At 60.5% G+C, this 57,671-nt stretch carries 40 protein-coding genes, 1 tRNA gene and 16 pseudogenes (1 of these 57 running past the window's edge); 23 read left to right on the top strand and 34 right to left on the bottom strand.

Annotated elements, in window-relative coordinates; all coding sequences use genetic code 11:
• From arsC to arsK, 4 genes and pseudogenes are all read left to right on the top strand, one after another.
• A pseudogene (gene arsC / locus ACW4PC_RS00285) lies at window positions 1–143 on the top strand (arsenate reductase (glutaredoxin)); it begins 282 nt to the left of the window's first position.
• A gap of 140 nt (window positions 144–283) precedes the next feature.
• Entirely contained in the window at window positions 284–589 is a 306-nt protein-coding gene (locus ACW4PC_RS00280; RefSeq protein WP_455872478.1) for an NAD(P)H-dependent oxidoreductase, read from the top strand.
• Window positions 580–819: a hypothetical protein gene (locus ACW4PC_RS00275; protein ID WP_455872477.1), complete on the top strand. Its 240-nt coding sequence runs from the start codon at window positions 580–582 to the stop codon at window positions 817–819. Before ACW4PC_RS00280 ends, ACW4PC_RS00275 begins: the two co-directional genes overlap by 10 nt.
• A 30-nt stretch (window positions 820–849) precedes the next feature.
• Window positions 850–2,033 (top strand): annotated as a pseudogene (gene arsK, locus ACW4PC_RS00270) (arsenite efflux MFS transporter ArsK); the annotation flags it as partial.
• Between the two features lie 75 nt (window positions 2,034–2,108).
• Here the strand turns inward: arsK and ACW4PC_RS00265 are convergent.
• From ACW4PC_RS00265 to ACW4PC_RS00250, 4 genes and pseudogenes are all read right to left on the bottom strand, one after another.
• Window positions 2,109–2,615: a hypothetical protein gene (locus ACW4PC_RS00265; RefSeq protein ID WP_455872579.1), complete on the bottom strand. Its 507-nt coding sequence runs from the start codon at window positions 2,613–2,615 to the stop codon at window positions 2,109–2,111.
• Between the two features lie 83 nt (window positions 2,616–2,698).
• Window positions 2,699–4,011, bottom strand: a pseudogene (locus tag ACW4PC_RS00260) (mechanosensitive ion channel family protein).
• 877 nt (window positions 4,012–4,888) lie between these two features.
• Complete coding sequence (locus ACW4PC_RS00255; RefSeq protein ID WP_455872476.1) at window positions 4,889–6,868, bottom strand: acyltransferase family protein; 1,980 nt, start codon at window positions 6,866–6,868, stop codon at window positions 4,889–4,891.
• Between the two features lie 425 nt (window positions 6,869–7,293).
• Window positions 7,294–7,568 (bottom strand): annotated as a pseudogene (locus ACW4PC_RS00250) (Ku protein); the annotation flags it as partial.
• A 184-nt stretch (window positions 7,569–7,752) separates the two neighbouring features.
• Here ACW4PC_RS00250 and ACW4PC_RS00245 point away from each other — a divergent pair.
• The 3 genes and pseudogenes from ACW4PC_RS00245 to ACW4PC_RS00235 all read left to right on the top strand — a co-directional run bounded on the left by ACW4PC_RS00245 (window position 7,753) and on the right by ACW4PC_RS00235 (window position 11,302).
• Window positions 7,753–8,104 (top strand): annotated as a pseudogene (locus ACW4PC_RS00245) (DUF2200 domain-containing protein).
• A 390-nt stretch (window positions 8,105–8,494) separates the two neighbouring features.
• Window positions 8,495–10,408, top strand: a complete 1,914-nt coding sequence (locus tag ACW4PC_RS00240; protein WP_455872578.1) for an AI-2E family transporter — start codon at window positions 8,495–8,497, stop codon at window positions 10,406–10,408.
• A gap of 450 nt (window positions 10,409–10,858) precedes the next feature.
• Complete coding sequence (locus ACW4PC_RS00235; RefSeq protein ID WP_074066482.1) at window positions 10,859–11,302, top strand: YybH family protein; 444 nt, start codon at window positions 10,859–10,861, stop codon at window positions 11,300–11,302.
• A 130-nt stretch (window positions 11,303–11,432) separates the two neighbouring features.
• On the opposite strand, the gene ACW4PC_RS00230 is transcribed toward ACW4PC_RS00235, so the two are convergent.
• The 3 genes and pseudogenes from ACW4PC_RS00230 to ACW4PC_RS00220 form a co-directional block, all read right to left on the bottom strand.
• Complete coding sequence (locus ACW4PC_RS00230; RefSeq protein WP_455872475.1) at window positions 11,433–11,600, bottom strand: hypothetical protein; 168 nt, start codon at window positions 11,598–11,600, stop codon at window positions 11,433–11,435.
• 456 nt (window positions 11,601–12,056) lie between these two features.
• Window positions 12,057–12,257, bottom strand: a pseudogene (locus ACW4PC_RS00225) (SDR family oxidoreductase); the annotation flags it as partial.
• A 71-nt stretch (window positions 12,258–12,328) separates the two neighbouring features.
• Window positions 12,329–13,204 (bottom strand): LysR substrate-binding domain-containing protein, encoded by an 876-nt coding sequence (locus ACW4PC_RS00220; protein ID WP_455872474.1) that lies wholly within the window; start codon window positions 13,202–13,204, stop codon window positions 12,329–12,331.
• 83 nt (window positions 13,205–13,287) lie between these two features.
• Between ACW4PC_RS00220 and ACW4PC_RS00215 the strand changes: the two genes are divergently transcribed.
• Together ACW4PC_RS00215 and ACW4PC_RS00210 are read left to right on the top strand one after the other, a co-directional pair.
• Window positions 13,288–14,379: an alkene reductase gene (locus ACW4PC_RS00215; RefSeq protein ID WP_455872473.1), complete on the top strand. Its 1,092-nt coding sequence runs from the start codon at window positions 13,288–13,290 to the stop codon at window positions 14,377–14,379.
• A 100-nt stretch (window positions 14,380–14,479) separates the two neighbouring features.
• A pseudogene (locus tag ACW4PC_RS00210) lies at window positions 14,480–15,361 on the top strand (SDR family oxidoreductase); the annotation flags it as partial.
• 431 nt (window positions 15,362–15,792) lie between these two features.
• On the opposite strand, the gene ACW4PC_RS00205 reads toward ACW4PC_RS00210, so the two are convergent.
• The 8 genes from ACW4PC_RS00205 to ACW4PC_RS00170 form a co-directional block, all read right to left on the bottom strand.
• Window positions 15,793–17,235, bottom strand: a complete 1,443-nt coding sequence (locus ACW4PC_RS00205) for a DUF1254 domain-containing protein (protein ID WP_455872472.1) — start codon at window positions 17,233–17,235, stop codon at window positions 15,793–15,795.
• 136 nt (window positions 17,236–17,371) lie between these two features.
• Entirely contained in the window at window positions 17,372–18,190 is an 819-nt protein-coding gene (locus tag ACW4PC_RS00200) for a transporter (protein ID WP_455872471.1), read from the bottom strand.
• 115 nt (window positions 18,191–18,305) lie between these two features.
• Complete coding sequence (locus ACW4PC_RS00195) at window positions 18,306–20,108, bottom strand: adenylate cyclase (RefSeq protein ID WP_455872470.1); 1,803 nt, start codon at window positions 20,106–20,108, stop codon at window positions 18,306–18,308.
• Window positions 20,109–20,294: 186 nt separating this feature from the next.
• Window positions 20,295–21,056, bottom strand: a complete 762-nt coding sequence (locus ACW4PC_RS00190) for a bestrophin-like domain (RefSeq protein ID WP_455872469.1) — start codon at window positions 21,054–21,056, stop codon at window positions 20,295–20,297.
• A 14-nt stretch (window positions 21,057–21,070) separates the two neighbouring features.
• On the bottom strand, window positions 21,071–22,378 hold the full coding sequence (locus tag ACW4PC_RS00185; RefSeq protein WP_455872468.1) for an alpha/beta hydrolase: 1,308 nt from the start codon (window positions 22,376–22,378) through the stop codon (window positions 21,071–21,073).
• A gap of 259 nt (window positions 22,379–22,637) precedes the next feature.
• Window positions 22,638–23,012, bottom strand: coding sequence for a hypothetical protein (locus ACW4PC_RS00180; protein ID WP_455872467.1), 375 nt, complete (start codon window positions 23,010–23,012; stop codon window positions 22,638–22,640).
• A gap of 105 nt (window positions 23,013–23,117) precedes the next feature.
• Window positions 23,118–24,134, bottom strand: a complete 1,017-nt coding sequence (locus tag ACW4PC_RS00175; RefSeq protein ID WP_455872466.1) for an Lnb N-terminal periplasmic domain-containing protein — start codon at window positions 24,132–24,134, stop codon at window positions 23,118–23,120.
• Between the two features lie 52 nt (window positions 24,135–24,186).
• Window positions 24,187–24,606, bottom strand: coding sequence for a hypothetical protein (locus ACW4PC_RS00170; protein ID WP_455872465.1), 420 nt, complete (start codon window positions 24,604–24,606; stop codon window positions 24,187–24,189).
• 73 nt (window positions 24,607–24,679) lie between these two features.
• Here ACW4PC_RS00170 and ACW4PC_RS00165 point away from each other — a divergent pair, with 73 nt between their 5' ends.
• The 4 genes from ACW4PC_RS00165 (at window position 24,680) to ACW4PC_RS00150 (ending at window position 28,161) form a co-directional block, all read left to right on the top strand.
• Window positions 24,680–24,982 carry a DUF2147 domain-containing protein gene (locus ACW4PC_RS00165; protein ID WP_455872577.1) on the top strand — a complete coding sequence of 101 codons (303 nt, stop codon included), beginning with the start codon at window positions 24,680–24,682 and terminating at the stop codon, window positions 24,980–24,982.
• Between the two features lie 116 nt (window positions 24,983–25,098).
• Window positions 25,099–25,875: a hypothetical protein gene (locus tag ACW4PC_RS00160; protein WP_455872464.1), complete on the top strand. Its 777-nt coding sequence runs from the start codon at window positions 25,099–25,101 to the stop codon at window positions 25,873–25,875.
• A 61-nt stretch (window positions 25,876–25,936) separates the two neighbouring features.
• Window positions 25,937–27,457, top strand: a complete 1,521-nt coding sequence (locus tag ACW4PC_RS00155) for a DUF1254 domain-containing protein (RefSeq protein ID WP_455872576.1) — start codon at window positions 25,937–25,939, stop codon at window positions 27,455–27,457.
• A gap of 218 nt (window positions 27,458–27,675) precedes the next feature.
• Window positions 27,676–28,161: a hypothetical protein gene (locus ACW4PC_RS00150; protein WP_455872463.1), complete on the top strand. Its 486-nt coding sequence runs from the start codon at window positions 27,676–27,678 to the stop codon at window positions 28,159–28,161.
• 76 nt (window positions 28,162–28,237) lie between these two features.
• Here ACW4PC_RS00150 and ACW4PC_RS00145 read toward each other — a convergent pair.
• The 4 genes from ACW4PC_RS00145 to xylF form a co-directional block, all read right to left on the bottom strand.
• Window positions 28,238–28,314, bottom strand: a tRNA-Arg gene (locus tag ACW4PC_RS00145).
• Between the two features lie 133 nt (window positions 28,315–28,447).
• On the bottom strand, window positions 28,448–29,230 hold the full coding sequence (locus tag ACW4PC_RS00140) for an ATP-binding cassette domain-containing protein (protein WP_074069166.1): 783 nt from the start codon (window positions 29,228–29,230) through the stop codon (window positions 28,448–28,450).
• Window positions 29,231–29,244: 14 nt separating this feature from the next.
• Window positions 29,245–30,558, bottom strand: coding sequence for a sugar ABC transporter permease (locus ACW4PC_RS00135; RefSeq protein ID WP_455872462.1), 1,314 nt, complete (start codon window positions 30,556–30,558; stop codon window positions 29,245–29,247).
• A 264-nt stretch (window positions 30,559–30,822) separates the two neighbouring features.
• Window positions 30,823–31,863: a D-xylose ABC transporter substrate-binding protein gene (gene xylF, locus ACW4PC_RS00130; protein ID WP_455872461.1), complete on the bottom strand. Its 1,041-nt coding sequence runs from the start codon at window positions 31,861–31,863 to the stop codon at window positions 30,823–30,825.
• Between the two features lie 225 nt (window positions 31,864–32,088).
• On the opposite strand from xylF, the pseudogene ACW4PC_RS00125 reads away from it, so the two are divergent.
• The 4 genes and pseudogenes from ACW4PC_RS00125 to ACW4PC_RS00110 form a co-directional block, all read left to right on the top strand.
• Window positions 32,089–33,303, top strand: a pseudogene (locus ACW4PC_RS00125) (ROK family protein); the annotation flags it as partial.
• Between the two features lie 282 nt (window positions 33,304–33,585).
• The gene (locus tag ACW4PC_RS00120) at window positions 33,586–34,995 is read left to right on the top strand and encodes a circularly permuted type 2 ATP-grasp protein (RefSeq protein ID WP_022717103.1); all 1,410 of its coding nucleotides are present in this window, start codon (window positions 33,586–33,588) and stop codon (window positions 34,993–34,995) included.
• Window positions 34,995–35,939, top strand: coding sequence for an alpha-E domain-containing protein (locus ACW4PC_RS00115; RefSeq protein WP_183922188.1), 945 nt, complete (start codon window positions 34,995–34,997; stop codon window positions 35,937–35,939). Before ACW4PC_RS00120 ends, ACW4PC_RS00115 begins: the two co-directional genes overlap by 1 nt.
• A 12-nt stretch (window positions 35,940–35,951) precedes the next feature.
• A complete protein-coding gene (locus tag ACW4PC_RS00110; RefSeq protein ID WP_455872460.1) occupies window positions 35,952–36,770 on the top strand; it encodes a transglutaminase family protein in 819 nt (272 codons plus the stop codon).
• An 87-nt stretch (window positions 36,771–36,857) separates the two neighbouring features.
• On the opposite strand, the gene ACW4PC_RS00105 is transcribed toward ACW4PC_RS00110, so the two are convergent.
• Complete coding sequence (locus ACW4PC_RS00105) at window positions 36,858–37,088, bottom strand: hypothetical protein (protein ID WP_455872459.1); 231 nt, start codon at window positions 37,086–37,088, stop codon at window positions 36,858–36,860.
• A gap of 16 nt (window positions 37,089–37,104) precedes the next feature.
• On the opposite strand from ACW4PC_RS00105, the gene ACW4PC_RS00100 reads away from it, so the two are divergent.
• A complete protein-coding gene (locus ACW4PC_RS00100) occupies window positions 37,105–37,368 on the top strand; it encodes a DUF1488 family protein (protein ID WP_455872458.1) in 264 nt (87 codons plus the stop codon).
• Between the two features lie 12 nt (window positions 37,369–37,380).
• Here ACW4PC_RS00100 and ACW4PC_RS00095 read toward each other — a convergent pair whose 3' ends face one another.
• The 10 genes and pseudogenes from ACW4PC_RS00095 to chvE form a co-directional block, all read right to left on the bottom strand.
• Window positions 37,381–38,208 (bottom strand): transglutaminase-like domain-containing protein, encoded by an 828-nt coding sequence (locus tag ACW4PC_RS00095; RefSeq protein WP_455872457.1) that lies wholly within the window; start codon window positions 38,206–38,208, stop codon window positions 37,381–37,383.
• A 90-nt stretch (window positions 38,209–38,298) separates the two neighbouring features.
• Entirely contained in the window at window positions 38,299–39,174 is an 876-nt protein-coding gene (locus ACW4PC_RS00090) for a transglutaminase family protein (protein WP_455872456.1), read from the bottom strand.
• A gap of 43 nt (window positions 39,175–39,217) precedes the next feature.
• A complete protein-coding gene (locus tag ACW4PC_RS00085; protein ID WP_455872455.1) occupies window positions 39,218–39,457 on the bottom strand; it encodes a hypothetical protein in 240 nt (79 codons plus the stop codon).
• Window positions 39,458–39,814: 357 nt separating this feature from the next.
• A complete protein-coding gene (gene araD / locus ACW4PC_RS00080) occupies window positions 39,815–41,554 on the bottom strand; it encodes an L-arabinonate dehydratase (protein ID WP_283068810.1) in 1,740 nt (579 codons plus the stop codon).
• A 59-nt stretch (window positions 41,555–41,613) separates the two neighbouring features.
• Window positions 41,614–43,047, bottom strand: a complete 1,434-nt coding sequence (locus ACW4PC_RS00075) for an aldehyde dehydrogenase family protein (RefSeq protein ID WP_455872454.1) — start codon at window positions 43,045–43,047, stop codon at window positions 41,614–41,616.
• A 71-nt stretch (window positions 43,048–43,118) separates the two neighbouring features.
• Complete coding sequence (gene araD1, locus ACW4PC_RS00070; RefSeq protein WP_455872453.1) at window positions 43,119–44,114, bottom strand: AraD1 family protein; 996 nt, start codon at window positions 44,112–44,114, stop codon at window positions 43,119–43,121.
• Window positions 44,115–44,225: 111 nt separating this feature from the next.
• Complete coding sequence (mmsB, locus tag ACW4PC_RS00065; RefSeq protein ID WP_022717091.1) at window positions 44,226–45,434, bottom strand: multiple monosaccharide ABC transporter permease; 1,209 nt, start codon at window positions 45,432–45,434, stop codon at window positions 44,226–44,228.
• Window positions 45,431–46,792 carry an ATP-binding cassette domain-containing protein gene (locus ACW4PC_RS00060; protein WP_455872452.1) on the bottom strand — a complete coding sequence of 454 codons (1,362 nt, stop codon included), beginning with the start codon at window positions 46,790–46,792 and terminating at the stop codon, window positions 45,431–45,433. The genes mmsB and ACW4PC_RS00060 overlap by 4 nt, the downstream gene beginning before the upstream one ends.
• A gap of 22 nt (window positions 46,793–46,814) precedes the next feature.
• Window positions 46,815–46,952, bottom strand: a pseudogene (locus ACW4PC_RS00055) (ATP-binding cassette domain-containing protein); the annotation flags it as partial.
• A 119-nt stretch (window positions 46,953–47,071) separates the two neighbouring features.
• Window positions 47,072–48,136 carry a multiple monosaccharide ABC transporter substrate-binding protein gene (gene chvE, locus ACW4PC_RS00050; protein ID WP_183922202.1) on the bottom strand — a complete coding sequence of 355 codons (1,065 nt, stop codon included), beginning with the start codon at window positions 48,134–48,136 and terminating at the stop codon, window positions 47,072–47,074.
• Window positions 48,137–48,408: 272 nt separating this feature from the next.
• Between chvE and ACW4PC_RS00045 the strand changes: the two genes are divergently transcribed.
• Together ACW4PC_RS00045 and ACW4PC_RS00040 are read left to right on the top strand one after the other, a co-directional pair.
• Complete coding sequence (locus ACW4PC_RS00045; RefSeq protein ID WP_455872451.1) at window positions 48,409–49,413, top strand: LysR family transcriptional regulator; 1,005 nt, start codon at window positions 48,409–48,411, stop codon at window positions 49,411–49,413.
• 57 nt (window positions 49,414–49,470) lie between these two features.
• Window positions 49,471–49,957 (top strand): annotated as a pseudogene (locus ACW4PC_RS00040) (hypothetical protein).
• On the opposite strand, the pseudogene ACW4PC_RS00035 reads toward ACW4PC_RS00040, so the two are convergent.
• Window positions 49,958–50,190, bottom strand: a pseudogene (locus ACW4PC_RS00035) (hypothetical protein).
• Window positions 50,191–50,344: 154 nt separating this feature from the next.
• Between ACW4PC_RS00035 and iolG the strand changes: the two are divergent.
• Both iolG and ACW4PC_RS00025 read left to right on the top strand, forming a co-directional pair.
• Window positions 50,345–51,341: pseudogene (iolG, locus tag ACW4PC_RS00030) on the top strand (inositol 2-dehydrogenase).
• Window positions 51,342–51,515: 174 nt separating this feature from the next.
• Window positions 51,516–52,405 (top strand): annotated as a pseudogene (locus ACW4PC_RS00025) (DMT family transporter).
• Window positions 52,406–52,411: 6 nt separating this feature from the next.
• On the opposite strand, the pseudogene ACW4PC_RS00020 reads toward ACW4PC_RS00025, so the two are convergent.
• From ACW4PC_RS00020 to ACW4PC_RS00010, 3 genes and pseudogenes are all read right to left on the bottom strand, one after another.
• Window positions 52,412–54,166 (bottom strand): annotated as a pseudogene (locus ACW4PC_RS00020) (B12-binding domain-containing radical SAM protein).
• 226 nt (window positions 54,167–54,392) lie between these two features.
• A pseudogene (locus ACW4PC_RS00015) lies at window positions 54,393–56,050 on the bottom strand (DEAD/DEAH box helicase).
• Between the two features lie 346 nt (window positions 56,051–56,396).
• The gene (locus ACW4PC_RS00010; RefSeq protein WP_455872450.1) at window positions 56,397–56,810 is read right to left on the bottom strand and encodes a hypothetical protein; all 414 of its coding nucleotides are present in this window, start codon (window positions 56,808–56,810) and stop codon (window positions 56,397–56,399) included.
• Window positions 56,811–57,060: 250 nt separating this feature from the next.
• Between ACW4PC_RS00010 and ACW4PC_RS00005 the strand changes: the two are divergent.
• Window positions 57,061–57,671 (top strand): annotated as a pseudogene (locus tag ACW4PC_RS00005) (hybrid sensor histidine kinase/response regulator); the annotation flags it as partial.

Raw genomic sequence — 57,671 nt, 5'->3', positions numbered from 1 at the left:
CCTTCGTCGTGACGCCGCTCGGCACGCGGCTGGCGCGCCCATCCGAGGCGGTTCTCGATATCCTGCCGGACACCCATAAGGGCGCCTTCGCCAAGGAAGACGGCGAAAGGTGTCTCGATGCGGAAGGCAGGCGTATTGTCTGATCTTCCGGCAGCCTCCCGCGATGCATCTGCGGCCGCTCGATCTGGCGGGCGCTGCAGGCCGCCATTCTCGACGCATAAGCCCCGTATCCTGATCCTCTACGGTTCGCTGCGCGCGGTCTCCTACAGCCGGCTGCTCGCCCATGAGGCCGCGCGGCCTGCTCGAGCACTTCGGCTGCGACGTGCGGATCTTCAATCCGGAGGGATTGCCGCTTCCTGATGCGGAGCCGGTCGAGCCATCCGAAGGTCCAGGAACTGCGCGAACTTTCGGCAGTGGTCGGAAGGGCCAGGTCTGGGTCAGCCCGGAGCGCCATGGCGCCATGACCGGCATCATGAAGGCGCAGATCGACTGGATTCCGCTTTCCGTCGGCTCGGTGCGTGCCGACGCAGGGCAAGACGCTTGCCGTCATGCAGGTGTCGGGCGGCTCGCAGTCCTTCAATGCCGTTAAGCCAGCTGCGCATGCTCGGCCGCTGGATGCGCATGATCACGATTCCCAACCAGTCGTCAGTCGCCAAGGCTTTTCAGGAGTTCGACGCGGACGGCCGCATGAGATCCTCGTCCTACTACGACCGGGTGGTCGACGTCTGCGAGGAACTGGTGAAATTCACGCTGGCTTACCCGCGACGCCTCCGCCTATCTCACCGATCGCTACAGCGAGCGCAAGGAAGAGGCCGATAAGCTCGAACAGCGCGTGAGCCTGAAATCCATATGACCGAACCTGCGCCGATTGCTGCCATTATCGCCCTTGGCATCACGCAGATCATCGGCTACGGCACGCTCTATTACAGCTTCAGCATCCTCGCCCCCGATATGTCGCGGGATCTCGGATGGTCGTCCGAAGCTGTCTTCGGCGCATTGTCCGCGGCTCTCCTGATCGGCGGCCTTATGGCACCTGCGCTCGGCAAATGGATCGACCGCTTCGGCGCCGGACGGATCGTGACGGCGGGATCGGCGATCGCGGCGGCGGCACTTGTCGCCTGCGCGCTGGCGCCCGGCAGGATTTCCTTTGTGGCGGCGCTGATCGGCATCGAGGCGGCGTCGAACCTGAGTTCAATATGGCGCGGCCTTCGCGCTGCTCGTGCAGATCCGGCCGCAGGCGGCACAACGGAGCATCACCTACCTGACGCTCATCGGCGGGTTTGCCTCGACGATCTTCTGGCCGATCACGACAATGCTGCACGCTGAGATGTCGTGGCAGCAGGTCTATCTGGTATTCGCGGGCCTCAACCTCATCATCTGCCTGCCTATCCATGCCGTGCTCTCGCGGCAGATGCGCCGAAACCGGGAGCGAAGCGGCAAGGCTTCGCCGGCGAGACGCGTGGAAGGAGCGCTTGCCGCATCGGCGCGCAGGATGGGTTTCGTTCTGATGGCGCTTTCCTTCTCCCTCCAGTCGCTGGTGAGCTCGGCACATCCTCGTTCACATGGTGCCGCTGCTTTCCGGCCTCGGGCTCGGCGCGACAGCGGCGCTGGTCGGGACGTTCTTCGGCCCCTCGCAGGTGCTCAGCAGGTTGACGAACATGCTCTTCGGCGTGAACCTGCCGCCGCTCAAGCTTGCCATCATCGCGGCCACGCTTATGTCGGCAGCGGTATTCCTGCTCATCCCGACCGCGCCTTCCGTTGCCGGCGCCATCGCATTCGCAGTCGTCTTCGGCCTGGGAAACGGCCTTTTCAGCATCGTCACGGGAACGCTTCCGCTGTTGCTTTTCGGAAGCGACGGCTATGGAAAGATGCAGGGCCGGGTGATGGCGGCGCGGCTGATCGTGTCGGCGGTCGCACCCTTTGCGCTGGCCTACCTGATCGGGAGCATCGGCGTCGTCTGGTCGCTGGGGTTGACATCGGCGGCAGGCGTCCTTGCCGTGCTGGTTCTGGTAGCCATCGGGCAGCTCGCCAGGAACGGATCGGCCTCGGAAGCGGCCGCGACGCAGGACGAGCAACTGACGAAGCCGGCTGGACAGACTAGCGCAAGTTCACTGACGCATAAGATCGATGTTGCTGGTGACGACCGACCCTCCGGTTGCATGGTCGCGATCGACCGTGCGCAGGCGCAAGCCATCCGCCCCGACCTTCTCGATGGTCATGGTAGCGTTCCGGTCGCCGTTCACGGGGCGGGCCCAGCGTACGGAAAGATTGATGGCGTTTCCGCGGCGGCTTCCAGAAAGCGCAGACGGCAGGCCCATCGGTCCGACATAGGTCCCGGTATAGCGCCCGCCGCTGACCCTCAGATTTGCCGAAACGGCGCGGCGCACGACGACAAAGCCCCGGCAGCTGCCGTTCATGGAGAAGTTGGCTCGGCCCGCCGTCGTTGCGAAGCTGCACCGCACGTTGACCGGATCGCTGCCGATCCGCATCAGCACCTGGCCTGCGCCTTGCCAGTTTCCGGCAAGCGACTGGAGGAAATTGGCTTCCTGAGCGACTGCCGCAAGCGGCTGGGAGCCGGCGAGTGCGAGGGAGAGCAAATAAACGGCGCGGCGCATGGCGATGACCTCGTGAACGGATATTGCCGAACGTCTTTGAGGCAATTCAGTTCCCGGATTTGCGGCTGCCGGAAGCGCAATCATCATCTGGCCGTTGCCGAGGAGAGTGCGCGGGCAAGCTCGACAGGTGTCTTCATGATGATTTCGCGATGCGGGAACGGGATCGAAATGCCGGCTGCCTTGAATGCATCCCATAATGCCCATGAGTACTTCACCGCGTACGTTGGTAAGGCCGTTGCTCGGGTCGGAGATCCAGAATCTCAGCTTGAAATCGACCGATGATGCCCCGAAGGCCGTCATCCAGCAGACCGGCTGGGCGTAGGTGCCGGCAACCCGCGGAATGGTCTTGGCCGCCTCGATCGCGATGCGGGCGACCTCGTGCGGATCGCTGTCATAAGAGGTTCCGAAATCCACCTCGATGCGGACATAATCGCTGGAAAACGACCAGTTGACGACTTGCTGGGAAATGAAGTCTTCGTTTGGAATGAGGTACTCCTTGCCATCTCTGGTGATGACGGAGACGAAGCGGGAGCGCAGGTCGCGGATGGAGCCGAAGGTCTCCCCCAGCGTGATCGTGTCGCCCGGTTTGATGGATTTATCGAGCAGGATGATGATTCCGGATATGAAGTTGGAGACGACCTTCTGCAGGCCGAAACCAATGCCGACGCCGACAGCACCTGAAAAAACCGTGAGCGCCGTCAGGTCAATGCCTGTCGCAGACAAGGCAATCGTGCCCGCAAAGACAATGAGCCCAATTTTGATCAGTTTGCTGATGAGAACCTTCAAGGAGGGCGTGAGATCCGCGGACTTCTGGATCCAGTTCGACGACATGTTGCCGATCAGAACCGCAAGCCATATCAGCGCAACGGAAAGGACGATGGCCTTTAAGACGAGCAGCATTGAAAGGCGAACGGCGCCGAGATTGACGGCTATACCATCGAGTGCCGCCAGAAGCGCGCGATCCAGCCCAAGCGCGTAAAGTGCAAAGTAGAGCCAGCCGGCGGCGGCAACGACACGCGCCAGCATCTGCGTTTCGGATGATGCGCGTGAGTACCGAGATGACGAACCACGCCACCACGAGAGTGAGGGCTGTTGCTACCAGCCACCGGTGCGATGGCCACGCAAATCGCAACAGCACCACATCCGCAATCGCCAGCAGCACAATCAGAAAGAGCCAGCGTGTTCGCCGCATGAATGCGATGATGACGCGAAGTAGATCCGGATTTCCCTTGATGGTGCGGGCGCGCGATTCCAATGCCGGCTCGATCCGTTTTGCCAGCAAGCCGGAAAGCAGGTAACCGGCGACAATCAGGGCGCACTGATAAAGCGTCCACTCATTGAGAAGGAAAGTCTGCAGCCAGGATCCGGCAGCGTTGACCGCCTCTAGGAAATCCATCGTGGTTCTCTCGCGATTTTGTAGAATAACCAGCGGGAGCGGGGTTTTGTTCAAATGCGAGTGTCGAGGCAGTTTGTTCGCCTGAAGCGGGCACGCGGGTGGGGTTCCTCTGCGGCCGAACCCAGCAGATAAAATCGACCGGCCGCGGATGGGCGATCGTTTGATGGGGTCCAATCCTAGGCTTCGGTTTCAAGCAATTTTGCCTCACGCCGTCGCCACTTTATAGGTTTGCTTTCATATCCTATTTCAAGGCCGGCGATGACGAGCCGTCTTCAAAAACCTTCCCCGCCATTTGTCGCCGATTGGGCGATATTCTGCTCGAGGAGGTGCCCAATTTTCGCGATTGCTGCACCTAGAAGCGATGGGCAAACCTCCTGCTCGGTTCTCCCTCCAATCGCAGCAACATCTCGGGTCTCGAGAGACGCCCGTCGGAGGTGAACGGCTTTCCACGGTTGATCGCTTCAGCAATGAGAAATCTATAGAGCGCAGCCCGTAACCTGCGCGCTTTTACGTGGAATCGGTGTCGCTCCTGGTGCGGGCATCCCACGCGGTTAGTGGGGCCGCGTTGCGCCCAGACTCTGTCCGTCTTGGCTTTGATGAGTTTCACTCGACCGTTGGGGTTCGCTGATCCGTTCCAGGCTCTTGTTGAGAAGCTGTTCGTATTCCTCCGGTGAAAAGCCCGGGCGGCGCGTGTCGGATTTCTTCCGTGCTTTGACTGTGGAGTGATGATTTACGGAGCATGCGGAAGATGCGCATGGCCGATGAGTACGATACGGCCCAGAGACAAAAACAAGACCTTGAGACGAGGTTGTGTTCTATCTCGGGTGAGAAAATCGACGGAATGCTAGAGGTCTTCGGTAAGAAGGCCCAGGCTTACCTAAGAGGGCTTCTGAGAAACTGGAGGAGCCTTCGCCCTCGATTGGAGCCGCTCGCGGGTGACGAATGCCGGCGCGAACATTGCGCTGACGGACAGCGCCTTGGACGTGCTTGGATGATTGTCGTCGACGAAAGCCGGAATTCCCTGGTTTTGGACGGGGCAGGTTTCATCATTGCAAAAGAATGGCGTGGCATCGATCAGCGTCACCTTCGCGAAGTTGGGCCTCGAAAACAGCCGCCTGACGATTTTCTGCCGCTCCTCGAACACATCCCTCGACACACCCGAAGGCAGCGGCTGGCCCAGCCGATGCCGGACCAAGACGGTCTGCGGTACGTATAACGGCTGCTCCGGAACGAAGCCGACAACGACGATCCGCTTCTGGTCGAGGTGAGCGAACTGATCTGAAAGAGCCGCGGCAAGCCTGGAAAGCTTCGCTTCGTCGTCGGGATGCGTCATCGACGGCGGTACCAGGATGGGAGCGCCATAGCGATAGCCGCTGGCGATGTTTGCCCAGCGCGCGATGATGACGACGGTATGAATGGTTTCCGTTCGCTTCAGCAGTTGTTCGGCTTCCACCAGAAACCGCTGGCAGCTGCTGGAATTGCTTCTCGACCAGATGATCGGTCTGCAGCCTTCTTTCGTCAGGATCATGACACTCTGCCCGGCCTGCTCGGCGGCCGCGACGACACCCGGAGCGAGCGCATCTGCGATGCTGTCGCCCATCAGCGCCACGCCGGGCACCTTGTCGGCGCCGAGAACGCAGGGCGTGCCAGCCCTCAGGCGTTCGAGCGAAGGGGTGTCACATGCACGACGGTCGGGATTGGTGTCGCGCGCACCCGACGCCATGCGTCGTTCGACGCCGGAAAACCGCCCGGGCATGCCGCCCAATTGTTCGGTGACGACCCACAGGCCGATGCAGGTTGCAACGGTCGCTGAGACCAACTTTGCGGCAGTACGGAAGCTGACGTCGGATCGCCGAGCAGGGTTCTCGATGAACCGCCAGGCGGCGTAACTGACAGCAAAGGTGAGAGGCAAGAGGGCGAGCCCTTCACCGGACGTGAGCGCTTGTCCTTTTATGATTCTGGCAAAGTAGAGAACAGGCCAATGCCATAGATAGAGCGAATAGGACAGTTTTCCGATGAACGCGAGCGGGGTAAAAGCCAGGGCCGTTGAGACAAAACTTCGTCCGGACCGCGCCGAATGCAGGATCAGGAAAGCTCCGAGACAGGGAAGAAGTGCCGTCTCGCCCGGGAACGTCGTGTTTTCTCCATAGAAGAGAACAGGAATTGCGATGAGAGCGAGCCCGGCGGCCGACGCTGCTTGACGCCTACGGTCGTCCCGAATGGCGCCAAAGGTTCCTGTCGCCAGCAGGCTTCCGACCAGCAGCTCCCAGAAGCGGCCGAACGGAAGATAATAGGCGGCCGTCGGCCAATGCCGGACCATGACGACGGCAATTGCGAACGAGATGACCATCGGAAGGGAGACGATCCGCTGCCATGACCAGCTGGTTCGGGAGCGGGCAATGAACAAATAGAGCGGCAGGAAAAGATAGAACTGTTCCTCGACACCGAGAGACCAAGTGTGCAGCATCGGCCGCCAGGCGGTGCCCTCGTCAAAATACCCGGCCGCCCTGGCGAAACTGAAATTGGAGATCGACAGGCTGGCCTCGCCGATGCTCCGCATCAGCCGCTCGAAGGCTGGAGGCGTGAGAAGTGCGGCACCGACCAAGGCTGTTACGAACATCATCGCGAAAAGAGCAGGCAAAATGCGCTTTGCTCGGCGAAGGTAGAAATCGGCCGCGGAGAACGTCTGTTCCTTCATCTGGCCGATGATGATCGCCGTGATCAGATATCCCGAGATAACGAAGAAGACATCGACGCCGACGAAGCCGCCCGGCAGAAAGGAAACTCCTGAATGAAAAAGGATCACCGATAGGACGGCGATGGCTCTGAGGCCATCAATTTCTGCGCGGTATTTCATCGGTCAATCCTGCAAAACTCAGCCGACATAACTGAAAAGTCGCCGCAATCAATCATGCCAATTCCCTGAAAATTGTGGAAAAGGCGCCGCAGAGTTTTCTTGTGTACGGCCAGGACGCAAGATTTTCCGGTGCAGGCGATACCACGCCGGACGCTGATGAAGTTTCCATCCGAGCTAGTCGAGACGCCCAGGCCGACAGTGCCGGTCAGAGAGATCAGGCTGCCGGCCGCGTTCGCCAGGTACCAGACCGAGGGCGCGAAATGACTGACGATAACCGGAATTCTCAAGAGTGGCGCATACCCTGAAACACGTTGCCGAATGGCCTAATTTAGCGGAGGCACGTGATTGCATATAAATGTGAAATGCATGCGGCCAACAAGAATTTCTTTGGGAGGGAGAGGAAACGCAGGCATTATTGGGCTCACGGCGACAGCGATTTTGTAGCTGTGGTTGACCTCCGCCGGATTGAATATTTTCTTCTTGGTGCAGATGATGTGTTTTGCGAGATCGAGCATTTCGCCCTCCATCTTCAGCTTTGGTATCTCTTCAAAGCCTTCGCGGACGACATGACTTCGTAGTCGAAGTTCAACGCGATGGCGATGAGGCCATTTTTATGAGCGCGGAGCAGGGCCGTCATCTTGCGGAACCCCACCGCCCGCGCGATTGCTGCCACGCTTGATTTGCGCATGGCGTCGCGCAGGCGACGAACCCATCCTGAAGTGCACAGTCTTCCGCTATCGGCCCTAGAGCGGACGTTCGCGCCGCTCGTCGGACATGCCGGACTTGCTCTTTAAGCCTCCCGCGCTGCAAAGGATTGCGGTTGAGTGTCCGTTGTCTAAGGTTAGCGGTGACAAAAGCTCACAACGCTTCCGCCGGGGGGATGCATGACGAAGCATCGAATCTATTCAGTCAGTATCGCGAGCGTCTATCCGCACTATGTCGCCAAAGCGGAGAAGAAGGGGCGCACGAAAGCTGACGTCGATGAGATCATCTGTTGGCTGACGGGACATACCCAAGAGACGTTAGATAATCAGTTGGCGAATGACACAAAATTTGAGGACTTTCTTTGCGCAAGCGCCTCAAATGAATCCCTCGCGATCGCTAATTACCGGTGTGATCTGCGGCGTTCGCGTGGAAGACATACAAGAACCCACGATGCGTGAAATCCGCTACTTGGACAAATTGATCGACGAACTCGCCAAGGGGAAAGCGATGGAGAAGATCCTGCGAAAATAGCCAGGCGGGTAGTTCGAACCCGCAAGGCTTGATGTTCTGAGCTTGAGCATGGGATCGCTTCGACCAAACTAGGCTTGCCGTTGCTGAATACCCAAGCTCGATCCTTATACGAGGGGCGGCCTGGAGCGCTGCCCAGGCAGGATGCGCATTCATCGTGGGCCCCGAGTCCCGCAAGATCACCATCATCTTGGAGAGTGGCACCTTGCCGCTCGGCCCAGTGCAGCAGCGCAATCATTTGCTAAGTCATATCTGCGCCCTACCTCCCTGAGTCTGGGACCAATTGGCATATCGACGCCTTCACGTCACGACCACAGCAAGGAGGCGGAATTGAAAAACGACCTCGGGGGTTCTCGTCGTATATACTCAATTCCGCCCTCATCACCCTCACGCATGCCTGCCTTTGCGAGTGTGCTCGCAGTCATTGCCATTCTCTACTTTGCAAAGGAAGTCCTCCTTCCTCTGGCAATCGCTGTTCTGCTGACGTTCGCACTGGCACCAATTTCCTCACGTCTTCGTAAGCTGGGGCTTCCTCGCATTCTGGCGGTAATAACTACCGTCATGCTCGCCTTCCTTGTTCTCCTCCTGTTCGGTCTTGTGGTGGCCGGACAGGTTGCTGAAGTCGCGCAAAACCTCCCTGCCTATCAGACCAACATTGTGGGAAAGATCCGGGCGCTCCAGGAGAGCGGAAGCGATAAGGGTATCGTTCAGCGTCTGACTTCAGTCGTCGAAAGTGTCGGACGGGAACTCAACAGTGTGGAGCAGAAACCGACTGCTCCCGTGGGCGGGCCATCATCTAGGGAGCCTCTGCTCGTAGAGATATTCGCGCCAAGCCGCCCCATTGCAACGCTGACAAGTTTGATCGGCCCCTTGGTCGGTCCGATCGCGTCATTGGGACTAATCATCGTCGTCGTCATATTCATGCTCCTGGAGCGGGAGGAGCTTCGCGACCGCTTTATCCGGCTCGTCGGCTACGGAGACCTCCATCGCACCACCGAAGCCCTGCAGGAGGCGGGAAGCCGCGTTGCGCAGTATCTCCTCATGCAGTTGGTCGTGAACTGCGCTTACGGCATCCCCTTGGCGCTGGGGCTTTGGGCGGTGGGAATTCCCAATGCGGTGCTCTGGGGGATGCTCGCCATCGTTCTGCGGTTCGTCCCATATATCGGGCCGGTAATAGCGGCCGTACTGCCGCTCTTCCTGGCGTTCGCAGTCGATCCGGGCTGGAGCCTTGTTCTTTGGGTCGCCGCGCTCTTTCTCGCGCTGGAGCTGACGAGCAACAACATCGTCGAACCATGGCTGTATGGTTCCCGAACAGGCCTCTCTCCCCTTGCCATCATCGTTGCGGCTATTTTCTGGGCTTGGTTATGGGGACCGGTCGGCCTTATCCTGTCGACGCCGCTGACCGTGTGCCTGGCAGTTCTAGGGCGTTATGTCCCGCAGTTTGAATTCTTGGAAGTCCTGTTTGGCAGCGAACCGGTGCTTGATCCCAAGGAACGCCTTTATCAAAGACTTTTAGCTGGGGATCCCGACGAGGCCACCGATCTCGCTGAGGAGATCCTCGAGGAAGATTATCTGGAGGAATACTATGGCAAGGTTGCTATTCCAGCCCTTCTGCTCGCCGAGCAGGACCGCCGTAGAGGCGTCCTGACAGCGGAGCAAATGGAACAAGTGTTCGGTACCGCCATCACGCTGGTCTCGAATCTGGAAGAGATCGCTCGGGAGGAGGAGGAGGAAGAAGAGCAGGAGGACAAAACCGCCGACGAGACACCCTTGACGGCCACGAAGGACGAGGGAGAAGGCGACGAGGAACTGCCGGACGGGACCGGGAAAACGGTCTTCTGCATTGGTGGCAGGGGGCCTCTTGATGATGCATCAGCGGTGATGCTGGCCCAGGTTCTCCAAGTGCAAGGAGCGGAAGTGGTGGCAGCAAGGCACTCCGACATCGCCAGCCGCCGCAGCCGCGATCTCGTTCCGAATGGAGCAAATGCCATCGTCGTCTGCTTCCTGAACTTTGACTCTGTCAGGCATGCCGGCATACTTGTACGCCGCTTCAAGCGCATGTATCCCACCACGCGCGTAGGCGCAGTGCTCTGGTCTGAAAATGATGATGACACGCAACTGCACAAGCTTCCGGAGGCTGATTTCATTGCTTCCACCTTGACCACCGCCGCGCGTGAGATGCTCTCCGATGCGCCGCCGTCTCTGGTAAGCCCTCGGAGGCTCCGTATCAGGCGACCCAAAACCGGGACGGGCACTGCTCTACAGCCGCCCTCTGGTCCTGCCGATCGGCCGCAAGGGCCTGAATAGCCAATCGTTCAACTAGGTAAAGAGGATTGGGTAGCGGGTCATCCCTCAGACATAGCCGATCAACGCAGCGAGACCCACCGCTGCTATGGGCGGCTCCTGATCCGGCACGCTCGGGATTCACCGGGAAGGCACCTGGCGCACCCGAAGAGATGAAAACTGGCACCACTATGCCGTTGTTGCGGCTATTGATTTTTAAGATCACTTCCCGGAGCCGAGTACCTACTTTGCGCCCCACATCTGGGCATCGTGCCGAGCTTGCTATCCGGGTTTACCGGAAATCGCGGGCTTTGAGGAACTTACTCGGCATAGTATCTGGCTCGGGATAAATCCCGGATTTCCATATCGACACTTTGAAGGTGAAGGCGCGAAATTTCCACTAGCTTCGTGTGTCGGTGTCGGATTGTCGTTCCCCCGTTCGTCCTCTGCTTGAACAGCACAGGAGAACGGCCAATGAGCAACGAAACCAAAGTCAATATCGAAGAAGAGGCGATTATCGCCATGCTAACGATGCGCGCTTCCGCGCTCGGCGAAAAAGATGCCAAGGGTGCACTTTCCTACGAAACCGAGGATTCTGTCGAGTTTTCGCTGGCACCGCCGCTCGTCTATCACGGCAAGGACGAAGCAGGCCTGCAGGCGTGGTTCAATACCTGGGAAGGTCCGATCGGCGGCGATGTTTGCGATGCCAAGCTAACGGTCGGCGGAGACGTTGCTTTCTGGAGTGGTCTGACGCGCATGACGGGAACTAAAACTGACGGCACCGAGGTCGATCTTTGGTTTCGTCAAACCCTTGGCCTGGTGAAGCGCGATGGCCGCTGGATGGTGTCCCACCAACATGCATCCGTGCCATTTGCCATGGATGGAAGCGGTCGCGCTCTGCTCGATCTAAAACCTTAAGTGGCTGGTCTCCGGGAATCGATGTCCCGCCGAGGAGAAGCGTCGAACGACTGGCCCGGCGCTCAGTGCTGAGCACCAGGCAATAAAAAAGGCCGGGGCGAAACCGCACCGACCTTCTCGACATCGCTCTTCACACCAGTGCCAGTACATCCGTGGTCAAAAGCAGATAAGCGACTTCGGCAGTCGCGAACGCTCGCGTGGAGCGCTCACCAGCAACGCCGATGACCTGCAGATAGTCGATGATTGTGTTGGTTTCAAGGGCGCGGAGGGGATGCGACGTTGATCTTCTAGCCGGCATCTCCGCGAAACGAGGCCGGGATCGCTATCATAGTCTCTGCTGGAACCTTCGCTTGGAACGGAGGTTAATTGCGCGAGGTCGCGGTGTGTCAATCGGACACGAATGAACGCACCGGTTTTTCCGATTTCTCGGTGCGGGCAACGAAACGCCAGGCGAGCATCTAACCCGTCCGCCGCGACCCGCTGAAAGGCAACCTCGCCATGATCAATCCACAGAGTGCCCAGCCAGATAGTCCGGAACGAAGGGTCGAGCTCGACCAAACTGTCGACTACGCCGTCAAAATCCTCGTGGAGAAGGCTCACTCGTCGGCTGGACCCGCTGCCCACAGTCCTCGACGCCGTGAACGCCCGGTTGTCGGCGGTCGAAGAGGAACGCGAACTTACGCCCGCAGACGAGAAGGCCTTTTTTCAGTGAGGCCGGGCAACTCCCCGAGCACGCTGGCGAGATGGGTACCCCTCAGAGGTTGCTCATCCCGCCATCGATGATCAGTTCGCTGCCTACGATGTAGGAAGCTTCGTCCGAAGCGAGGAAGATGATCGTCTTCGCAACCTCGGCTGCGTCGCCGAAGCGGCCGGCGGGGATCTGGCTCTGGATTTGGCTGGCCATGGCCTTCGAGTCTGCCTCCGACGTTCCGAGCTTGCCGTACAGCGGCGTTGCCGGTCGTAGACCATCAAGCCGCATCTTTCCGAAAGCTGCCGAACCCGCGTGCTTCCATAAGAAACTCCAGTTCAAGCTTCCATCAGCCTGGAGGACAGGAACTCGATGAAGCGCTGGGTCTTGGCTGGAATAAGGCGAGTTTCGGTGACGGCGTAAATGCTGACCGTCGACCCCTGCCATTCGGGCAGGATGCGTCGGAGCCGGCCGAAGGCCAAGTCCTCAGCAACGATCTTCTCGGGAAGCAGGGCGATGCCCTGGTGGTTGACCGCCAGGGCGCGGATCATCCCGACGCTGTTGAGTGTGAAGCGGCCGCTAACGGCGACATCGACCTTGTTCATCTCCCGGTGCAAAGTCCAGGTCGGGCTCCGCAGCATGCCGATGCATTCATGCTTCGCCAGTTCCGCCGGTGTGGCGGGCTCGCCTGACGCTTCGATATAGCCAGGAGACGCATAGAGGTGGCGGGAATGCCGCCCGATCAGGCGGGTGATCAGGCTGGAATCTTCCAGTTTGCCTATGCGGATCGCCAGGTCGAACGGCTCGGCGACCAGATCGACACGGCGTGGGGTCAGGTCGAATTCGAACGTGATACCGGGATAGTGCCGCGCGAAATCGCCGATGATCGGCGTGAGGTAAAAAGTAGCGAGGTCGACCGGGAGCGAAACCCGCAGGACGCCGCTGGGCTGCTCAAGCATCGCGCCGAGCTGTTCGTGCGCGAGCCGTGCCTCGTCAACGATTCGCTTGCTTCGTTCATAATAGAGCTGGCCGGCCTCGGTGAGCTCGATCTTGCGCGTCGTGCGATGCAGGAGCCTCAAGCCGATTGCCTTCTCCAGTTCGCTGATGCGTCGCGACAGAGTAGAGTTTGGCATGCCGAGAGCCTCTGCGGCCTTCCGAAAGCTCCTGGCTCTAGCGACCTCCACGAACAGCGCCATGTCGTTCAAATGACTCACCTTATTGCTCCATGGATGGAATATTGATTTCAGTTCTGCCGGATTTATCCTTAGATTGGAATAGTGGATAAGGGCTCCAGCCAATGGAGATCCCAATGAACCCCATCTTCACCTCTGTCCGCGTCGGCCGCTACACGCTTCCCAACCGGCTGGTCATGGCGCCGATGACCCGCAGCCGCGCCGCCTTCGACGGTACGCCGGGAGAGCTGGCTGCCGAATATTATGCCCAGCGCGCCGAGCTCGGCCTGATCGTCACCGAGGGCACCCAGCCCTCGGATGACGGGCAGGGCTACCTCACCACTCCGGGCATCTACACGCCCGCCCATGTTGCCGGCTGGCGGAAGATCACCTCCGCCGTGCACGAGAAAGGCGGCCACATCTTCATCCAGCTGATGCACGCTGGGCGTATGTCGCATCCCGACAACACGCCGCATCATCGCCAAGGCGTCGCACCGTCCGCGATCGGGCCGGGGACGGCCATGTTCACGGCGACTGGGATGCAGGACATTCCCACGCCGCGCGCGCTGACGACCGAAGAGGTGCGCCAGACCGTCGCCGATTTCCGCCACGCGGCCCGCTCAGCGGTCGAGGCCGGCGCCGACGGCATCGAGATTCACGGCGCAAACGCCTACCTCGTCCAGCAGTTCTTCGCGCCGAGTGCCAACACGCGCACGGACGAATATGGCGGCTCCATCGAGAACCGCGCCCGCTTCGCCATCGAGATCGCCACGGCGATCGCCGAGGAGATCGGTGCGGACAGAACCGCAATCCGACTGTCCCCCGGCACGACGATGTGGGGGATCGACGAAGGCGCCGACGGGCCGGATCTCTATCGTCATCTGGTCGCCGAATTCGATAAGCTCGGGCTCGCCTATGTGCACATCATGCACCAAGGCGACGAGCCGCTGCTCGCCGACATCCGCAAGCTCTGGCACCAACCGCTGATCCTCAATCGGCCCGGTCGTCCGCGCGACCAAATCGGCGCCGACGTGGCTTCGGGACTGGCCGATCTCGAAGCCTATGGGCAGATGGTCCTTGCCAATCCGGACTTCGCCGTGCGGCTGGAGGCTAATGCAGCGATGAACGAGGCAGACCACAACACTTTCTTCGGCGGCACCGCACAGGGCTACATCGATTACCCCGTCCTGAGCGCCCGGACCGAAACCAGATCATGACAGGAGATTAGATTGAACTCAATCACCACATCCGTCGGCTGCCTCGGATAAGAAGGCACTCGCCGAAACCGAAGGCTCAAGCGCGACAACAAAAAAGAAGGTCCTGGTCGTCGGCGCAACAGGGTTCCTCGGAGCCAAGATCCTCCGCAACCTTGTGCATGAGGCGAATGTGGCCGTCGTTGCGATGTCGCGTAAGGGCGCGCCCTCAAATGAAAGCGCCGATGTCGAATGGGTGCGCGGCGACATGATGGATCCAGGGTCGTTGGATCGTGCTTTGCGGGGCGTGGATGTCGTGGTCAGCTCGGCTAACAGTTACATGAAGGGAAGCCTCGACACGGATTTCCAGGGCAACAAGAATCTTATAGAGGCGGCAGCAAGAGCCAACGTTGGCCGATTTGTCTTTCTCAGCATTGTTAGCTGCGAGGCTGCGTCAGCAGTGCCGCATTTCCATGCCAAGAAAGTGGCCGAAGATCTGATCAAGGCCTCCGGGGTGCCATATGTATTTGTCCGCGCGCCCACATTTCTCGACCAGAGTACGGACTTTATTGCAAAGGGTGTGAAAGCTGGCCGGTTCTTGGCGATGGGCGATAAGACCACGAGATGGTCCTACGTTCTGACAGATGATCTGGCCACATATCTCGCCAAAGCAGCTACGTTTCCTGGCAGTGAGATCAACAACCAGACGATCGATGTCGGCTGGCGCGATGGCCCCAAGAGCCAGCAAGAGATCGCCGATCTCATCTCCGAGGTCATAAAGAAACGTCTCAAGGTGCGGGTGGTCCCCTGGCTGGTTTTCCGCTTGTTCGCACGCCCGGTAAAGCTGTTTTCCGAGCTTGGCTACGATCTGATCCAGATGTTCCTGTTCTTTAAGAAGGGCGTCTATGTTTCGAACATTTCGAAGCAAGAGCACTTCTTCGGACCCGCGCCTACACCCCCAGATGCGATCACGCGATGGGCGAGAAGCCATCAGCTAATTTCGTGATGAATAGTGGGCCGGCATTTCAAGAGCGAGATGGGCACCTGTCTTTCAGCTAAATCAGAAAACCATCGAGGAAGGACATATGGTGAGTGATCCGACAGCGCTTAAAAGGCCAGAGCAGGTGATTCCGTGCCGACGACTCTAAGTCCTCAAGCCCAAGCCTATTTGGCGCAGAGGGCCGCTCGGTTGGCCGTCTCCGCTCAGACGAGGGTGGGGCCGCAAGAGCTCTCGGAATTTGTGGATCCCCTGGTCGACATGATGCGGCCGCTCGCAGCCGAGTTTCGAGGCTCCGCGGCCACGATTGCGATGCCGAGCGGCGGAGAGAGCAAAAGCAGCTTTGTGTTTGTCAGGCCCATCTGAGGCATCCTTTGCACATGATAGAAACGGGCAGGATTGTGCGGGAAATCAGGTTCTCGTCGGCGTTCACCCGTCTTCTACGAGACCCGTTTCACGCCGGGCGGCTGCCATGTCCCTTTCCCCGCCGGCAGGATCGAAGGCGCTTCCGTCTTCGGCCAGTACAGGCGCATCACCAGATAGATCGTGCCGTCCGGTGCCGGAAGCCAGTTGGCTTCCTTGTCCTCTCCCGGGCTGTCTTTTTGGATATAGAGGGTGAGCGAGCCGTCCTCGTTCTTCTTCATCCCCGGCAACATCGGAGAGTTGATGAGGTAGCGATTGATCGGGTTCTTGACCAGGAACTGGCTCTTGCCGTCGTACATGGTCACGGACCAGAACGAATGCACTGGCGGCAACTGACCTGGCGGAAAGGTGATCGTGTACTTGTGCTTGCTGCCGTCGAGCGGCTCCCCGGTCGCATCTGTTCGAGTGAAGGGATACATGGCCTCTGCGGCATCGTTGCCATAGAGACCGGCCTTGGCGGCCCCAGCCCGCATCAACCAATCGCCGTTGAAGAAGGCCTCATCACCAAGCAGCGAACTGACGTTCCAGCCGTTGATGGGTTCGTTTCCGCTGGCCAACCATTTGTTGATTTTATCGTCACCTTGCTTCATGCCGACCAGCATTTCTGCCTTATGTTCGAGCGACAGATCCTTGAACTCGAAGGTCTTGCCGGGACCGATGCCAATCCTTGCAAGCTTGGCTCGGATTGCTTCGTCCCTTGACGTCTCAGGGACGTATTGCAGGGCCACGTCGAGATATTGGAAGAAGTTTTTCTTGATCCCGGCAGTGGTGGCAGGAACGAACTCGATCGTCGGTGCGGCGGGCGGGGCGGGTTGTTTGAGGAAGGCTGAAAGCGGTTGCGCCTTGTAGCCCGCCTGCACCTTTTCCACGTTCGGCATATCTTCGGCGTTGATAAGCTGGGTCCGGAAGTTGGCGAACACGAACGGGGTGGTCGAGGAGAAGACCTGCTCGATGCCGTTGGGCTTCTCGCCTTTCCAGTCGGGTCCGACAACGAGATAGGAGCCCGGCTCGGTCCCTGTGGCGCGCGAGCCGATATAGCCGAAATTGTAGGTGTTTCCGTCGATGAGCTGGACCGAATAATAGCGGTCCTTCTCGACCGCCGGCACCGAGATGACCATCGGTTCAGCGCGCAAGTCCAGCCAGAGGATCGAGTAAGGAGTGTCGCTGTTTGGCGTGATGATTGCCGTGTCCGCCGGGGTGGCGACTTGATGCATGTTGTTGATTTCGTTGAACGGTGCCTTGAACTGTCCGGAATTCCTGTCCACAGCGAACTCCTGCATGACCGCATAGTTCATCACGAGCGGCAAGCCGTAGATGAAGCCTTCTTCGGCGATGTCCTTGGCCTCCAGCAGGCTGGGCCATTCGGCCTTATTCTGCGCAAATACCTGGGTGGATTTCGCCGTCGCGGCGGCGAGTGCGGCCATCGCCGCAGAGTGAAGCAGATCGCGTTTCGTAAGCATTTGAACGTCCTTTCGGTTCGCAGCGCGGTCAGGCACGCAGAGGTAGCAGGAGAAGGTTATCCGACTGCGGACATCGATAAACTGCGCCGAACGAGCTCCAGTTATGAGTACGATGTCTCTTCGCGGCTCTTTGCGCCTACTTCGGAAATAGGAATGTCAGCCCGAACCGGACGCCCAGCCCTTCGGGGCCGTTGTCCGGAGCCGCCGCCCAGTATCGGAGCCCGGCCGTCAGGCTGATCGGCTTCTCGTTCACCTTGACCAGCTTGGAGACGGTCAGATTGATCGGCACCGACCATTCATTCGCCTTCCAGTCGTATGTGGATTCCGTGTTCAGCGCGAACGTCCATGCATTCGGTGTCGTGTAAGAGAGAAAGGGCTGCAGGTACGTGTTGCTGATGTCGTTGCGGTCCTCATTGCCAGCGAACGACCAGATGTGGTTGGCCAGTACGCCATAGGTCCAGGGGCCGTCCTGCTTCAGCGCAACAATCGTCGGTCCTGCGCCCCATTTCTCGCCGCCGAGCAGATCGTCAGTCGCGGTCGGGATCAGGAAGACAGGTCCCGCGCCCCAGATGAGGCCGCCATCGGTCGGCTTGGCAGGCGACAGGAAAAAGCTCTGGACGACGTCGCCGAGACCGAACTGTGATCCGGATGGCCCGGCGATCTCGTCCTGGTAGGTCACGGGCAGGATCGTGCGGGAGATCAGGTTCCAGTTGGCGTTCAGCGAGATGGGGATCACGGGCTGGATGTTCAGCGTCGTCTTGTCGCCATCGAGCGGTCCATAGCCATGGTCATAGTTCAACTGGAAGGGTACGCTGATGAGCGAGGCGATCGGATTAGAAAGCTTCTTGGCGAGATCGGCGCTGGAATCCTGGCCGTAGGCCGTCGCCCCCATGCCGAACGTCGCCGCGACAACGAGCGTCAGCGGCAGGATGCGGGTCGATGCGGTCCTGGCCATTTGCACTATTCTCCGTCTGATGCCGAGGCTGGCGGTGAGCCAGACTGGGGTCATGCGCCGGAAGAATGACGGAACACGCCGGAAAAGAAACGTATGCTACCGTAGCATACGGCCTTCACGGGCCGTATGAGGCGTCGGAAACCCTGAACTCAGCTTCGACATCCGTCGCGCTGGGCACTGGCAGTCCAGCCCGTCGAAGCGCTGCGATCATGCGCATGCTGTCCTTCGGCGGCAGGTTTCTCTTCCGGTTCTCGGCCACAATGTTGGGCAAATAGTCGGGGCGCATTTTCATGAACACCTCGCCCTCGCGCTTTGCTTCTGCTAACAGCCCGGCCTGGGAGTAGATGACCGCCGCAACGCCATGGAAGAGCGGAAATTTCTGCAGGTCGGCTTTGCGGATCAGCCGCACCGCCATCTCATGCTCGTCGAGCATGCAGGCGATCAGTGCGCGCGTCCCGAAGTAATATCCGGCTCCGCCTGGATTGAGCTTGATCGCACGATCCAGCAGTTCCGCGCCACGCTTCCATTGCCCCGAGAACGCGACGCGCGTTCCGAGCTCCCCGAGGAACTCCGTGTCGTTCGGGTTGGCGGCGAGCGCTTCCTCGCCGACATCGAACGCCTCTTTCGTCTCGTTGTTGAAGAACAGTGCCGTCATGAGCGCCTGCAGGGCGCGCGTGTTGTCGGGTTCGAGCGAGACTGCCCGCCGCGCCGAACCGAGCGCGCGCTCCATCGCGGGACCCTTGTCACTCTGCGGATTGAACTCGAACCGGCCCTCGTCGAGATGGATGATCGAGAGCATCGACCAAGCCGTCGCGTAGGCGGGGAAACGCGCCACGGCGTTCTGCAGGCAGTCGCGCGCGATCAGATGCGTTTCCGGGTTCAGCTCCTCGCGGTAGGCGTAGTAGCGCAGCGTGCAGTCATGGACGCCCATATCGTCCGGCGGCGGGTTGGCCGCCATCGATTTCGCGATGATGCCGTAAGGCTGGGCGATCGCCGTTGCCACCTTGCTCGCGACATCCGTCTGAATGAAGAAGAGCTCGTGCGTGTCCAGATTCTCGTCGTAGTCCTGCGACCACAGGATGGATCCGTTGGAGGTCTCGACGAGGCGCACGGTCACACGGACCTTGTCGCCCGCGACGCGGACCCCGCCTGCGACTAGGTAACGGGCGCCAAGTCCCTCGCGCACCTGCGATGCCTCGACACCGGGAGGCAGTGCCTTCGACGTCTCGCGACCGAGGACCGTGATCTCCTTGAAGCGGGGAAGGGCGGTTAGAAGCTCCTCGGTCAGCCCGGCGGCATAGCGTGCAGCCTGCGGGCCATCGCCCAGGTCTGCGAAGGGTGCGATCACAAGGGTCGGCTCGCCCGGAATCTGCCCGGCGGAACGACCGGTGGCCGGCCCCGTCAGAACGCCCGCGTAATAGCCAAGCCCCGTGCAGACGAATGCCACGAGCACGGCCAGCACGGGCCAGGCGAGACGCCGCCACGCGAAAGCAGGGGCCCCGCCGACGTCTTCGTTCAGCTCATCCCCGGCCGCTTCTGTCGGCGCGTCGTTCCACGTAAAGGTCGGCACGTAGCCGCCCTTTGGGATGTCGATGCGGATCGGATCGTGCTGGCCCGCAATGAGATAGTAGCGTTCGATGACCCGGCGCAGACGTCCGGCCTCGATCCGAACGACGGGATCGTCCTGAGAGAAGTCCGCGCTTCGGTTGAACACTTCGATGGCGACCGAATACGCCTTGAGACGTCGCGCCCGGCCCGCAAGCGTCTCCTCGGTAACATATTTCAGGAAGGCAGCGCCACGTCCGGCGCTAGGAAACTCGCGGCTGGACAGAATCCGTTCAAGCTGCGCCCTGACCTCCTCATGGGTCGGACAGGGGCGCTCGGCCCGATCGTCAGGCGTAGGCACCGAGGTCTGCATTGCATCCTCCTCACCCGTCACAGCATATGCGCGACAGTTACAGCTTGTATTGGAATTCCCTGATGCAACCTAGCTCCCGAGGAGCGTTTCGTCCACCTGAAAGAGGTTGCGCAGCCGGCAAATGTGGCACTGTGGGGAAGGATCCTCCGGGTGAACCATACGGAGGCGCTGGGTCCGCCCGCGCAGTTACCGAGAGTCAATGTGCTCAAGCGCAGCCCGCAGCGGCCCGTCCGAGACATAGATGACGCCGAGATACGGATGCGCCATGTCGACGACAAGGAAGATCGCTGCTGCAACCGACAGCGAACAGACCAGCATGACGCCGATCACGGTCGAATTGGCCGGGGCCTGGAGGCCAAAGGTCAGGAACAGCCACGCCAGCCAAAAGACGAGGATGACGAGAAACGCAGTCGGCAGCCCTTCCGAACTGCTTTCGACGAACATCCAGTGGGCTTCGGCCAGAAGGCCGCTGATCTCGAGCGCTCGAGCCTGAAGCAGGCGCTGTGGTTCGGTCGCCGGAACCAGGTTGCGAAGTTCGCCCTGGACAGGCTCGATGCCTTGGTTTTCATCGTATGGTTCGATGCCCGCCCGCTCGGCCGGGGTCCCCCATCCCTGAACAAGTTTGTTCTCGACGAGAAGATGCAGCCGGCTGCGCGCATCCGCCGTCTCCGGGCCGTAGTGCGCAAGCACCCGGTCAAGCAGCAGCAAACGGGCAACGGAGGTCCGCAGTTCGGCTTCGGCGTTGTTGTAGACGTTGTTCGCCGAGGCGATCAGCAGTCCGAGGGCAAGGGCAGACAACGTGCCGACAACCGCCGTCGACAGGCGGATCACGTCCTTGGATTCGGAATCGAGGTGATGGGCTGGCAGCCGGTTACGGATGAGGATGCCGATCAGCGAGGCCCCGAACAGGCAGATGAAAACGAGTGCGCCCAGGGCGATCGAGCTCAAGCGGACGTCTCCTGTTATCTCGGCTTCCGGCACGCCGGGTCGGTCGGCGTCGCCGCGCAGTTCTTGACCGCAATCTTCTGGCTTCCGCCGTCTTGTCCGGTCAGGCCGCCGACATGATTGGCGTAGTTGCCGCGCGTATCGGCGTCAAGCACCGCGACGGGGGCGGTCAGTACGAGACCCGCGGCACTTCCGGCCGCCGCCGCTACATTGGTCGTCCCCGCAAGGATCGTGTCGCCAAGACCGACCCGGCTGTCCGTCAGCGTCTGCCCTTCGGATAGCCGCGCGCCGATGAGCTGGACGACTTGCGGCGACTCGGCGAACTTGCTGTGATTGAGATCGTCGCTGACCTTGATCTTCGTCAGGTCGATCACCGAGATCTTGTAGTCGGCGAGTTCAGCCTTGTACGGTGCGGTTTCCGGATCGATCGAACCGAGCCGCGGGATGTTGCCCCATACCCGGCGCGAGAAGGCAAGCGCCTTGTCGTCGCGCGATACGAAGAGCGTGAACTGCGGATGCGGGTTGCCCATGTCCTCGATTTGCGATCGGAAGACATCGACGTCCACATCAGGGGCGGCCAGCATCACGTTCTTGAACTTCGCCGGAAGACCGCCGTTGCGGATCGCCATCTGCCGGAGCGCCTCCAGCGCCAGCCAGTTGCCCATTGAGTGGGCCAGCACGTTGACTTCCTTCACCTCTCCGTCTTTGGCGAGATACTGGAACAGCGTCTCAAGTGCGTTGCGCGTGTAGTTGGTGCTCTCGCGGTCATAACCGTAGGCCAGCAGGCTGCCGCGCGATGGCCAGGTTACAAGGATCGGCGTGCTGCGGACATTGGAATCGTGGACGATCTGAGCGAAGCGGTAGACGCTGTCTTCAAAGCGATTGTTGAAGCCGTGGATGAAGACGAGGACGCTGTGGTCGGGGTTCTTCCTAACCGAGGCGTTCAGCCAGCCTTTCGCGCCGTCGAGACTGAGCTCGTCGGCCTTAAGTGTGGCGAAATCGGTTTCCGGATTTGAAGGCAGCTTCTTTGGCCAGGCGACGTCACCCTCCTTGCGGATCTTGGGCAGTGAAACTCTCATCTCCGCGAAGGACGGCGTCCGGGCGCGCTCGCCCGTAAACATCTGGCCGGGAACCGTGGATCGGGCGCGTGTGGTCGCGACCAGCATATCGACGCGGCTGGTATCCGGCACGGTATCCGCAACGGGCGACAGCACGTCTTTCGGGTGTCCGCCACAGCCTGTGAGCACGACCAGCGCGAGGCATGGAAGAAGTCGCCGGATACGACCAGCAGTCAACGAACCAAACAAGCGCAAGTCATCCCCCATCAGCATTCCGACATCGATACGCAGTCATGTGCCCGAAGGCAGACAGCAGCTCGTAGAAGCGACAGACACTCGTGCTGTTCGCGTGGCATGTTCCGTCGCCACATCAGGAGGCGAGGATCTTCTCGATCAGATAACTTCCGTGAACTTCAAAGACGCTCTGACGTCCTTGCCGTCAGACAAGGGGTGATGCCGCCTGCATCACCCCTTGTCTGTTCAAATCGGTCGCCGTCCTCAAACCACATGCCGACGTCATAGCATGTTATCGCGGACAGACATCCCAGAAACCCGTCTTCTTGGTGCTATCGGTATAATACCAGCACATGCCGGACTGCGGCGGCGTTCCGGCGACCGAGGCCGCCGCTGCGCCTGCGATGAAGCCGATGGCAGCTCCCGCGGCAACCGCACCGCCCGCGGGCCAATAACGGCGAGGGTTCACCACGACGACGCCTCGCATGACGGGCGGGCGAGGGACTACGACTGCGCCGCGACCACCGACGGCCGCACATCCTCTAGGTCCGCATCCAGCCACCGCACGGCGGGCTTCGGCCGGGGTCGGAGCGAGCATTGGTACGGCCACCATCGTCAGGAGGGCCGCAGCCGTGGCGACGTTCTGAAAGTGCTTGATGAGCTTCATGAGTTCGGTCCTGGTTGAGGGCATAGGCGAAGCATCGCCCAGCAAATTCCTGACAGGGCGCACCATGCCTCAATCATCGCGATTCCCTTCGTATGTTACTGTACGTTACGGCGTAGCGACGGCGACCGGGAAGGGCACGCCGAGACGGATTGCCTTCGAGAAGTCGGGCGACAATCCATCCGCCCGCGCCCGCTCGTCGATCTTGGAAATCTCCCGCAGGCGGTCGAGCGGCATCGACGTGTCGATGGCTCCCCGGTCATAGGCGTAGTCGGGAAGATAACCGTTGACGATCAATCGCCAGTCGAACGGCACCTTGTCTCCGGCGACCCGCATCAGCTTGGCGACGGTCGTCGTGCAGTTCGTCGTGATCGAGTTGTAGAACTGCGGCGTCCGGGCGAGGGCGTTGGCCTCCGCGACGTACTCGAGCAGCAGCTTTCGCGCCTGCTCCGGACTGGCTCTCAGCCGATAGATTTGGACGTCCTCGCCACGCACGTTGGAGCGGACGCCGACAACGTCACGTTCGTCCGCGGCAACTACCACCAGCGGGTCGTTCTTGAAGAGATCGGCAAGGGGAGAAAACGCGCCACCGACCTTATGGCGCACCTCGATCGACCAGGCGAGTTGTTCGCCGCCTTCGAAGCCGAAGCTGAAGATGACATGCGCGATCTTCGGCCCCGCCCAGTATGACATGAACAGGTCGACGGTCTTCACCTTGCTCACATCATAGGTTCGTGTCGTCCAACGCTCCGTGAAGTCGGAATTGCTTCGCCACTCGAAATCCCGGACATCGGTCAAGGTCAGCGAATTTCCGTCGACACGACCTGTGACCTGGCGGGCGACGTCCGGCGCCCATGCAGCGTCCGCTTCCGGCTTGATCGAGCTCCACCAGAAGAGAACCAAGGCAAAGACGACAGCGAACGAAAGGATGGCTCTCATGCGCAGCCGGCTGGCAAGCGCCGCGACAGTGCAGAGACCGAAGACGAGGAAGACGCCAGCGCCAATTGCCCGTCCGGAATCAGGCAGGGACAGGCGATACCACAGGGCGAGGGAACCCCAGGCTGTCAAAGCCGCCACGATCAGGGCGACCGCGAAAATCAAGATGATCGCCATCAGTCGAGGCATGTTGTTCCTTTTCCGTAGCCGCCGAAGTGCCGATGATATGCAGATCGCGCGTTCATCTGGCGGCCGGGAATGGCACGACCTTGGCAAGATCCAGCATGGTGTGGATTTCCTTGCCGAGCCAATCCATGAGTTCGAGCGCCTCGGCGTAACGTTCATCTCGCTCAGGAGCTGTAGACGACTCCCAGTCCCGCATGTGCTGGTCCGCGATGGAAAAGTCGTTGCACAGTTCCCGGAAGCTTTCATTGCGGGAGGCAAGCGCTTCGATCTCCAGCGCCTGCTCGGGAAACCTGCGCTTGGCGAACTCCGTGTCGTATTCCATTGCATCGGCTCCCGGCCAGGCGACGCGAGGGCTCCCGCACATCCGCGTAGTCGTCGTGAAGATGACACAGAACCCGGCCGGCACCATGTAGGTTACAGTAACACACGGCGAGTTTCTTGCGGTCTGCAGCGCATGTGTGGTCCGTTCGGTCATCGGCCCGTTGGCGGGCTAGCCATGCGAGGACCTTACCGTGAAACCCATCCTGATCTCCGTCACAGCGCTGCTGATGTCGACCGGACTGGCGAGCGCAACCGATCCGATCGTCGGAAACTGGAAGACGACGCTCGGCGACACCGCCGCGATCGAGCCGTGCGGCGGCGGTTTCTGCATCACGCTGAAGAGCGGCAGGCATACCGGCGAGAAGATCGGCGCATTCGAAGGCAACGGCGGCAGCTATTCTGGCAAGATCACCGATCCCGCCGCGAAGAAGACCTACAACGGCACCATCAGCGTCTCCGGCGACACGGTCACCCTCAAAGGCTGTGTGATGAAGGTCGTCTGCGAGTCGCAGAAATGGTCACGCCAATAGTCCGCGGGAACAAACGGATACGGTAACATACGGGTGTTTCCAGCGTGATCGGCCATCCTTGCGCCGGGAATCATTTCCGGCAATCGCCGGAGCCATGGGAGATCGGGGACTGCTGCATGATTGAAATGAAAAGCGTCTATTGCGGGTTGGCTCTGGCCCTGGCGGCGGCACCTGCGGCCGCCGCAGACATGTCGGAACCTCGACCGGTCGTCGTCGACAGCGGATGGAAGTTCCAGGTCACGTTCGACGGCTGGCTGGCAGGTTTGAATGGCGACATCGGCGTGCGCGGCCTCCCGGCGGCGGCGGTCGACGTCTCGCCTCTGGACGTGCTCGAGGATTTGGACGGCGTTTTCGCAGGATCCTTTCAAGCAGCGGGTGATAGCTGGCTTCTCTATACGGATGTCATGTGGGCCAAGATTTCGACCGACGCCGACGTCGGCCCCTTCGGCGGAACCGCCGACTTCGAGCAGACGCAGATCGTGGCGACGGCGCTTGTCGGCTACGCGCTGCCGGTCAACGTGGCGAACATGCAGCTCTACGCGACGGGCGGACTTCGCTACCAGCACAACAAGGTGGAACTCGGGATCGATCCCGTGTTCTTCCCGGCGATCGACCGCAGCGGTTCGCAAAGCTGGGCCGATCCGATAGTCGGGCTCACCATGCATTATGACGTCAACAACAAATGGTTCGTGGACGTCATGGCCGACGTCGGCGGCTTCGGCGTTGCATCCGACATCACTCTGCAGGGAACGGCAACTGTCGGCTACAACTGGACGGACACGCTCGCTTCGTCTTTCGGCTACAAGGCCCTTTACACCGACTATGAGGAAGGTGGCTTCCGCTATGACGCCACCCAGCACGGCATCTTCACGCGACTGGCCGTGAAATTCTAGCCGGCGTCCGGCCACCGCTCATTGTCTTCCCAAAAATTAACATTAGTGGAGGAACCACATGATGATTTCATCGATGAAAAACCTGCTTGGAGCGGCTTCGGCGCTGGTCCTTCTTGCCGGGGTCGCGCACGGGCAGACAGCACCGAAGATGGAGATGGCGACGCAGATCCCGGGTTCGATCGTCACGCCGGAGAGCGTCGACACCAGGATTGGCAAGCTGAATTTTTTCGACGGCTTTCCGGACGACGCCACTTCGGAGAAGATCTACGACAATCTCGATTTCATGCGTGGCGTCGACGCCTTTCTCAACGCCATGCCCGGTGCATCCGTCGAAGCTATGCGGGTTGGACTGGCCAGCCAGGGCGCGGACAACAACCAGACCATCCTGATCTTTGAGAATCTCATGGATTCGCATTCGCTGTTCCTGACCGGCAACACCGAAAGCATCTACAATCTCATGTGGCTCGACACCAAGGCGGGTCCGCTGGTCATCGAGACGCCGCCCAATATCCTGGGCATGATCGACAACCACTGGTTCGAATATGTCGGCGACGTCGGCAATGCCGGTCCGGACAAGGGCAAGGGTGGAAAATACCTGCTCTTGCCGCCGGGCTACGAGGGCGAGGTCCCCGAAGGTTATCACGTGTTGCGGACGTCGACCTACGGAAACCTGTTCTTCTGGCGCGGCTTCCTCGAGAACGGCAGCACGACGACCGCCGTCGAAAACACCAGGAAATTCGCCAAGGTCTATCCGCTTTCGGAAGCCGACAATCCGCCGCCGATGAAGCTAATCAACGTCTCAGGCAAGGAGTTCAACACCATCCATGCCAACGATTTCCATTTCTACGAGGAAGTGAACGACATCGTCCAGTACGAGCCGAACGACGCCTATCACCCTGAAGTGCTGGGACAGCTCGCAGCCATCGGAATCGTCAAGGGCAAAGCCTTCGCGCCCGACGAGCGGATGACGAAGATCCTTACCGAAGCCGTGGCCGTCGGCAATGCGACGGCGCGCACCATCACCTTCAAGACCCGCATGAAGGACGCCTATTATTACCCGAACAGCGCCTGGTTCACCGGCTTTGTCGGCGGGAGCTACGAGTTTCTGCTGCAGCCCGGCGTTCGCTATCTGGATGCCCGTGTTCTGTTTCATTACTATGCGACGGGCATCACGCCGGCCATGGCGATAAAGCGCGTCGGCATCGGCTCGCAATATGCCGGCGCAACGACCGACAAGGACGGCAAGCCGTTCGACGGCGGCAAGACCTACAAGATTCACCTGCCGCCAAACATTCCTGCAAAGGAATTCTGGTCGTTCGTGGCGTATGACAACCAGACGCGTTCGATGCTGCAGACGGACCGGCAATTCCCCAGCATCGGAAGCGACAAGAAGGACATCGTGATCAACGCGGACTCGTCGGTCGACGTCTGGTTCGGTCCGACGGCGCCGAAAGGCCATGAAGCCAACTGGGTCCAGACAGTGCCTGGCAAGGGTTGGAACGTCCTTCTTCGCCTCTATGGGCCGCTGGAGTCATGGTTCGACAAGACCTGGAAGCCGGGCGAGTTCGAACCGGTCGAGTGACGCCAGAATACGCGATGAACGGATCGCCGCGCCACGGGCGTCCGCCCGCCTGCTGGGTTCACCTCCAATGCCGATCCGACTGGTATGTCGGATAGGCATTGCCCGGAAAGTTGCGCCGTGCATGAGAGCGTCGCCGGCATCAGCCACGGCGGCTTGCGCCTTCTGGCTCGTGTTTTCACCAGAGCAACGATCAGCAGGACTGCATTGGGAGGCGGAGCTTGAAGTCAAAATCAGGGCTGTCGGCACCATGGATCTACGTGGGTCTCCTCGCAGCTCAGACCGCTGCGGCCTTAATTCTGTTCTGGATCGTGTTCCCCATCTTTCATGGCTTGGTCACCCACCTCGGGGAGCGGCAGATGCTGGACCTCTCGGACCAGGTCGGGATTGTTGCCAGCGCCGCGCTGCTTCATTGCTGTTACTGGACGCGGTTGAAATGGGTGCCGGTTACCCCGCCGTTTCACAGCGTCTTCGTGGCGCATCTGCTCTTCTTCGCCAGCCGGGTGAGCTTCTTCTTCGGCGGTGCGCTCTTCTCGGCCATCTTCTTCAGGCATCTGCCGGAACTAGACGCCTTTCCGCCATTCGCCCAGACGTTCGTGAAGAGCCTGTATGTCGCGGGGACGCTGTTCGGACTATTCTGCTACTCGCTCGAACTGGATCGCTTCGGGAAGGCCGTGGAGGATCGGCCGCCAGACCGCGGCGAGTAGCTTCCACATCCGGCGCTGCGGCGAAAGCGTGGATCGCCTTACCATGCATTATATGACGACGCAGAAAGTTGTAAATTGGCGCACCCGACAGGATTCGAACCTGTGACCTTTGGAATCGGAATCCAACACTCTATCCAGCTGAGCTACGGGTGCATGCCTGAGGCGGTTTGAATCGCCTGTCCGATGGCAGGTTCTTAGCCTAGCTTGCCCCGCGCTTCAATCTCCAAAATTGAAAAGTCCGCCATTCTTGCGAGCGGCGGACTTCGGTGTTCACGGGTCTATTCGTTCAGACCTGCATGGCGCCGGGGCCGGGGATCGCCTTTGGCGGCACCTTGCCAAGGATGATCATGCCGAGCACCTCGTCCTTGGTGACGTCTTCGGTGCGGGCGTGGCCGACGACCTGGCCATTCTTCATCACCGAGACGCGGTCGGCGAGGTCGAAGACGTCATGGATGTCGTGGCTGATGAGGAAGATGCCGATGCCTTCCTTCTTCAGCTGCTTGATGAGCTCGCCGACCTGCGCCGTTTCCTGGGGACCAAGGGCTGCCGTCGGCTCGTCCATGATCAGGATGCGGGCGTTGAAGAGGATCGCGCGGGCGATCGCCACCGACTGCCGCTGGCCTCCCGAAAGCGCCTTTACCGGCTCCTTGAAGCGCTTGAAGTTCGGGTTGAGGCGCCCCATCACCTCACGGGCCGAGGCCTCCATGGCGACGTCGTCGAGCGTGCCCCACTTCGTTCGGATCTCGCGGCCGAGATAGAGATTTGCGGCGGCATCGACGTTATCGGCAACGGCCAGCGTCTGGTAGATCGTCTCGATGCCGTATTTCTTCGCATCGCGCGGGTTGCGGATGTCGGCGGGTTCCCCGTTGATCAGGATGTCGCCGCCGTCGCGCTTGTAGGCACCGGAAAGAATCTTGATCAGCGTCGACTTGCCGGCGCCATTATGGCCGAGGAGGGCGACGACTTCGCCGGGGTAGAGGTCGACCGAGGCGTTGTCGACGGCGTGGATGCCGCCGAAGGAGATCGAGATGTTTTTCAATTCCACAAGGGGAGTGCTTTGGTGTGTCATGGTTTGGCCTCCTCTTACTTGGCGCGGGCGCGGTAGACCGTGTCGAGCCAGACGGCGACGACAAGGACGACACCGACAACGATTCTCTGGAGCGGGCTGTCGATTCCGAGCAGTACCATGCCGGACTGCAGCGACTGCATGACGAGCGCGCCGAGCATGGCGCCGGCGATGGTGCCGGTGCCGCCCGCAAGCGACGTGCCGCCGATGACGGCAGCGGCGATGGTATAGAGTTCGTCCAGCTCGCCCTGCGCGTTCGTCGCGGCATTGAGGCGGGCGGTCGAGATTGCGCCGGCGATGGCGCAGAGCAGGCCCATGAGCGCGAAGATGCGTACCGTGACCCAGCGGGTCTTGATGCCGGCGAGCTCGGCTGCCTCCGGGTTGCCGCCGATGGCGAAGACGTAGCGGCCGAAGCGCAGGCGCGTCGCGACGAAAGTCATGATCGCGCCGACGATGACGGCGATCAGAACCGGCACGGCAATTCCGTAGGGAATATCGAGGCCGGACTCTGGCCAGGGAATGCTGTTTGCCTCCGCATATCGCTTGGCGATGTTTGTCGGCCAGTAATAGTTGTTGGCGACGGCGATGGCGCCGAGCACGAGCACGCAGCCGAGGGCCGAGAGGAAGTATTCGGCCCAAAGCGGGCGCCGCGGGAAGCCGAAGCGCCGGCGCTGGCGGCGGGAATTGATGATGCTGGCAATGATGGCGAGGCAGGCGATGACGCCGACGATCCAGCTCCAGGTGGCGCCGATCGAGCCGTCCGTACCGCCGCCCATGATGCGGAAATTGATATCCATCGGCGCGACTGTCTGGCCGCTGGTGACGAACCAGGTGGCGCCGCGCCAGACCAGAAGCCCGCCGAGGGTGACGATGAAGGACGGCACGTTCAGGAAGGCGATGATCATGCCCTGGAGCATGCCGATCGATCCGCCGACCATGAGGCCGGCAGCAAGTGTGATGATCCAGGTGGCGGGGCTGTTGAAGCCGAGATACTGCGGCAGCACCTGCGCCTGCAAGACGCCCATCACCATCCCGCAGAAGCCGAGCATGGAGCCGACGGAAAGGTCGATGTTGCGGGTGACGATCACCAGCACCATTCCGGTCGCCATGACGGCGACGGACGAGGTCTGGACCGAGAGGTTCCAGAGGTTGCGCGGCGTCAGGAAGAGGCCGCCGGTCATGATCTGGAAACCGATCCAGATGATCAGCAGCGCGCCGACCATGCCGAGAAGGCGGGTGTCGATCTCCGTCGCGCGGAAAAAGCGCGTCACCGGATTGGCTTCCGCGTTGCGCGGCCCGTTGGAAGTCGTGGAATGTAGCGTTTCGGCCATGGGTTTGCCGTTCCCCCATCGTTTGGGCAGGCTGCGGCGTTCTTCTCAGTCAACCGCCGCCGCTTACGCCCAGTTCTTAAACTATCACCATCACCGATCTCTGCAGATCCGGTCTCAGCGGCCATAACGGCATCGGGTCGGGATGGGTAATGGCGGTCGATCAGCGGTCGCTACCTGGGCTGGCGCCGGATCTCGATCCGCATCCGGCGCCGCAACGGTTTGCCGTTGCGGCGCCGGCACTGTTTTCAACCTGGCGTCAGCGATTTAGTTGCAGGCAGCAACCGAACCGGCTTTGACGCCCTGGCAGGCTTCCGCCTTGCTGATCCAGCCCGCGTCGATGACCACGTTGAGGTTGTCCTTGGTGATCGGCAGCGGCTTTAGGAAGACGGACTGCATAGCGACGCCCTTCGGGCCGCCGTTGAAGGTCTCAACGCCTTCGATCTTGTCCATGGTCTTGCCGGCGGCGAGATCGAGGGCGACTTCGGCAGCGCGCTTGCCGAGCTCGCGCGAGTCCTTCCAGACCGAGACCGTCTGCGTGCCGAGGGCGACGCGGTTGAGTGCTGCCTTGTCGGCGTCCTGGCCGGAGACCGGGACGGAGCCGGCGAGACCCTGTGCGTCGAGAGCGGCGATTGCGCCACCGGCCGTGCCGTCGTTCGAAGCAACAACGGCGTCAATCTTGTTGTCGTTGGCGGTCAGGAACTGTTCCATGTTGCGCTGCGCGTTTTCCGGCTTCCAGCCGTCGGTATAGGCCTCGCCGACATTCTTGATCTTGCCGGCGTCGACTGCGGCCTTCAGCACTTCCATCTGGCCCGAGAACAGGAAGTCTGCGTTCGGGTCGGACGAGGAACCCTTGATGAAGACGTAGTTGCCTTCAGGCTTTGCGTCGAAGACGCCCTTTGCCTGCATGCGGCCGACTTCCTTGTTGTCGAAGGTGATGTAGAAGGCTGCCGGATTTTCGATCAGGCGGTCGTAACCGACCACCGGGATGCCTTCGGCGGCGGCCTTTTCGATGGCCGGGGCGATGGCATCGGAGTCCTGCGCAAGCACGATGAGGGCGTTCGCGCCCTGCGAGATCAGCGATTCAACGTCCGTCAGCTGCTTTGCGGCAGACGACTGGGCGTCAGCAGAGATGTATTTTGCGCCCTTGGCCTCGAGGGCCTTCTTGATGGCGGCTTCGTCGGTCTTCCAGCGCTCTTCCTGGAAATTCGACCAGGAAACGCCGACGACGAGATCGGCAGCCATGGCCGCCGTGTGTACGGAAATGAGGATGGCCGTGCCGGCCATCAGCTTCAAAATAGACTTCATATTGTCCTCCCGAATGAATTGCGGTCGACCCAGCCCGAATGTTTCCTCCGGCCGCCGCGGATCGCTGTCCAGAAATCGATGAATTATTTTCTCGACAGTCGAGAAATTTAGTGTCAGAGATTTTTTCAACTGTCAACACCGCACTACCGGCTAAATTCCATTGCGAAAATCGGCTGGAGATTCGGTGTGAAAGCGGGGCGGAAATACGGGGAGAGGGCGGCATTCATGCTGACCAAATCGAGCACGGAGCTGGTCCGGCAGAGGAATAGCGTGCTGGTGCTTTCCGCTCTGCGCCGCCACGGTGCGGTCGCGCATACCGAGATTTCCGACTACACGCGCCTGTCCTCCGCTACGGTTTCTGCGATCACCGCCGATCTCGAAAAGGCGCAGATCATCGAGAAATCGGAGCACCAGGCGGCAAGCGGAAGAGGACGGCCACGCGTGCTTTTCCGGCAGCGGCGGGACTGCGGCTATCTGATCGTGGTCATCATCTCGTCGGATGCCGTGCAATATTCGCTGGTGGATTACGCCGGCAAGCTGATCGATCGCTTCAGCGAGGAACGTTCGCATGACCCTGCCGGGGCGGCGCGCTTCGCCGCTGCGGTCAAGGTGGGCCTGTCACGTATTCTGGAGCGATCCAGGATCAGCCGCAACAAAGTCTTGCTGATCTCAATCAGCAGCAAGGGGCTGGTGAATTCGCTCGAGCCCGTGCTCGTTTGGTCGCCGATCTTCGGCAGCGAGCAGATCGATTTCGAATCGGCGCTGCGTCCGGAATGGCAGGCGAAGATTATTCTGGACAATGAAACACTGCTCGTCGCCGCCGCGCTCGGCGCGCGTGAGGAGAATGTAAAGGGCGAGGATTTCCGCTCGCTTGGCGCACTCTCGCTCGGCCACAGCATCGGGCTCGGCATTGTCAGGCGCACGCCGCATGGCGGCCACGAGATATCGGCGCCGAATTTCGGGCATATGCTGCACATGGCCAATGGCGGTCTCTGTCGTTGCGGCGCCAAGGGATGCATCGAGGCGCATGCCGGGTTCTATGCGATCCTTCGAACGGCCTTCGAGGTGCCGCTCGATACGATCCCGGCAAAATTCGTGCCGGTCGCCGAACTCGACAAGATCGCCGCGCAGGCCCGCCAGGGGCATCGCATGCCGGCCTTCGCCTTCCGCCAGGCGGGCCTTGCGCTCGGCAACGGGCTGTCGCGCGTGCTGAGCCTGACGGAGCGCATGCCGGTCGCAATCACCGGGCCGGGCACGCGCTACTATGATCTGCTGCGGCAGGGGATTGAGGAGGGGCTTGGGCAATCGCATATCGTGCGCATGGAAGGCATGCCGGAATTGCGCGTGGTCGCAGACGAGCAGAACCTTGTCTTCGAAGGACATCTGAACCGGGCGCTTGGCGTGATCGATGAAGATATCGTCAATGCAGGCGGACCGGGGCACGGCTGCAGCGATCGGCCCTTGCGGGCGCACTCCACGCAAAGCCCACTGGCGCGATTTGCCTCGACGGGGCGGGCGGAAAATAATCACATGCCCACTTTTTGGTCGCGCTCGCTCGACCGGCCGTCCGGGCCCTCGCGATGCTGCCGCCTAAATGCACGGTTTTTCGGCTGTTTTTGGCGCTGAGGGTGATTTTAGGAATCTTCTCTTCGAACTGTGCATGGTTCTTGCATTGCCTTTTGCATTGTATTCAAATGAACAAAAAGAAGGGGAGCCACACCTTTGGCATTTGATGAAATGATCACCGGGGATGAAAATCCCCGTCAGCCATATGAGAAATATTTCGAGTGGTACAATGCCCAGGACAGGGCGCATCTGATTGCCAAATCTCGCGACGCGGAAAACATCTTCCGGAAAACCGGCATCACCTTCGCAGTTTACGGACATGCGGATTCCTCCGAGAAGCTCATTCCCTTCGACATCATCCCGCGCATTATTTCCGGCCGCGAATGGCGCAAGCTCGCTCAGGGCATCGAGCAGCGCGTGATTGCGCTGAATGCCTTCCTGGACGACATCTACCACAAGCAGGAGATCATCCGCGCCGGCCGCATTCCGCGCGAGCTGATCGAGAAGAACGATACGTTTCTTTCCGAGATGATCGGCTTCCGCCCGCCCGGCGGCGTCTATACGCATATCGTCGGCACCGACATCGTGCGCACCGGCGAGGATCAGTTCTACGTGCTGGAAGACAATGCCCGCACGCCGTCCGGCGTCAGCTATATGCTGGAAAACCGGGAAACCATGATGCAAATGTTTCCGGAACTCTTCCACGAGAACAAGGTCCAGCGCGTCGAGGACTACCCGTATCTGCTGCGCCAATCGCTTGCCTCGCTCGCCCCTCCCGGCTGCAAGGGCAAGCCGCGCGTCGCGGTGCTGACGCCCGGCATCTACAATTCCGCCTATTACGAGCATTCGTTCCTCGCCGACATGATGGGCGTGGAACTGGTCGAGGGGGCGGATCTGCGCGTCATCGACGGCAAGGTGAAGATGCGCACGACCCGCGGCTATGAGGCGATCGACGTGCTTTATCGCCGCGTCGATGACGACTTCCTCGATCCTTTGACATTCCGTGCCGATTCCGCCCTCGGCATTCCGGGCATCATGGATGTCTACCGCTCCGGCAACATCACCATCGCCAATGCGCCGGGCACCGGCATCTGCGACGACAAGGCGATCTATTCCTACATGCCGGAGATCGTCGAGTTCTATACCGGCCGGAAGGCGCTTCTCGAAAACGTGCCGACCTGGCGCTGCTCGGAGGCCGACAGCCTCAAATATGTGCTGGAACACCTCGAAGAACTCGTCGTGAAAGAGGTGCATGGCTCCGGCGGCTACGGCATGCTGGTCGGCCCGACGGCCTCGAAGAAGGAGCGGGCCGATTTTGCCGAAAAGCTGAAGGCCCGGCCGAATAACTACATCGCCCAGCCGACGCTGTCGCTCTCCACGGTGCCGATCCTCGTCAACAAGGGCATCGCACCGCGCCATGTGGACCTGCGGCCCTATGTGCTGGTTTCCGACAAGGTGCAGATCATTCCGGGCGGCTTGACCCGCGTCGCGCTGAAGCAAGGCTCGCTGGTCGTCAATTCGAGCCAGGGCGGCGGTACCAAAGACACTTGGGTATTGGAGGATTGATGCTCGGAAGAACTGCAAACGGACTCTACTGGATGTTCCGTTACATCGAGCGCGCCGAGAATATCGCGCGTCTTATCGATGCCGGCCTGCGCATGTCGCTGACCCGAAGCGGCACAGGCGACGACGACTGGGATGGCGTGCTGCAGAGTGCGGGTGTCCGCGAAGCCTACGACGAAGGGCACGCCAAGCTCACCAGGGTCGATGCGATCGACTATCTGCTGCGCGACCATTCGAACCCGTCGAGCGTGATGTCATGCATCGATTCCGGCCGCAACAACGCCCGCATGGTTCGCACGGCTCTGACGCGCGAGACCTGGGAGGCGACCAACGAATGCTGGATCGAGCTCAAGGCCCTGCTTTCCAAGCGCCTCAAGGCGGCCGAAATGCCCGAGGTCATCGATGTCATCAAGCGGCGCGCGGGCCTTATCCGCGGGGCCTTTCATGGCTCGATGCTGAGAAACGAGCTCTATAACTTCGCGCGCATCGGCACCTTCATCGAGCGGGCGGACAATACGAGCCGCATTCTCGACGTGAAGTACTACGTGCTGCTGCCATCCATCTCGCAGGTGGGGTCCTCGATCGACAATGTGCAGTGGGAATCGATCCTGCGTTCGGTTTCAGCGCACCGTTCCTATAGCTGGGCCTATGATGAGGAGTACAAGGCGGCCAATATCGCCGACTTCCTGATCTTGAATGGCCAGATGCCGCGGTCGCTGGCCTATTGCTACGAAAAGATCGTCAGCAACCTCGGCTACATATCGAGCAGTTACGGTGGTGAACGCCTGTCGGCCCACGATACCGCCGACGCCATCCGGACATCATTGCAAACGAGGCAGATCAAGGACGTCATGGACCAGGGGCTGCACGAATTCCTTGAGGATTTCGTCAATCGCAACAACCAGCTGGGCATGGAAATTTCCGACGGCTATCGGTTCTACGTATAAGCGGGGCATGAGATGAGACTGAAGATTAGCCATGTCACCGAATACCACTACGACGAGCCGTCGCAGTTCTCCCTGCAGCGGCTGCGCCTGACACCGCCCTCAGCCTTCGGTCAGAACGTTTTGAACTGGTCGTTGCATGTCGAAGGCGCCAAGCCAGAGGTGGAGTATGACGACCAGTTCGGCAACCATGTGAACCTCGTCTCGCTGCAAGGCGAACAGCGGGTGACGCGCATCGTCGCCGAGGGTGAAGTGGAAACCGAAGATCGCAATGGAGTGACCGGCCCGCATACAGGCTTCTGCCCGCTTTGGCTGTTCCTGCGCGACACGCCGCGCACCAAGCCCGGCAGGCTCATCAGGGAACTCATACGGACCGTAAACGGCGACAATGAGCTCGCGCTGATGCACGCGCTGATGGCGGCCATTCACGAAGCGGTCGACTACAAGCCGGGGACCAGCAACACGGACACGACCGCCGAACAGGCGATGGAAAAGAAGAGCGGCGTTTGCCAGGACCACGCCCATATCTTCGTTTCGGCGGCTCGCGCCCTGCAGGTGCCGACGCGCTATGTCTCCGGCTACCTGATGATGGAGGGGAAGGCGGAGCAGGCCGCGACGCACGCTTGGGGCGAAGCGCACATTCCTGGCCTCGGCTGGGTCGGCTTCGATCCGGCAAACGACATCTGCCCCGATGCCCGCTACGTCCGCGTCGCTTCCGGCCTGTGCTACCGCGACGCAGCCCCTGTTTCCGGCATGCGCATCGGCACGCCGGGCGAGAAACTCTCTGTCATGGTCAAGGTCGAAGATCAGGGCCAGATGCAAAGCCAGAGCTGATGGCCAACGTGGCTAAAAACTATTCGCAGAAAGGAAGATCGGAAGATTTTCATTTTGGCGTTACTTAGATTTCGGCTCAAAGCCGTGCTATAATAAGCTATGGCTTATTCTTCGAAAGATCTGGAGCTTTCCCGCCGGCGCGTGGCGGAAGACAGAAAGCACATCGCGGCGCAGGAAGCCCATATTGCGGGTGTTTTGCTGCGGGGAGAACCGAGCTCGCTGGCCACAGAACAGCTCGTCGATTTCAATGAGCAACTGCGTGCCCACACTTTCGAATGCGATTTGATCGCTGCAGCTCTTCGCGCTGACCGCGCTCATTTGGAGGACTAGCCGAATGACGCTTATCTTTCCCAACAGAAGCCGTACTTTCGACGAAACGAGGAAGGCTGTACGCTTTACCGGCTACGACGGCATGTTCGAAATCAGGTTTCTCGTCGAAGCAGCAGCGCTTGGACAATCCGCTGCGGCGAACGCTTCGGAGCTTGCCTGTCTCAATGCCTTTGACGCCGCACGCTCTACGATCCAGGAAGCAGCCGTCAGAGCCTATGCAAATCGGCGCGGAAATAATCTGACGCTCACCGCACGGGATTTCCGCTGATCGTGAAAAGGTTCAGGAGATGGCGCCGTTATCGCTGGGCACCTCTTCCGTCACGACATCGAACTGCTTCAATAAAGCCGGGCCGAAAGCGGTCGATATGGCCACATCCGTCGCATCGCGGCCGGTTCCCATCAGTATGCGGCCGATGCGCGGGACGTTGTGCCGGGCATCGACCGTATGCCAGTGGCCACCCAGGTAGACTTCGAACCAGGCACTGAAGTCCATCGGCGCGGGATCGGGCGGCACGCCGATATCGCCGAGATATCCTGTGCAATAGCGCGCTGGTATGTTCAGGCAGCGGCAGAGCGTTACGGCAAGATGCGCGAAGTCGCGGCACACGCCGGTCTTGTCGCAATAGCCACCATGCGCGGTACGGAGTAGATCGGCTTTCAGGTAGTCGAATTCGATATGGCCGTGCACGAAATCGGCAATGGCCTGCACCCGCGGCCATCCGGGTTTCGTCTTCGAGAACGTCGCCCAGGCGAAATCGCTCAACCGGTCCGTATCGCAATAACGGCTGCCAAGAAGGAAAACGAGCACGTCGTCCGGCAGGTCCTTGATCTCGTGTTGCTGCGCATCCAGCGGCACCGCATCGGGCTGGCCGCTGTCGTAGATCTCGAACACGGTCGAAATCGTGGTCAGTCCCGGCGGGGCGACGATGCGTGTGCAGGAATTCCCGAAACTATCGGTGTAGTTCCACGCCGCGATCGGCTGGCTGAACGACAGCACCTGATCCGTCAGAAGGTCGGGACGCCGCGAGGGGTGGACATTCAGGACGAGAAGCATTGGCGTTGGCTGCACACATTCATAGCCGATCGTGAAACCAGCGCGAATCTTCATGGAAGCTCCTTCGTCCAGCAAGCCCGCAGGCCATCAAGGAACGCCAGCAGAACACTTCGGTTCCACAGGGAGGGGCCCCTTCGCCATATTTTACTGTTGGGTGGTGACGTTGACCTGCACAACCAGGTCGTCGAAATCGTCCGCCGCTCCGTCATAGCTGCCCCAGAGCGGAACCGCCTGGCGAGGATCGCGCGCAACGCCGACGCGGATCAGATCGTGGTTGCCGACGATGCCGTTCGTGGGATCAAATTCCACCCAGCCGGCGCCCGGGAGATAAACCTGGCACCAGGCATGCGTCGAGCCGCCGCCGAGCGTCGTCGAGCCGTCGCGATCCGGCACGTAGATATAGCCGGTGACGAAACGGGCGGCCAGGCCAAGCGAACGCGCCGCTTCCATCATCAGCAGGGCAAAGTCGCGGCAAGTTCCCTGCCGCATCATCAGCGTCTGGATCGGGGCCTGCGTTCCATGTTCAGAGCGGCGGGCATAGACGAAACTCTGGTGGATCGCATAGCAGAGCGTCATCAGGACGTGGCCTGTCTGGCCCGACGAGCTTGTTCCGACGAACTGATGCGCCCAGTGTGCGACCGCACCCCCCGGATCCTCGTAGTGGCGCGTGATCGTGCAGGAAAGGTCTGTCATCTCCTCGTCGTCGTAGGAAAAAGGGTAGGTCAGCGCCTTTCGATCGATTTCGAGATCGAGCGGCACCTGCGGCGTGTGGTCGAGGCGAATATTGGTCTCGAACCGCAACTGATCGGCCGGCCGGTCTATATCCACGAGCGCAATGCAATTCCCGAAGACGTCGTGTATCCAGCGGATTCCTGCCGGTTCCGGATCGATCGTCATCGTTGCGTCCAGAAGGCGCTGGTCGAAGCTGTCCCGCGGGCGGAAAAGCACGCGGTGCTGGCCAAAGGCAACGGGCCGTTTGTAGGAATAATGCGTGATGTGCTTGACGGAATAAACGGTCATCCTGCCTCGCCCGCCCGGAGCTTTGATACGACAAAGGCTGTGGCTACTCGAATTCCGGCACCAGACCTGAGCGGAACAGGATTACCGATGGGCCTTGTTCGCCGATCGCATGGTTTTCGCTGCACCAGACGACGACCCCATCATAATCCTTGACGAGCGTCTGGGCGACATAGACGGCCGTTTCTTCCCTCTTCATCTGCCGAGGCTCGAATGCCGGAATCAGGATACCGTGCTCATCCTTGTTAAAGGCGCTGAGCACAATCGATTTTTGCACTCCAGGCATGGTTCCCTCCCTACCGCGGTAACGGCGGCGAGGCGAGAACGTTCCGGAAGAAATGAGGCTCGCAAAGAAAAAGGCGGAACTTTCGTACCGCCTTTTGACGCTCGGGACCGTTTGGCCCCAGGGGCTGCGCGGTCCATCGGGATCTTCGAGCCGCGCGGGCCGACCAGGAAATCGACGTCGGCACCCTTATCGGCCTCTATGACCGTCTAATGTAAGCTGGCCATAGCCGCCCTCGATCGGCACTTGCGGCTTGACCCAGGCGGCGCGGCGCTGAAGCGCCTTTTCTTTCCAACCAACCAACGAAAAAAGGCGGGGCTTCACCCCCGCCTCATCGATTTGCTGTCTCGATGCGCTCCGCTAGTGGCTGTCCTTGCCGACCGCGTTTCCGCGACATCCCTTGAGGAAGTCGAGGTCGGCGCCGGTATCGGCCCCTTCGACATGCTGCTGGTGCAGCCAGGCATAGCCGGACGTCGGCAGATCATGGTTCGGCTGCCATTCGGCGAGCCGCCGGGCCAGCTCCTCCTCAGAAATGTCGAGATGTAGACGACGGTTCGGCACGTCCATCTCGATCATGTCGCCGTTTTTCACCACCGCGAGCGGCCCGCCGACCGCCGCTTCCGGGGAGGTGTGCAGCACGACGGTGCCGTAGGCCGTTCCGGACATGCGGGCGTCGGAGATGCGCACCATGTCGGTGATGCCCTTCTTGAGCACCTTGGGCGGCAGGCCCATGTTGCCGACCTCGGCCATGCCCGGATAGCCCCTTGGTCCGCAGTTTTTCATGACCATGACGCAGGTTTCGTCGATGTCGAGGCTGTCGTCGTTGATCTTGGCCTTGTAGTCGTCGATGTCCTCGAACACCACCGCCCTGCCACGGTGCACCATCAGGTGCGGGGAGGCGGCCGAAGGCTTCAGCACCGCGCCCTTCGGCGCCAGATTGCCGCGCAGCACGACGATGCCGCCCGAAGAGGTCAGCGCCTTTTCGGCAGGCAAGATCACATCCTCGTTCCAGTTGACGACGTCCTTGACCTCATCCCACATGGTTTCGCCGGATACCGTCAGCGCGTCCTTGTGCAGGAGGTCCGCCTCGCCGAGGCGCTTCAGCACCACCGGCAGGCCGCCGGCATAGAAGAACTCCTCCATAAGGTACTTGCCCGACGGCATCAGGTTGACGATGGTCGGGACCTCGCGGCCGCACCGGTCCCAATCGTCCAGCGAAAGATCGACGCCGACCCGGCCGGCCATGGCGAGCAGGTGGATGACGGCGTTGGTCGATCCACCGATAGCCGCATTGGTGCGGATGGCGTTCTCGAAGGCCTCTTTCGTCATGATGTCAGAGGGCTTCAGATCGTCCTTAACCATCTGAACGATACGCCGGCCGGTGAGCTGCGCCATGACCTTGCGGCGGGAATCGACCGCCGGGATCGCGGCGTTGCCGGAAAGCGCCATGCCGAGCGCCTCGGCCATGGAAGCCATGGTGGAGGCGGTCCCCATGGTGTTGCAGGTGCCCGACGAACGGCTCATCGAGGCCTCCGCCTCGAGGAACTCGGCCTGCGTCATCTCGCCAGCCTTCACCATTTCGGAAAACTTCCACAGATGCGTGCCTGAGCCGACGCGTTCACCGCGGAAATAGCCGTTCAGCATCGGCCCGCCCGTGACGACGATCGAGGGCAAATCGCAGGAAGCTGCCCCCATGAGAAGCGACGGCGTGGTCTTGTCGCAGCCGACCATCAGCACGCAGCCATCGATGGGTTGCCCGCGGATCGCCTCCTCGACCGCGAGCGCGGCAAGGTTGCGATACATCATCGCGGTCGGGCGAAAGGTGTTTTCGGATGCCGAGAACACCGGCACCTCGACCGGGAAGCCGCCTGCCTCCCATACGCCCGCCTTCACCTTCTCGGCGAGCTCTCGCAAATGACCGTTGCACGGCGTCAGATCCGACCAGGTGTTGAGGATGCCGATAACCGGCCGTCCGTCGAACAGGTCGTGTGGATACCCTTGGTTCTTGAGCCAGCCGCGGTGATAGATCACGTCTCGGCTCGTGCCGCCGTACCATTCCTGCGACCGCAGCTTACGCGGCCATTCAGCTTTCTTTTTCATAGTCTCTGTCCTTCACGGCTTCCAGTTCGCCTCGCGCGACCCGGAAGCCGATGATGTCGTTACGCCAGGGTGTATGACGTCTTGACGGTTGTGAAGAATTCGGCGGCGTATTTGCCCTGCTCGCGCGAGCCGTAGGACGAGCCCTTGCGTCCGCCGAAGGGAACATGGAAGTCGACGCCGGCGGTCGGCAGGTTGACCATGACCATGCCGGCTTCGGCATTGCGCTTGAAGTGCGTCGCGTGCTTGAGGCTGGTGGTCGCGATGCCCGACGACAGGCCGAACGGCGTGTCGTTGGCGACAGCCAGCGCCTCGTCGTAATCCTTGACGCGGATGACCGATGCCACCGGTCCGAAGATTTCCTCGCGGGAAATGCGCATCTGGTTGGTCGCTTCGGTGAACAGCGTCGGCTGCAGGTAGAAGCCGGGTGTGTCACGCGCGATCAGCTCGCCGCCGAAGGCAAGCTTGGCGCCTTCCTTTTTGCCGATCTCGATGTAATCGGTGTCGGTCTTGAGCTGTCTCTCGTCGACGACCGGGCCGATATGCGTGCCGGTCTTCAGCGCGTGATCGACGTTCAGTGTCTTCAGCTTCTCGGTCATGGCCGCCACGAACCTGTCGTGGATGCCTTCCGTCACGATCAGGCGAGACGATGCCGTGCAGCGCTGGCCGGTCGAAAAGAAGGCCGAGTTGGCCGCCGCTTCGACGGCGACGGAAAGATCGGCGTCATCGAGGATGACCATCGGGTTCTTGCCGCCCATTTCGAGCTGAATCTTGCGATTATGCTCGATCGAGGAAACCGCGACGCGCTTGCCAGTGCCGACGGAGCCGGTGAAGGTGATGCCGGCAAGGTCGGGGCTGTCGAGCATTGTCTGGCCGACGATCGAGCCCTTGCCCATGACGAGGTTCAAAACGCCCTTCGGCAGGCCCGCACGGTTGAGGATGTCGACGATCGCCCAGGAGCAGCCGGGCACGAGTTCGGCCGGCTTGAAGACGACGGTGTTGCCGTAGCAGAGCGCCGGGGCGATCTTCCAGGCGGGGATCGCGATCGGGAAGTTCCAGGGCGTGATGATGCCGATGACGCCGAGCGGCTCGCGGGTGATCTCGACGCCGATGTTCGGACGCACGGAGGGCACGACTTCGCCGGCCAGGCGCAGCGCTTCGCCTGCGAAGAATTCGAAGATCTGCGAGGCGCGGATCGTCTCGCCGATGGCTTCCGGCAGTGTCTTGCCTTCTTCGCGGGCAAGCAGCGCGCCGAGTTCGTCCTTGCGCGCCATGATCTCGTCGCCGGCCTTCTTCAGGATGACGTGGCGCTCCCAGATGCCGGAACGCGACCAGGCCGGGAAGGCGGCCTTGGCGGCGGCGATCGCGTTTTTGGTGTCGGCGGCGGAGCCGCTGGCATAGAGGCCAACGACCTCCTTCGTATCGGACGGGTTGATGTTTTCGACGGCGTCGGCGCCGGTCCATTCGCCGGCGATCAGGTTTTGATAAATGGTCATGGGCTGAACGAGCCTCCTTTACCCTTTACAGAGTGGTCCGGCCGCAGATCGCGGCCAGCCCAGCGCAAAATTCAAAGCTGCTTCACAGCGATATTTTCCTCGGCGGCAATCTTCAGGGGATTGCGCAGCGGCAGGCCGAATTCGGCAACCTCGATTTCGAAAACATCGCCTTCTTCCGTCTTGACGCCATCTGCGAAGGAGAGCGTCGCCGTGCCGAACATGTGGACGTGAACGTCGCCCGGGACGCGGAAGAGGCCATACTTGAAGTGGTGATATTCGAGGTTCGCGAAGGTGTGCGACATGTTCGCCTCACCGGAGAGGAACGGCTTTTCGAAGATCACCTTGTCGCCGCGCTTGATGCGCGAGGTACCGCGAATGTCTTCCGGAGCAACGCCGATGCGGATTTCCGGACCGAAGCTTGCGGGACGCAGCTTGGAGTGGGCAAGATAGAGATAGTTGATCCGCTCGGTGACGTGGTCGGAGAATTCGTTGGAGAGCGCAAAGCCGATGCGGAACGGGGTACCGTCCTTGGCAATCACGTAGATGCCGGCCATTTCTGGCTCTTCGCCGCCGTCAAGCGCGAAGGAAGGGGAGACGAGGGGAGCGCCGGGCGCTGCAGCGCCGTAGCCGTTGCCCTTGTAGAACCATTCGGGCTGGACGCCCTTTTCTCCAGCCTTCGGCTTGCCGTTCTCGATGCCCATCTTGAACATCTTCATCGAGTCCGTGAGGGTTTCTTCTGCGGCCTCGGTGGTCTTCTTGTGCATGGAATCACGGGTCGCCGCTGAGCCAAGATGCGTGAGGCCGGTACCCGTCAGATGCAGGTGAGCAGCATCCGGATGCGTGATCGGCGGGAGGAATTTGCCTTCGGCATAGGCCTTTTCCAGATCGACGGCATCGCCATAGCCATGCGCCTCGATGATGGAAACGAGCGACTTGCCGGCGTCTGCAGCTTCCATTGCCAGCGCGTATACGCTGCCTGCATTCTGCACGGCTTTCGCTGCACCGCCCGGCTCACGCACGGCGACGATGATCTCTCCGTTTGAACCCTTGATCTGCGAAATAAGCACGGCTTTCATCCTCTTTAGCTGGGTGCGGAAAAGCTCCGCCTCTCCGGCTCCCGAGGGAGCCGGAACTGGTCTTACTCATGACTGCAAATGCCAGGACTGGCGCCGGAGCGCTTAGCCCTTATTCTTGTTATAGACGTCGAAGAAGACGGCGGCCAAAAGCACGAGGCCCTTCACCATCTGCTGGAAGTCGATACCGAGGCCGACGATCGACATGCCGTTGTTCATGACGCCCATGATGAACGCGCCGATGACGGCACCGGTGATCTTGCCGACACCGCCGGAGGCCGAAGCGCCGCCGATGAAGCACGCCGCGATGACGTCGAGCTCGAAACCCACGCCTGCCTTCGGCGTTGCCGAGTTCAGTCGAGCCGCCACGATCATGCCTGCGAGACCGGCAAGAACGCCCATGTTGACGAAGGTGTAGAAGCTCAGGCGCTCGGTGTTGATACCGGAGAGCTTGGTGGCCTTTTCGTTGCCGCCCATCGCATAGATGCGGCGGCCGATCGTCGTGCGGCGGGTGACAAATGCATAGGCTGCGATCAGCACGAGCATGACGACGAGAACGTTCGGCAGGCCTCTGTAAGTCGAAAGCTGATAGCCAAGGAAGAGGATCGCCAGGGAAACGACGGCGTTCTGGGCGATAAAGAAGCCCATCGGCTCGACATCGATGCCGTGGCTCTCATTCACCTTGCGGCGGCGCCAGGCCAGGTAAAACAGCACGACCGGAATAATGAGTGTCAGGATCAGCGAGGTGGACTGCACCGGCGTTCCGGCGATGTCGATCATGCTGCCCGGTAGGAAGCCGGTGCTGATGATCTGGAAATCCTTCGGGAACGGGCCGATGTTTTTGCCCCCGAGTACGAAGAGCGTCAGGCCGCGGAAGACCAGCATGCCGGCAAGCGTCACGATGAAGGACGGGATGCGGTGATAGGCGATCCAGTAGCCTTGGGCGGCACCGATGATGCCGCCGATGATCAGGCAGAGAATGCCCGCCACCACGAAATTCATCTGCCACGTGACCATCATCATGGCGGCGAGGGCGCCAACGAAGGCGACAATCGAGCCGACGGACAGGTCGATATGGCCGGCCACAATGACGAGCAGCATCCCGAGCGCCATGATGACGATGAACGAGTTCTGCAGAACGAGGTTCGTCAGGTTGACCGGCTTGAAGAGAATGCCGCCGGTGTAGAACTGAAAGAAAACCATGATCGCGACGAGCGCAATGAGCATGCCGTATTCACGGATATTGCCACGGATATAGTCGGCAACGGAAACGACGTTGCTTTCCTCGGCGGCTGGAGGGTTGACCGGAGTCATTGTTTCTTCTCCCCTGAGCGCATGATAGCGCGCATGATGGTTTCTTGGCTCGCCTCTCCCTTTGGCAGTTCCGCAACGATACGCCCTTCATTCATGACATAGATGCGGTCGCACGTGCCAAGCAGTTCCGGCATTTCCGATGAGATCATCAGGACGCCTTTGCCGTCGGCGGCGAGCTGGTTGATGATAGTATAGATTTCGTATTTTGCACCGACATCGATACCGCGGGTGGGTTCGTCGAGGATCAAGACATCGGGATCGGAGAACAGCCACTTGGACAGCACGACCTTCTGCTGGTTGCCGCCCGAGAGATTGACCGCTTCCTGGAAGATGCTGGAACTGCGGATGCGCAACTTCGAGCGGTAGTCCGATCGCGACCTTCGATTCCCTGATGCTGTCGATGACCGCTCGCGTTCGAGATCCCGGCTAGATTGGCGAGCGTGGTGTTGTGAACGATGTTCTCGCCGAGCACGAGGCCGAGATGCTTGCGGTCCTCGGTCACATAGGCGAGACCGGCGTCGATCGCCTTGCGGACGGTGCTGACATCGACGTGCTTGCCATCGCATCAGCACTTCGCCGCTGACCTTGTGGCCATAGGACTTTCCGAAGACGCTCATGGCGAATTCGGTGCGGCCGGCACCCATCAGGCCGGCGATGCCGACGACTTCGCCCTTGCGGACGCTGATGTTGACATTGTGCAGCACCTGCCGGTCGCGGTGATGCTGGTGATAGGCGTTCCAGTTCTTGACTTCGAGGATCGTTTCGCCGATCGGCACGGAGCGCGGCGGATAACGATCGGCAAGCTCGCGGCCCACCATGTTCTTGATGATGATATCTTCGCTGATTTCTTCGGTGTGACAGTCCATCGTCTTGACCGTCATGCCGTCGCGCAGAACCGTGATCTGGTCGGCAACCTTGCGCACTTCGTTCAGCTTGTGGGTGATGATGATCGAGGTGAGGCCCTGGTTGCGGAACTCGATCAACAGGTTCAGCAGCGCATCTGAGTCGCTTTCGTTGAGTGATGCCGTCGGCTCGTCGAGGATCAGGAGCTTCACGCTCTTCGACAGCGCCTTGGCGATCTCGACGAGCTGCTGCTTGCCGACGCCGATGTCGGTGACAAGCGTGTCCGGAGATTCGCGCAGGCCGACTTTTGCGAGCAGCTGCCGCGTGCGGTTGAACGTTTCCTGCCAGCTGATGATGCCGCTCTTGGCATTCTCGTTGCCGAGGAAGATGTTCTCGCCGATCGACAGAAGCGGCACGAGCGCCAGCTCCTGGTGGATGATGACGATGCCGATTTCTTCCGAATCCTTCAGGACCTTGAAGTTGCGGCATTTCGCCTTCGTAGACGATCTCGCCATCGTACGTGCCGGCCGGGTAGACGCCGGAGAGAACTTTCATGAGGGTCGATTTTCCGGCCCCGTTCTCGCCCACCAATGCGTGAATTTCACCCTGACGAACCTTGAGGTTCACATTCTCAAGCGCTTTAACGCCCGGGAACGTCTTGGTGATGTTCCGCATTTCGAGGATTGTATTGTCCATAGTCAAAATCCAACGCCAACAGCCGGAGATACGGCGCGACGATCATAAAAGTGAAGACCGGAACCCGCAACCAGCGGATTCCGGCCAACTTGGTACAGTTACTTCAGCTGGTCAGCCGTGTAGTAACCGCCTTCGACGAGAACCTTCTCGTAGTTGGTCTTGTCGACCGCTACCGGCTTCAACAGGAAGGACGGAACAACCTTGACGCCGTTGTCGTAGGTCTTCGTGTCGTTGACTTCCGGCTCCTTGCCGGACATGACAGCGTCGACCATTGCAACGGTGACCTTGGCGAGTTCGCGCGTGTCCTTGAAGACTGTCGAGTGCTGTTCGCCAGCAATGATCGACTTCACGGACGGAACTTCAGCGTCCTGGCCGGAAACGACCGGGAGCGGCTGATCCGGAGTGCCGTAGCCGACGCCCTTCAGCGACGAGATGATGCCGATGGAGAGACCGTCGTACGGAGACAGGACGGCGTCGACCTTGGCGTCGGTGTAGTTAGCCGAGAGCAGGTTGTCCATGCGGGCCTGGGCTGTTGCGGCGTCCCAACGCAGCGTGCCGACCTTGTCCATGCCGGTCTGGCCGGACTTCACGACGAGCTTGCCGCTGTCGATGTAGGGCTGCAGGACAGACATTGCGCCGTCGTAGAAGAAGAAGGCGTTGTTGTCGTCCGGCGAACCGCCGAAGAGTTCGATGTTGAACGGACCCTTGCCATCCTTGAGGCCGAGGGCGTCAACGATGGAGGTTGCCTGCAGAACGCCAACCTGGAAGTTGTCGAACGTTGCATAGTAGTCGACGTTGGCCGAGTCGCGGATCAGGCGGTCGTAGGCGATGACCTTGATGCCGGCGTCATGAGCCTTCTGGAGAACGTCGGAAAGCGTCGTGCCGTCGATGGCGGCAATGACGAGAACCTTAACGCCCTTGGTGACCATGTTCTCGATCTGAGACAGCTGGTTTGGAATGTCGTCGTCTGCATACTGCAGGTCGGTGCCGTAGCCCGCTGCCTCAAGCTGCTTGACGATGTTGTTGCCGTCGTCGATCCAGCGAGCGGAAGATTTCGTGGGCATTGCGATGCCGACGGTCCCCTTGTCCTGCGCCAGTGCCGGCATAACGAATGAAGCGACGCCAAAGGCGGCCGCAGCCATCAATGAGATAATGGATTTCATTTCTCTCTCCCTTGTTAATAGACGGCGGACGAATATTCGCCCGCCACGAAACTGTGGCAGGTTCCGTAGATTGGATAGTTACTTCAGATGGTGAGAAACGAAGTAGGTCTCCTCCACGATCTCACACGTGTTGAGTGCCAACCAGCACACGGCCGCAAACTCGTATGGAATCTTATAACTGTCAAATAGAATAAGTGGTAAAGTGCATAACAAATTTGGTATATCGTTAAAAAGTATTACTTTTGATGGAAGGCGGATGGGAGGCCGCAACCATGGCGATTGTTTCCGGGTCGATTTCCGAGGATCGGATCGATATCCACAGCGACAATATCGGCGATGATGCCTTTCTGCGTGCGGGCTTGAAGCTGAATCACCTGCGCATGATCGTCGCAATCGAAGATAGCGGACAGATTTCCGCGGCGGCGGAGATCCTGAACATCTCCCAGCCTGCCGCCTCCAGAATGCTCGCTGAAATGGAATCGATCGTTAAGACGCCGCTTTACGAACGAGTCGCCCGCGGTGTCGTGCTGACGACTTTCGGACAAGCACTCGCCAAGCGTGCACGAAAAATTCTGCTGGAACTGCGCGAGGCCAGCCGCGAGATCAGTGAATTGAAGAGCGGCAAGGGCGGTTCCGTCTTCATCGGCGCGGTCACAGCGCCGGCCATGAGCCTGGTTGTTCCGGCCATCGACAAGGTTCGCAAGGCGTTTCCCGGTATCGAGATCAACATAGAGGTCGAGACCAGCAATGTTCTCGCGCGGGAATTGCTCGCCGCCAGGCACGATTTCATCATCGGCCGCATTCCCGACGACGTTAATCCGCGACTCTTCGAAGTGCGCGAGATCGGCGTCGAAAAAGCCTGTCTGATCGTGCGCAGGGACCATCCACTCCTCAAGAAGAATGCGAGCAGCCTCGCCGATCTGCATGGTTACGGGTGGGTCTTCCAGCCGCCGGGCACGCTGCTGCGGCGGACGCTGGAGGATATCTTCCTGGCGGCGGGCGTGCCGTTGCCGGAAAATATCGTCAATACGTCTTCCTTGCTGCTCACCTGCGCGATCATCTGCGAGACGGACGCGATCGCACCCGTTGCGCTGGATGTTGCCCAGTTCCTCGCCGGCCAGGACGCGAAGGCATCCGACGTGCGCGTGCTGCCGACCGATTTCAAGATCGACGTAAAGCCCTACAGCCTCATCACCGCACGCGAGCGCGCCCTGCCTCCGAGCGCGCGGCTTCTCTACGACCTCATCCTCGAGGAAAGCCGGAAGCAGGGAGGCTGAGCGCAAGCCCGGCGCCATGCTGGCGGTGTTCAATGCGCTACTTCGAAGGGAAGGGGCATGTTGTTCGGGCAATCGGTTTTTCAATCCGTTCTGGAGCGGCTGAAAGCAGAAGAAGAAAGCGAAGACGAGGCAGAGGCGTCCGTCGCGCATCGCGTCCACGGCTTCACCACCGGTCTCGCCTTCGACGTGATGGAGGGCGTATCAGCGGCCTCGCAACGGCGCGCGTCAAGCCTATCTCGATAATCTGGAACCGGAGACGCATGTTGCCGCGGCAGACGAAAACATCCAGCCGCAGCCCCTTGCCGAGCCTGAACCGGAAGCCGTCATGCCGGAACATCTTGCGCGCACCGCGCCTGCCGAAATCGCTGCGGAGCTCTCCATCACAGCCGCCGATACACTGCAGACGCTGAACGAAAAGCGCCGTGCCTTTGCCAAGTCGAACCATCCCGATCGCGTCGCGCCTGCATTCCGGGAGAATGCAACGAAGCGCATGATGCTCGCGAACCTGCTGATCGATGAAGCCGTGCGGCGCCGCGGCCGCTGATTATTCGGGGTCCGTCTCTTCCTGTTTGGGAGCCTCGGCGGGTGGCTGCGGCTTGAAAGTCCAGAAGAGCATGTAGAAAGCATAGACGCCGGCGCCGGCCGACAGCACGCCCCAGAACGGGTCGCCGGTAATGAACTCCAGCGCCGCCCAGCCCAGGCACAGGCCGGCACGATCAGCGCCCGCACCCAGACGCGGCGGTAGGCCGGATGGTTTGGATCGAATCCAGCTCGCATGTGTCCCCCGGTCATATTTCGATCACTTGTCTTTAGGATGGATTTCTGAGAATGCGAAAGGGCAACGGGCTTGACGGCTCGAACAGAAAATGGAATGAAAATTCCACAATTGTTACAATTCGGTTTATTTGTTCCGAATTCCAGGGAGGTTCTCATGACAGTCAGATTTGGTCTTCTCGGCGCCGGCCGCATCGGCAAGGTTCACGCGAAAGCCGTGAGCGGCAACGCCAATGCGAAGCTCGTCGCCGTCGCCGACGCGCTTTCCACAGGCGGCCGAAGCGATCGCTTCCGCCTATGGCTGCGAGCTCCGCACCATCGAGGCGATCGAGGCCGCCAAGGATATCGACGCCGTCGTCATCTGCACGCCCGACCGACACGCACGCGGATCTGATCGAGCGCTTCGCCCGCGCCGGCAAGGCGATCTTCTGCGAAAAGCCGATCGATCTCGACGTTGCCCGTGTCAAGGCCTGCATCAAGGTTGTCGATGAGACTAAGGCGCAAGCTGATGGTCGGTTTCAACCGCCGCTTCGACCCGCATTTCATGGCCGTGCGCAAGGCAATCGACGACGGCGCGCATCGGCGAGGTCGAGATGGTGACGATCACCTCGCGAGATCCCGGCGCCCCGCCGGTCGACTACATCAAGCGTTCTGGCGGCATCTTCCGCGACATGACGATCCACGACTTCGACATGGCCCGCTTCCTGCTTGGCGAGGAGCCGATCTCCGTAACCGCAGCGGCCGCTGTCCTTGTCGACAAGGCAATCGGCGAGGCGGGCGACTATGACAGTGTTTCGGTCATTCTGCAGACGAAGTCCGGCAAGCAGGCGATCATCTCCAACTCCCGCCGCGCCACCTACGGCTACGACCAGCGCATCGAAGTGCACGGTTCAAAGGGCATGGTAGCGGCCGAGAACCAGCGTCCGGTCTCGATCGAAGTCGCCAACGGTGACGGCTACACGCGCCCGCCGCTGCACGACTTCTTCATGACCCGTTACACGGAAGCCTACGCCACCGAGATCGCAAGCTTCATCGCCGCGGTCGAGAAGGACGCAACGATTTCCCCCTCCGGCGCCGACGGCCTTGCCGCGCTGGCGCTCGCCGATGCGGCGGTCCAGTCCGTCAAGGAAGGCAAGCTCATCAAGATCGGCTGACGGCAACTCCCGGCCGCGAAGCCGCGCATGAGATGGCCGGGCATACGCCCGGTCATTTCTGCCTTTTGCGCCAATCATCAGCGAAACTTGAAATAAGTATCAATGCTTCGCCTTTGACGCGAGGGCGCTTGGGGACTATCAGCGCCCGATACCGCATTGCCCCCCAGGCCTCCCATGACCCTTGATCGTTTCGCTCCCGCCATTTTTGTCCTCCTTTGGTCTACCGGCTGGGTCGTCGCGAAATATGCGGCACGCCATTCGGAGCCCTTCACCTTCCTCGGCATCCGTTATGCGCTTTCGGCGCTGGCGTTTTTCGCTCTCTGCTGGGTGCTGAAGGCGAAATGGCCGGATCGCGCGACTGTTCTGCGCGCGATCTATTCCGGTTTCTTTCTGCACGGATTCTATCTTGCCGGCCTGTGGTGGGCGATTGCCAATGGCGTTGCGGCTGGCATTTCCGGGATCATCGCCGCGCTGCAGCCGCTGCTGACGGCGATGGTGGCGCCCTTCCTGATCGGCGAACGCCTGCAGCCCACCCAGAAGTTCGGACTTCTCCTCGGCTTCTTCGGCATAGCGATCGCCGTTTCCCCGAAACTTTTCGATCCAGCCTCCGCGAGCCTCGTTCACGCCGCGGTGCCGCTCGCGATCAATCTAATCGCCATGGTCTCCGTCACATACGGCACGATCTACCAGAAGAAACACTTGCAGACGGGTGATCTCAAGACGATCGCGACGATGCAATATGTCGGGGCGCTTATCATCACCCTGCCGCTCGCGCTCGCCTTCGAGCGGCTGCATTTCGATGCAACGCCAGAGGCTCTCGGCGCGCTGATCTGGTCGGTCTTTGGCCTGTCGATGGGCGGGATCGGGCTGCTTCTTTACCTGATCCGCCGCGGCCAGGTCTCGCGGGCGCATCGCTGATCTACCTGATGCCGCCGACGGTCGCGATCGAGGCCTTCATCGCTTTCGGCGAACCGCTGACCGTGCCGCTGATCATCGGAACGATCGTGGTCGTCACCGGCGTCTCTCTGACGAACCGGAAGAGCGCCCGGATGGCTGAGGCTTGATCAAGCCTAATGGTTGGCATGGGTCAACCGCGCGATTTTGCGCACATGCGTGACGGCCGCGGTACCGCCGGCTGTCTTGGTGAACAGATCGAGCTTCTCTTCCTCGCTGTCATCAACCGGCGTCAGCGCCTGGTCCATGTAGTTTTTTGATGCCGGATTTCGTTTGATGAGGAACGCAGGTGCGCTCATGCGCAGGATGGAGCCTGCCAACGCGACGTGCTTGGCAACGGTTTCCCACACGAATTGCGGCCAGAAGACGAGGGGATGCTCCTGCGGCAATCCGGGCCGCCGTTCCGAGGGGTGCTTCAGCCGCAGCAGACCGCTTTGCAGGGGATGCACTTTTTCGAGCGGCACCGTCGTTGCAAAGGACACCAGCACCTTGACGAGGCTTGCAAGCGGCAAGCCAGCGCCGACGGCCCAGCGCAGCAGTCTTCACATGTTCCGGCGAATAGTAGACAACCGCCTCGTGATAGATGCTCTCCCATTCCTGCCGGCTCATCTTCTCGTGCGCAGTCCGCAGACATCTTCAACATCATTGGGTCTTCGAGGATCGCATCCATCGGGATACCCTCGCAGAGCGTCTGGTGATCCTCCAGACCAGCAGCGTCAGGACGGAAGAACTCGATGACATCGAGCGGCAGTTCGTGCTGAATGATCTTGATGTCGCGGCGAATGGTTTCCGGCGTGTCGGAAGGAAGCCGGGATTCTGACCCAGCGTCATGATGCCCTGCGCTTTCCAGGCGAGCAGCATCTTCCGGTATTCGGTGATCTTGTTCTGGTTCTTCTTGGCGGCCGTCAAATTGTCGGGATTGACGTTCTCCAGGCGGTAAAACACGTGACGCCGGCGCGTTTTGCCTTCGATGAAGTTCGGGATCTTGTCGACAGAGCATATCGACCTGGATCATTCAGGCCGAGCGGGATGCCATGCCCTTCCTTCAGTTCAATCAGCCGGTCGAAGATCGCTTCCCAGTCCTTGTTGCGGGCGAAGTTGTCGTCGGTGATGAAAAATTTGTGGATGCCCTGCGCCCAGTTCATCCGCACCAGCTTCGATATCGTCAGTGAACGAACGGGATTTGCGGCCCTGCACATTGATGATCGTGCAGAACGAGCACTGGTAGGGGCAGCCGCGGCCGGCATCGAAGCTGCTGCTTAGCCCGAGCGTGTGTTCGACATTTTTTTTGGGCAGGAAGGGGACAGGCGTGCCGCCGATGCCCGGAAGGTCGTTCATGAAATTGTAGACCGGCTCGAGCTCGCCATAGGCCGCGTCCTGCAAGACCTTGTCGAGCCCTGCCTTCGGCCTCGCCGGCGAACATCGAAATGCCCATCTCCCGGCAGGCGTCGAGTTCGACCGCCTTGCCGTCGAGCATCGAAAGACAACCGGAAACGTGAAAGCCGCCCCATGAGACTGAATGCCCGCGGCGCGAAACGGCCGGGCAATGTCGAGCGCCCGCGGATACTGGTTCGACTGAACGCCGACCAGCGCGACCATGCCAAAATTATCGTGCTGCCTCAGCAGCGCGAGAGCAGTTGCCGGAATATGCACGCGTGTGTTGGTTTCGTCGATCACCTTGATGTCGATGCCGACGCCGGGGCCGAGCACTTCGCGCTCCGCGCAGTCTGCCGCAATCCAGAAGACCGCCACGAGTTCGAAGGGATCATGGCCCGCCACCAGCGGATCACATAGCCGTCGTCGTCATAGTGCGACGGCTTGAGCAGAATGAGCTGAAAGCGGCGGCTGCCGGACGCTACGGGTGATCGCAAGGTCTATCTCTCTTATTGAATAAGCAGTCTGTCGTTGAATGCACTCAATGAGGGCCAGTGTCGCGAAGGCGCTGGCATGCAACCGGAAATTGCTAAGATCGGCAGATATGCCCGGAAAATAGCAATGCAGTCCGCGATAGTGTCACATGTCGCGGGCGCGCAGTCCTTTCAACTGTTGGCCGGACGCTAATTTCACCTAGGCTTAAAGCAAAAAAAGGCCGGAAATTTACGGCCTCTTTCGTATGCTCAAGACCTGTTCGCGACGCTGACCAGCCATTGCGGGGGCCCTTGCGACGTATGCCTCCAGCGCCGTCCTGGACGGATCCGCGTGAGCCTGTGGCCGCGGTAGGCTCGCCATGCTTGCGGCCAGGGCGGCCGTGCGCATTACGGGCGCCGCCGGGATGATGGCGGTTCGCATCGGCGCTGCCGTGGCGCTGTTGCGGCTTCTTGGCCAGTCGGAAATCGGAAGTCGATACGAGGTCGTTGTCCAGGCCCTTGGGGTGTCGCTTCGCCAGTTATGGCCGCGGAAGTCCTCGTACGGGCCGTCGCGCTCGGGACGCGGACGGCGCTCGCGGCGTTCCTCGTTGTTGGCGCGGACCTTGGCCGGCTTCGCCTTCGCGGCGCGGACGGCGGTCCTGGCGATTGCCGAGGCGCTCTTCACCCGGACGGCCATCGCCGCGACCTTCGCCACCACGGCCCTGGCCACCGCGATTGCGGTTGTTGCCGTTGCCGTTGCCGTTGCCGCGGCGCGGAGCCGCGCGCATGTCTGCCGGCGCCTCGCCGCTGGCAACGATGATCTCGATGCCCATCAGCTTTTCGATATCGCGCAGCAGGCGTGCCTCATCCGGCGCGCAGAAGGCGATTGCGATGCCGTCGCGGCCGGCGCGAGCCGTGCGGCCGATGCGGTGCACATAGGCGTCCGGCACTTCCGGCAGATCGTAGTTGAACACATGGCTGACGGCCGGGATATCGATGCCGCGGGCGGCAACGTCGGTTGCGATCGAAGTCTTGATGCCTCCGTCGCGGAATGCCTTCAGGGCGCGCTCGCGCTGGCCCTGGCTCTTGTTGCCGTGGATGAAGACGACCGAATAGCCGACGTGATCGAGATGCTTCATCAGCTTCTCGGCGCCGTGCTTGGTGCGCAGGAACACGATCGCGCGGCCATCCGGATTTCGGAAAGCGACTTCTTCAGCAGTTCCGTCTTGTCATTCTTGCCGCCGACAAAGTGGACGTACTGTTCGACCTTGTCCGCAGCCTTGCCGGAAACCTCTTCCACCTTGATCGGATCGGTCAGGTATTCGCCCGGAATTGGCAATCGCCTTCGGCGTGACTTCCGAAAGAGCATGGTCTGGCGGGTAACTCAAAACAGCTTGGCGATGTTCTCCAGGTCTTCGCCAAGGGCCAGGCCGATCAAGCGTCGCTCGTCGGCGCGCGATAGCGCACCGTGGTTCACGTGATGGCGCGGCGGTTGACGAGGTCGAGGAGGCGGCCGGGTCTGGCCGCGGAATCTCGGTGCCGCGTTCAAGCTGCAGCTGCTGCTTGTTGATGGACACGCCGCCGACAACGACATTGATGCGCAGCGGCGACTTGCGGACGAAGTTCTTGAGGTTCTCGGCGATCTGGTTCACCAGCTCGCGGGTCGGAGCGAGATAGCGTACGCGTCGTCGATCTCGGGACGCCTGTTTCATGGGCGAGCAGTTTTTGAATGAGCGGCAGGCCGAAGGCAGCCGTCTTGCCAGTGCCGGTCTGGGCGAGGCCGATCAGATCGCGACCTTCGAGGAGAAGAGGGATTGCCTGCGCCTGAATGGGCGTTGGCGTTTCAATGCCGAGCTGAAAAAGCGTGGCGACGATCGGCTGGACACAGAGCAATTCAAAATTAGTCAAGTCATAACCTTTCGGGCGCCGAAACGATGTGCCGGATCACACCATGCGGTCCGGTCTCGTTCTGGCGTCAAGAACCCCGCGTGAAGTGGGAACTTGTGTGTTGGAAAAACTTTCCACGCTCTCGCCGCGCTTCGATAGCAGTCCTATGAAATGCGCTTTTATCCTTCTTCTTGTACCGTCTCTTTTCGCGGGGCAGCTCACGCGGCGGCCGGAAGGTGAAAGCTGGGCCTCATTGATTAGTCAGGTTGAAAGTCAGACATGCTAGAGAAAGGTGATGCGCCGCCGCCTGAACGAGCGGCGGCGTGCCGCACACATACTCCTTAATAGCCGGGGCAGACCTGAACTCTCACCCATACGTCCGCTCGGTGATCGTAGCGGCGTTCCACGCCGCAATATCCATAATTGCGGTAATAGGAGGGGTAAGGCCGATCGTCGGAGCGATAGTCAGGCCGGTAGGGCCGGTGGTGGCTTCCCGATAGACCGGATAAGGCCTGTAGTAGGGCCTGTCATCAGGTGTATGGTCGCTGCCGTAATAAGGTCCCGAAGTAGGCTCCATAGTAAGATCCGGGATAATAATAGCCGTAGCCAGGGTAGGGACGCGCAGCCTGCGAGAGCAGGATGCCGCCGATTGCTCCGGCCGCAACACCGCCCCAAAACCATCGCGCGAACCGGCGTCCGCCGATTTGCCGAAATGAGGGAGGTGCCAGTCAAAGTCAACGCCATACGACCCCGCCGCCATGCTTTTGTGAAGTACGGACATGATCGTCTCCTTTCATAGACGAACTTGTTTCTTGAAGCCGATTAGGAAACCGTGGCGAAACGCGGCCAACTGATCGAGTTCAGTCTTACAACGTGGGAGATTATAGCATAGTTCCTGGATCTTCTTGGGCCGAACTTCGTTGTCCCGGCTTCAGATTTCCGGAACTTGTGATCGTTAAAACCTTGTTAAACGGCTTACACCTATAGTGGATGCCAGAACAAAACTCCTTCTGCGAGCGAGGCGACATCTTTTGACATCGAGCGGGAACCTTCTCGAACTGGCATGCAGCCGGATCGCAGATCTGGATACGCCTGCCTATGTAGAGAACAGCGAGCTTCGCTACGTTGCCGTCAACGAAGCCTATGCCGCTTCTTCGGCAGGCAAATTCCAGTTTGACGGCCACCGGAGCCCGCGAAATTCTCGATCGTCCGGAAGGGAGGAGCGTGAAGACAAGGAGCGCCGCGCGCTCGTCTTCGGCGCCGAAACCGCCATCTGCTTCGATGCCGCCGCAACCGAGCATGAGCGGATCCAATAGAAGCTTTCATCATCGCAAGACGGCCTATGCTCGGTATCTTCGAGGCGCGCGCGCAGCCCCGCGGCACGGTGCTTCTCGGGGCCGGATCAGGCTTTGCTCGCCGATTTCGAGCGCGTCCGTGCCACGCTGGAAAAACTCGATCATCCGGTCGGCATTTTCGCCGATGCCGACGGCCGCCCGCTGATCGTCGATTGGGCCTATCGAAACGGAGGCAAAGCATCGCCCGCTGAAACCGGGTGGCACGAGAGCGTGAACGAGCTCGATCTCCTCCGGACCAAGATCATGGAAGACCTGCCGGTCGCCGCCTTCGCGCGCGATGAACAGCA

It is taken from the genome of Rhizobium yanglingense (genome assembly GCF_977109285.1).
The sequence above is the reverse complement of the archived record's forward strand: the minus strand, read 5'-3'. Positions and strand labels throughout refer to the sequence as shown.

Excerpts from the sequence above, each read along its gene's own strand:
- ACW4PC_RS00115 (WP_183922188.1), top strand. The coding sequence starts at position 34,995 with ATGCTCGGAAGAACTGCAAACGGACTCTACTGGATGTTCCGTTACATC.
- ACW4PC_RS00215 (WP_455872473.1), top strand. The coding sequence starts at position 13,288 with ATGGAGATCCCAATGAACCCCATCTTCACCTCTGTCCGCGTCGGCCGC.
- ACW4PC_RS00280 (WP_455872478.1), top strand. The coding sequence starts at position 284 with ATGAGGCCGCGCGGCCTGCTCGAGCACTTCGGCTGCGACGTGCGGATC.
- ACW4PC_RS00095 (WP_455872457.1), bottom strand. The coding sequence starts at position 38,208 with ATGAAGATTCGCGCTGGTTTCACGATCGGCTATGAATGTGTGCAGCCA.
- ACW4PC_RS00175 (WP_455872466.1), bottom strand. The coding sequence starts at position 24,134 with ATGCCTCGACTGATGGCGATCATCTTGATTTTCGCGGTCGCCCTGATC.
- ACW4PC_RS00165 (WP_455872577.1), top strand. The coding sequence starts at position 24,680 with ATGTCGACCGGACTGGCGAGCGCAACCGATCCGATCGTCGGAAACTGG.
- ACW4PC_RS00230 (WP_455872475.1), bottom strand. The coding sequence starts at position 11,600 with ATGCCGGCTAGAAGATCAACGTCGCATCCCCTCCGCGCCCTTGAAACC.
- ACW4PC_RS00110 (WP_455872460.1), top strand. The coding sequence starts at position 35,952 with ATGAGACTGAAGATTAGCCATGTCACCGAATACCACTACGACGAGCCG.
- ACW4PC_RS00100 (WP_455872458.1), top strand. The coding sequence starts at position 37,105 with ATGACGCTTATCTTTCCCAACAGAAGCCGTACTTTCGACGAAACGAGG.
- ACW4PC_RS00160 (WP_455872464.1), top strand. The coding sequence starts at position 25,099 with ATGATTGAAATGAAAAGCGTCTATTGCGGGTTGGCTCTGGCCCTGGCG.
- araD (WP_283068810.1), bottom strand. The coding sequence starts at position 41,554 with ATGAAAAAGAAAGCTGAATGGCCGCGTAAGCTGCGGTCGCAGGAATGG.
- ACW4PC_RS00195 (WP_455872470.1), bottom strand. The coding sequence starts at position 20,108 with ATGCAGACCTCGGTGCCTACGCCTGACGATCGGGCCGAGCGCCCCTGT.
- mmsB (WP_022717091.1), bottom strand. The coding sequence starts at position 45,434 with ATGACTCCGGTCAACCCTCCAGCCGCCGAGGAAAGCAACGTCGTTTCC.
- ACW4PC_RS00010 (WP_455872450.1), bottom strand. The coding sequence starts at position 56,810 with ATGTCCGTACTTCACAAAAGCATGGCGGCGGGGTCGTATGGCGTTGAC.
- ACW4PC_RS00085 (WP_455872455.1), bottom strand. The coding sequence starts at position 39,457 with ATGCCTGGAGTGCAAAAATCGATTGTGCTCAGCGCCTTTAACAAGGAT.
- ACW4PC_RS00090 (WP_455872456.1), bottom strand. The coding sequence starts at position 39,174 with ATGACCGTTTATTCCGTCAAGCACATCACGCATTATTCCTACAAACGG.
- ACW4PC_RS00060 (WP_455872452.1), bottom strand. The coding sequence starts at position 46,792 with ATGGCGAGATCGTCTACGAAGGCGAAATGCCGCAACTTCAAGGTCCTG.
- ACW4PC_RS00075 (WP_455872454.1), bottom strand. The coding sequence starts at position 43,047 with ATGACCATTTATCAAAACCTGATCGCCGGCGAATGGACCGGCGCCGAC.
- ACW4PC_RS00170 (WP_455872465.1), bottom strand. The coding sequence starts at position 24,606 with ATGACCGAACGGACCACACATGCGCTGCAGACCGCAAGAAACTCGCCG.
- ACW4PC_RS00180 (WP_455872467.1), bottom strand. The coding sequence starts at position 23,012 with ATGAAGCTCATCAAGCACTTTCAGAACGTCGCCACGGCTGCGGCCCTC.
- ACW4PC_RS00105 (WP_455872459.1), bottom strand. The coding sequence starts at position 37,088 with ATGAGCGCGGTCAGCGCGAAGAGCTGCAGCGATCAAATCGCATTCGAA.
- xylF (WP_455872461.1), bottom strand. The coding sequence starts at position 31,863 with ATGAAGTCTATTTTGAAGCTGATGGCCGGCACGGCCATCCTCATTTCC.
- ACW4PC_RS00140 (WP_074069166.1), bottom strand. The coding sequence starts at position 29,230 with ATGACACACCAAAGCACTCCCCTTGTGGAATTGAAAAACATCTCGATC.
- chvE (WP_183922202.1), bottom strand. The coding sequence starts at position 48,136 with ATGAAATCCATTATCTCATTGATGGCTGCGGCCGCCTTTGGCGTCGCT.
- ACW4PC_RS00240 (WP_455872578.1), top strand. The coding sequence starts at position 8,495 with ATGCCTGCCTTTGCGAGTGTGCTCGCAGTCATTGCCATTCTCTACTTT.
- ACW4PC_RS00135 (WP_455872462.1), bottom strand. The coding sequence starts at position 30,558 with ATGGCCGAAACGCTACATTCCACGACTTCCAACGGGCCGCGCAACGCG.
- ACW4PC_RS00185 (WP_455872468.1), bottom strand. The coding sequence starts at position 22,378 with ATGGGGGATGACTTGCGCTTGTTTGGTTCGTTGACTGCTGGTCGTATC.
- ACW4PC_RS00200 (WP_455872471.1), bottom strand. The coding sequence starts at position 18,190 with ATGGCCAGGACCGCATCGACCCGCATCCTGCCGCTGACGCTCGTTGTC.
- ACW4PC_RS00265 (WP_455872579.1), bottom strand. The coding sequence starts at position 2,615 with ATGCGCCGCGCCGTTTATTTGCTCTCCCTCGCACTCGCCGGCTCCCAG.
- ACW4PC_RS00275 (WP_455872477.1), top strand. The coding sequence starts at position 580 with ATGCCGTTAAGCCAGCTGCGCATGCTCGGCCGCTGGATGCGCATGATC.
- ACW4PC_RS00235 (WP_074066482.1), top strand. The coding sequence starts at position 10,859 with ATGAGCAACGAAACCAAAGTCAATATCGAAGAAGAGGCGATTATCGCC.
- ACW4PC_RS00155 (WP_455872576.1), top strand. The coding sequence starts at position 25,937 with ATGATTTCATCGATGAAAAACCTGCTTGGAGCGGCTTCGGCGCTGGTC.
- ACW4PC_RS00255 (WP_455872476.1), bottom strand. The coding sequence starts at position 6,868 with ATGAAATACCGCGCAGAAATTGATGGCCTCAGAGCCATCGCCGTCCTA.
- ACW4PC_RS00045 (WP_455872451.1), top strand. The coding sequence starts at position 48,409 with ATGGCGATTGTTTCCGGGTCGATTTCCGAGGATCGGATCGATATCCAC.
- ACW4PC_RS00205 (WP_455872472.1), bottom strand. The coding sequence starts at position 17,235 with ATGCTTACGAAACGCGATCTGCTTCACTCTGCGGCGATGGCCGCACTC.